Source organism: Psychrobacter proteolyticus (assembly GCF_038155145.1).
In the GTDB taxonomy this organism is placed as follows: domain Bacteria; phylum Pseudomonadota; class Gammaproteobacteria; order Pseudomonadales; family Moraxellaceae; genus Psychrobacter; species Psychrobacter proteolyticus_B.
On record NZ_JBAKAY010000007.1, the window covers coordinates 115,343 to 171,630 of the forward strand.

General features: G+C 43.9%; 44 protein-coding genes and 2 tRNA genes (1 of these 46 cut by a window edge). 19 read left to right on the top strand and 27 right to left on the bottom strand.

From position 1 onward, the window contains the following. The 8 genes from V6252_RS10395 to rsmH form a co-directional block, all read right to left on the bottom strand. Positions 1-152, bottom strand: partial view of a hypothetical protein gene (locus V6252_RS10395; protein ID WP_341610353.1) — the 5' end (the start) only. 160 nt of this gene lie to the left of the window's left edge; the window shows 152 of its 312 coding nt (coding positions 1-152); the start codon lies at positions 150-152; the stop codon falls past the left edge of the window. Between the two features lie 379 nt (positions 153-531). Next, positions 532-1,479: a putative RNA methyltransferase gene (locus V6252_RS10400; RefSeq protein WP_341610404.1), complete on the bottom strand. Its 948-nt coding sequence runs from the start codon at positions 1,477-1,479 to the stop codon at positions 532-534. A gap of 139 nt (positions 1,480-1,618) precedes the next feature. Then, positions 1,619-2,737, bottom strand: a complete 1,119-nt coding sequence (mraY, locus tag V6252_RS10405) for a phospho-N-acetylmuramoyl-pentapeptide-transferase (protein WP_057762045.1) — start codon at positions 2,735-2,737, stop codon at positions 1,619-1,621. A gap of 3 nt (positions 2,738-2,740) precedes the next feature. Next, positions 2,741-4,186 carry a UDP-N-acetylmuramoyl-tripeptide--D-alanyl-D-alanine ligase gene (locus V6252_RS10410; RefSeq protein ID WP_341610354.1) on the bottom strand — a complete coding sequence of 482 codons (1,446 nt, stop codon included), beginning with the start codon at positions 4,184-4,186 and terminating at the stop codon, positions 2,741-2,743. An 82-nt stretch (positions 4,187-4,268) separates the two neighbouring features. Next, positions 4,269-5,981, bottom strand: a complete 1,713-nt coding sequence (locus V6252_RS10415) for a UDP-N-acetylmuramoyl-L-alanyl-D-glutamate--2,6-diaminopimelate ligase (protein ID WP_341610355.1) — start codon at positions 5,979-5,981, stop codon at positions 4,269-4,271. Between the two features lie 66 nt (positions 5,982-6,047). Beyond that, complete coding sequence (locus tag V6252_RS10420) at positions 6,048-8,138, bottom strand: penicillin-binding protein 2 (protein WP_341610357.1); 2,091 nt, start codon at positions 8,136-8,138, stop codon at positions 6,048-6,050. Beyond that, positions 8,135-8,617 carry a cell division protein FtsL gene (gene ftsL / locus V6252_RS10425; RefSeq protein ID WP_201569283.1) on the bottom strand — a complete coding sequence of 161 codons (483 nt, stop codon included), beginning with the start codon at positions 8,615-8,617 and terminating at the stop codon, positions 8,135-8,137. Before ftsL ends, V6252_RS10420 begins: the two co-directional genes overlap by 4 nt. A 427-nt stretch (positions 8,618-9,044) precedes the next feature. Continuing rightward, complete coding sequence (gene rsmH, locus V6252_RS10430) at positions 9,045-10,079, bottom strand: 16S rRNA (cytosine(1402)-N(4))-methyltransferase RsmH (protein ID WP_425355878.1); 1,035 nt, start codon at positions 10,077-10,079, stop codon at positions 9,045-9,047. Positions 10,080-10,446: 367 nt separating this feature from the next. Between rsmH and gltX the strand changes: the two genes are divergently transcribed. The 5 genes from gltX (at position 10,447) to V6252_RS10455 (ending at position 13,845) form a co-directional block, all read left to right on the top strand. Continuing rightward, positions 10,447-11,970 (top strand): glutamate--tRNA ligase, encoded by a 1,524-nt coding sequence (gene gltX / locus V6252_RS10435; RefSeq protein ID WP_341610359.1) that lies wholly within the window; start codon positions 10,447-10,449, stop codon positions 11,968-11,970. 142 nt (positions 11,971-12,112) lie between these two features. Beyond that, on the top strand, positions 12,113-12,478 hold the full coding sequence (locus tag V6252_RS10440; RefSeq protein ID WP_341610360.1) for a hypothetical protein: 366 nt from the start codon (positions 12,113-12,115) through the stop codon (positions 12,476-12,478). 122 nt (positions 12,479-12,600) lie between these two features. Then, positions 12,601-12,676 (top strand) — tRNA-Ala (locus V6252_RS10445). Between the two features lie 148 nt (positions 12,677-12,824). Beyond that, a tRNA-Glu gene (locus V6252_RS10450) sits at positions 12,825-12,900 on the top strand. A gap of 291 nt (positions 12,901-13,191) precedes the next feature. Beyond that, positions 13,192-13,845, top strand: a complete 654-nt coding sequence (locus tag V6252_RS10455) for a LysE family translocator (protein ID WP_341610361.1) — start codon at positions 13,192-13,194, stop codon at positions 13,843-13,845. A 98-nt stretch (positions 13,846-13,943) separates the two neighbouring features. Here V6252_RS10455 and acnA read toward each other — a convergent pair whose 3' ends face one another. Then, positions 13,944-16,781: an aconitate hydratase AcnA gene (gene acnA, locus V6252_RS10460; protein WP_341610362.1), complete on the bottom strand. Its 2,838-nt coding sequence runs from the start codon at positions 16,779-16,781 to the stop codon at positions 13,944-13,946. Between the two features lie 296 nt (positions 16,782-17,077). Then, positions 17,078-18,148 carry a DUF3025 domain-containing protein gene (locus tag V6252_RS10465; RefSeq protein ID WP_341610363.1) on the bottom strand — a complete coding sequence of 357 codons (1,071 nt, stop codon included), beginning with the start codon at positions 18,146-18,148 and terminating at the stop codon, positions 17,078-17,080. A gap of 126 nt (positions 18,149-18,274) precedes the next feature. Between V6252_RS10465 and V6252_RS10470 the strand changes: the two genes are divergently transcribed. Continuing rightward, positions 18,275-18,991, top strand: a complete 717-nt coding sequence (locus V6252_RS10470; RefSeq protein ID WP_101205981.1) for a metal-dependent hydrolase — start codon at positions 18,275-18,277, stop codon at positions 18,989-18,991. A 59-nt stretch (positions 18,992-19,050) separates the two neighbouring features. Continuing rightward, positions 19,051-19,623, top strand: a complete 573-nt coding sequence (locus V6252_RS10475) for a YchJ family protein (protein WP_341610366.1) — start codon at positions 19,051-19,053, stop codon at positions 19,621-19,623. Here the strand turns inward: V6252_RS10475 and V6252_RS10480 are convergent. From V6252_RS10480 to V6252_RS10495, 4 genes are all read right to left on the bottom strand, one after another. Further along, positions 19,595-20,893 carry a PD-(D/E)XK nuclease family protein gene (locus V6252_RS10480; protein WP_341610367.1) on the bottom strand — a complete coding sequence of 433 codons (1,299 nt, stop codon included), beginning with the start codon at positions 20,891-20,893 and terminating at the stop codon, positions 19,595-19,597. The genes V6252_RS10475 and V6252_RS10480 overlap by 29 nt on opposite strands. A gap of 49 nt (positions 20,894-20,942) precedes the next feature. Next, positions 20,943-21,863 carry a class II glutamine amidotransferase gene (locus V6252_RS10485; RefSeq protein ID WP_057762068.1) on the bottom strand — a complete coding sequence of 307 codons (921 nt, stop codon included), beginning with the start codon at positions 21,861-21,863 and terminating at the stop codon, positions 20,943-20,945. Beyond that, positions 21,864-22,226, bottom strand: coding sequence for a hypothetical protein (locus V6252_RS10490; RefSeq protein WP_341610369.1), 363 nt, complete (start codon positions 22,224-22,226; stop codon positions 21,864-21,866). 72 nt (positions 22,227-22,298) lie between these two features. Further along, positions 22,299-23,462, bottom strand: a complete 1,164-nt coding sequence (locus V6252_RS10495; protein WP_341610371.1) for a homoserine kinase — start codon at positions 23,460-23,462, stop codon at positions 22,299-22,301. A gap of 185 nt (positions 23,463-23,647) precedes the next feature. Here V6252_RS10495 and hisF point away from each other — a divergent pair, with 185 nt between their 5' ends. The 7 genes from hisF to glmS all read left to right on the top strand — a co-directional run bounded on the left by hisF (position 23,648) and on the right by glmS (position 31,418). Next, the gene (gene hisF, locus V6252_RS10500; RefSeq protein ID WP_101205985.1) at positions 23,648-24,430 is read left to right on the top strand and encodes an imidazole glycerol phosphate synthase subunit HisF; all 783 of its coding nucleotides are present in this window, start codon (positions 23,648-23,650) and stop codon (positions 24,428-24,430) included. Positions 24,431-24,615: 185 nt separating this feature from the next. After that, positions 24,616-25,137: a 6,7-dimethyl-8-ribityllumazine synthase gene (ribH, locus tag V6252_RS10505; protein WP_075106501.1), complete on the top strand. Its 522-nt coding sequence runs from the start codon at positions 24,616-24,618 to the stop codon at positions 25,135-25,137. 216 nt (positions 25,138-25,353) lie between these two features. Next, positions 25,354-26,196, top strand: a complete 843-nt coding sequence (nusB, locus tag V6252_RS10510) for a transcription antitermination factor NusB (RefSeq protein WP_341610373.1) — start codon at positions 25,354-25,356, stop codon at positions 26,194-26,196. An 8-nt stretch (positions 26,197-26,204) separates the two neighbouring features. Continuing rightward, complete coding sequence (thiL, locus tag V6252_RS10515; protein WP_341610375.1) at positions 26,205-27,236, top strand: thiamine-phosphate kinase; 1,032 nt, start codon at positions 26,205-26,207, stop codon at positions 27,234-27,236. Between the two features lie 3 nt (positions 27,237-27,239). Then, a complete protein-coding gene (locus V6252_RS10520; protein WP_341610376.1) occupies positions 27,240-27,845 on the top strand; it encodes a phosphatidylglycerophosphatase A in 606 nt (201 codons plus the stop codon). Positions 27,846-28,014: 169 nt separating this feature from the next. Further along, the gene (glmU, locus tag V6252_RS10525) at positions 28,015-29,391 is read left to right on the top strand and encodes a bifunctional UDP-N-acetylglucosamine diphosphorylase/glucosamine-1-phosphate N-acetyltransferase GlmU (RefSeq protein WP_341610378.1); all 1,377 of its coding nucleotides are present in this window, start codon (positions 28,015-28,017) and stop codon (positions 29,389-29,391) included. 182 nt (positions 29,392-29,573) lie between these two features. After that, complete coding sequence (gene glmS, locus V6252_RS10530; RefSeq protein ID WP_179799593.1) at positions 29,574-31,418, top strand: glutamine--fructose-6-phosphate transaminase (isomerizing); 1,845 nt, start codon at positions 29,574-29,576, stop codon at positions 31,416-31,418. 291 nt (positions 31,419-31,709) lie between these two features. On the opposite strand, the gene ahr is transcribed toward glmS, so the two are convergent. The 6 genes from ahr to recG all read right to left on the bottom strand — a co-directional run bounded on the left by ahr (position 31,710) and on the right by recG (position 42,101). Continuing rightward, positions 31,710-32,711, bottom strand: a complete 1,002-nt coding sequence (ahr, locus tag V6252_RS10535; protein ID WP_341610380.1) for an NADPH-dependent aldehyde reductase Ahr — start codon at positions 32,709-32,711, stop codon at positions 31,710-31,712. 280 nt (positions 32,712-32,991) lie between these two features. Continuing rightward, positions 32,992-33,927 carry a DMT family transporter gene (locus V6252_RS10540; RefSeq protein WP_341610381.1) on the bottom strand — a complete coding sequence of 312 codons (936 nt, stop codon included), beginning with the start codon at positions 33,925-33,927 and terminating at the stop codon, positions 32,992-32,994. An 89-nt stretch (positions 33,928-34,016) separates the two neighbouring features. Beyond that, a complete protein-coding gene (locus V6252_RS10545) occupies positions 34,017-34,727 on the bottom strand; it encodes an AraC family transcriptional regulator (RefSeq protein WP_341610383.1) in 711 nt (236 codons plus the stop codon). Between the two features lie 84 nt (positions 34,728-34,811). Next, positions 34,812-37,901, bottom strand: coding sequence for an efflux RND transporter permease subunit (locus V6252_RS10550; protein ID WP_341610384.1), 3,090 nt, complete (start codon positions 37,899-37,901; stop codon positions 34,812-34,814). After that, positions 37,898-39,190, bottom strand: coding sequence for an efflux RND transporter periplasmic adaptor subunit (locus V6252_RS10555; RefSeq protein ID WP_341610385.1), 1,293 nt, complete (start codon positions 39,188-39,190; stop codon positions 37,898-37,900). The genes V6252_RS10550 and V6252_RS10555 overlap by 4 nt, the downstream gene beginning before the upstream one ends. Before the next feature lie 559 nt (positions 39,191-39,749). After that, positions 39,750-42,101 carry an ATP-dependent DNA helicase RecG gene (gene recG / locus V6252_RS10560; protein ID WP_341610386.1) on the bottom strand — a complete coding sequence of 784 codons (2,352 nt, stop codon included), beginning with the start codon at positions 42,099-42,101 and terminating at the stop codon, positions 39,750-39,752. Positions 42,102-42,381: 280 nt separating this feature from the next. Between recG and V6252_RS10565 the strand changes: the two genes are divergently transcribed. Next, complete coding sequence (locus V6252_RS10565) at positions 42,382-43,386, top strand: patatin-like phospholipase family protein (protein WP_341610388.1); 1,005 nt, start codon at positions 42,382-42,384, stop codon at positions 43,384-43,386. A 174-nt stretch (positions 43,387-43,560) separates the two neighbouring features. On the opposite strand, the gene V6252_RS10570 is transcribed toward V6252_RS10565, so the two are convergent. Continuing rightward, positions 43,561-44,148, bottom strand: a complete 588-nt coding sequence (locus tag V6252_RS10570) for a hypothetical protein (RefSeq protein WP_114701925.1) — start codon at positions 44,146-44,148, stop codon at positions 43,561-43,563. A gap of 398 nt (positions 44,149-44,546) precedes the next feature. On the opposite strand from V6252_RS10570, the gene argA reads away from it, so the two are divergent. Continuing rightward, entirely contained in the window at positions 44,547-45,869 is a 1,323-nt protein-coding gene (gene argA, locus V6252_RS10575; protein WP_057762129.1) for an amino-acid N-acetyltransferase, read from the top strand. 137 nt (positions 45,870-46,006) lie between these two features. Here argA and V6252_RS10580 read toward each other — a convergent pair whose 3' ends face one another. After that, positions 46,007-46,738 carry an FKBP-type peptidyl-prolyl cis-trans isomerase gene (locus V6252_RS10580; protein WP_057762133.1) on the bottom strand — a complete coding sequence of 244 codons (732 nt, stop codon included), beginning with the start codon at positions 46,736-46,738 and terminating at the stop codon, positions 46,007-46,009. 456 nt (positions 46,739-47,194) lie between these two features. On the opposite strand from V6252_RS10580, the gene V6252_RS10585 reads away from it, so the two are divergent. Next, on the top strand, positions 47,195-48,859 hold the full coding sequence (locus V6252_RS10585; protein WP_341610390.1) for a mechanosensitive ion channel: 1,665 nt from the start codon (positions 47,195-47,197) through the stop codon (positions 48,857-48,859). 128 nt (positions 48,860-48,987) lie between these two features. On the opposite strand, the gene V6252_RS10590 is transcribed toward V6252_RS10585, so the two are convergent. Next, on the bottom strand, positions 48,988-50,439 hold the full coding sequence (locus V6252_RS10590; RefSeq protein WP_341610391.1) for a hypothetical protein: 1,452 nt from the start codon (positions 50,437-50,439) through the stop codon (positions 48,988-48,990). A 298-nt stretch (positions 50,440-50,737) separates the two neighbouring features. Here V6252_RS10590 and V6252_RS10595 point away from each other — a divergent pair, with 298 nt between their 5' ends. Further along, a complete protein-coding gene (locus V6252_RS10595) occupies positions 50,738-51,520 on the top strand; it encodes an SDR family oxidoreductase (protein WP_341610392.1) in 783 nt (260 codons plus the stop codon). 170 nt (positions 51,521-51,690) lie between these two features. On the opposite strand, the gene V6252_RS10600 is transcribed toward V6252_RS10595, so the two are convergent. From V6252_RS10600 to V6252_RS10610, 3 genes are all read right to left on the bottom strand, one after another. After that, positions 51,691-52,386 carry a lysophospholipid acyltransferase family protein gene (locus tag V6252_RS10600; RefSeq protein WP_341610393.1) on the bottom strand — a complete coding sequence of 232 codons (696 nt, stop codon included), beginning with the start codon at positions 52,384-52,386 and terminating at the stop codon, positions 51,691-51,693. Between the two features lie 165 nt (positions 52,387-52,551). Further along, complete coding sequence (gene parE, locus V6252_RS10605; RefSeq protein WP_102092137.1) at positions 52,552-54,438, bottom strand: DNA topoisomerase IV subunit B; 1,887 nt, start codon at positions 54,436-54,438, stop codon at positions 52,552-52,554. A 110-nt stretch (positions 54,439-54,548) separates the two neighbouring features. Further along, positions 54,549-55,217 carry a YqiA/YcfP family alpha/beta fold hydrolase gene (locus V6252_RS10610; RefSeq protein WP_341610395.1) on the bottom strand — a complete coding sequence of 223 codons (669 nt, stop codon included), beginning with the start codon at positions 55,215-55,217 and terminating at the stop codon, positions 54,549-54,551. A 187-nt stretch (positions 55,218-55,404) separates the two neighbouring features. On the opposite strand from V6252_RS10610, the gene V6252_RS10615 reads away from it, so the two are divergent. After that, the gene (locus V6252_RS10615) at positions 55,405-55,665 is read left to right on the top strand and encodes a DUF1289 domain-containing protein (protein WP_341610396.1); all 261 of its coding nucleotides are present in this window, start codon (positions 55,405-55,407) and stop codon (positions 55,663-55,665) included. 37 nt (positions 55,666-55,702) lie between these two features. Here the strand turns inward: V6252_RS10615 and V6252_RS10620 are convergent, their stop codons facing one another. Then, complete coding sequence (locus V6252_RS10620; RefSeq protein ID WP_341610397.1) at positions 55,703-56,011, bottom strand: hypothetical protein; 309 nt, start codon at positions 56,009-56,011, stop codon at positions 55,703-55,705. Positions 56,012-56,288: the final 277 nt, after the last annotated feature.

Here is a 56,288-nt window from a genome sequence, read left to right on the forward strand (position 1 = left end):
TTATAGTTATTACTCGCTTTATTGTTGCTGTGTTTTTGTTGCTGTACTTGAGCTGAATGATTTTTATCAAAATTAGGTGCAGCATTTGCTTGACCTACCATCGACAAACAAGCAGTAGCGGCTAAAATCGAACTAACTAGTATCTTTTTCATCATTTTATTCCTTTGAACTCATATTTAGAGTAGTTATAGATAATTCACTTAGTGTTAAATGAACTATCCTGATAAAGCTTTACTCTATTGACAAAGAGAATGATAAATGATTCTAGTATTAAGTAGATTTATGAAACTTGAAGAAAGGTTGCGATTGTTACGAGGGCATGCGTGATCAAAGGCATGTTAGGTGTTGGCGTAATGTTTGGTTAAATGACAGTGTATTTACGATTCATCGGTAAGCATCGTAGACAGAATATTTATAAAAACGCGAATGACTAGCTGATTGTTGAAGAATGCAAATACGGACACGGTGAAGTTGCTGGCTAATGTTTAACACGAGCATAGCAATACTTCATACTGCTATGCTCTAAATGTGCTAAACAGACGTTTTCTGCAAAATATAAACCACAAACTTTGCCTCTGTGCTAAATGCTGCTGTTTCTACGGTGGCCAGTAGCGCTTGTCTTTTTTCGCTGCGGGCACGATAAGCATAAGGCGTCATCGTCATCAAATCAGCCAAATCCTCTGCGGATAACGTCAGCTCTGTACTGACACGGCAGGTCTCAACCAACGTAAAATATGGTGCCAATTCTTGCAAGAATTTATCAGAATCATGTTCACGCACATCATCAAATAACGCATCACGCATCGTTGCCAAATGCCCGACATCAGGTTTGGCAATAATCAGATAGCCACCACCCATCAATACACTATCGAATGCCTCGGGCAAAATAGGGCTAAAGATACTACTAATACCCGTCATACTGTGCGGGCGTAACGGTAGATGTGCAGCACTGGTTACTAATGGATACACCGCTGTCGTCTTGGCAGTATCTTCTTTACGTGGCTGATACCATAGACGACCTGCTATTTTACTGACTTTGGCTAGCTCAATCACTGCAGGCTTACTGATGTCAGCGGCTATCAACGTGTCTATAACACCCGATCCCATTTGTGTCATTGCCTGCGTGTAGTAGCCTTCTCCGCAGCCAATATCAAGCCAATTGACTGGCTTGCTATCTTGCCTATCTATTAGCTCATCGTTAGACAATAACTCTGTCATTTTTTGACTAATTAAGTTTTGGAGCGGTGCATAGTGACCATGATTCAAAAACCGCTTACGCGCATCGATAGATTCTTGGCTATCCCCAGGTGCTTTAGACTTTTTCTGTTGTACTGGCAGTAAGTTGACATAACCTTGACGCGCCACATCAAAGGGATGTGAAGTTTGCTTAGGGTGCAAACTACCATCACAGCGCCAAGTATCTGCGGCAGGCTGTAGTGGTGACTGACAAAGTGGACAAATAAATAACGACACGGGCATCTCAAAGTGATAGCAATATGCTTCGCATTTTAACAAAATTCATCTGCCTTGAGCGATAAAAAGCCGTCTCAATCGTGATTGAAACGGCTTTTTGGAGTTTTGCAAATTGATATCTATATAGATATTCGGCTGTTATAGCTTAACGTAGTTTTAGCGTCATTAGCCCAAGGATGACAAGGATAATGGCAATAATCCAAAATCTCGCCACCACTTGTGTTTCTTTCCAGCCAATTTCCTCAAAGTGATGATGCAGCGGTGCCATACGGAAGACGCGTTTTTTGCGCAATTTGTACGAGCCAACTTGCAACATCACCGATAGCGCTTCTGCGACAAACAAACCACCCATAATCGCAAAGGCAATCTCTTGACGGGTCATCACGGCAATAGTACCTAGCATCGCGCCCAGTGCTAGCGCGCCAACATCACCCATAAATACTTGTGCTGGATGCGCGTTGAACCATAAGAAACCAAGGCCTGCTCCGACCATTGAGCCACAGACGATGATGACTTCGGAGTTATAAGGAATATAAGGCACATGCAAGTAATCAGCAAAGCGTACATCGCCTGATACATAGGCCATCGCGCCCAAACCTGCAGCGACGAGAACGACTGGCAAAATCGCCAAACCATCCAAACCGTCGGTTAGGTTGACTGCGTTAGAAGCACCATTAATCACAAAATAGGTAAAGATGATAAAGCCAATACCAAATGGCACCGCTGAAAATGGAATCATCCAGTCTTTGAATACTGGCAATAGCAAATCCTGCATCTCGCGCGTGGTATTGATATCGGGTTGTAGCGTGGCGATATAATACAAAGACACACCGACAAACAGTGCGCCCATAGATAACCAAAAATACTTTTTGCGAGCGATTAAGCCTTTTGGATCTTTATACTTAATTTTTAGCCAATCATCAGCCCAACCTACGGCACCGAAGATAACCATAACCACGAGCAAAATCCAAACATAAGGATTGTTTAATCGTGCCCATAGTAGCGTCGATATACCAATCGCACTGAGAATCAATACCCCGCCCATAGTTGGCGTACCCGTCTTGGCTAAATGCGATTGAGGCCCATCATTACGAATGGCCTGACCATATTTGAGCGATCGCAGGTGCCGAATGACACGGCCACCAAACATCATGCTAAACATAAGGGCGGTAACAACGGCAAGCAATGCTCGCAGCGTCAACGAAGAAACCGCAGAAAACGGCGTATAATACTGGCCAAGCCAGCCGAACAACCAAACTAACACCGCCTACTCCTCTACTAGCGCATGAATAAGTGTTTCCATTCCCATGGAACGAGAGCCTTTGAACAACACAGTACAAGGCTTAGCTTGTTGCGCTTGCAAATATGGCTGTAAATACTGTAATAAACTATCTTTGTCGGCAAAGGCATGAGCACTGATATCAGACACTTCTTGCGCACCCGCAACGGTATAAGGGGCATATTCGCCAACACAAAGCAGCACGTTAATACCTGTGGTCGCAATAGTACGGCCCAAGCTTTGATGCTCACTAATGGCCGCTTCTCCTAACTCACCAATATCGCCCAATACCATCACTTGCGTACCTGTTTGCGCGGCCAATACCTTGGCGGCGGCACGTACCGAATGAGGGTTGGCATTATAAGTATCATCAATGAGACGATGCATACCAAGTATCTGGCTATTTAAACGACCTTTAGCAGGACGCGCATTTTCTAGCCCAATGACGATGTCACTCACTTCAATATTTAGCGCATACGCACAGGCAGCAGCAGCCAAGGCATTATTGACATTGTGCTCACCTGCCAATGGCAAGTTGATATCATGGACTTGGTTACCGATATGTAGCTTAAATTCGCTACGCTCAGGCTCTACGTCTAGATGGCTTGCGCTTACGTCCGTATTACCAAAGCCAATCACATGTGAGGTGTGCTTTTCAGCGATACGACGTAGCTGATTGGTAAAATCATCCTTATCAGGAACAATTGCAAACTGTGCGTCCGTCAACGTATGGTAAATCTCTGCCTTGGTTTGGCAAATACCTTCACGGCTACCAAATTCACCCAAATGCGCTGTACCGATGTTTAAGATACAGGCCACATCAGGCTGAACAATCTCAGTCGTATAGGCAATCTCACCGATATGGTTGGCGCCCAACTCTAAGATAGCATAACGATGATGATCCGACAGCTCAAGCAACATCATCGGTACACCCAAGTCATTATTTAGGTTGCCACGGGTAATTAGTGTTGGCGCCAATCTACCAAAGATACTACCAAGCATTTCTTTGCAAGTGGTCTTGCCGCTAGAACCCGTAATAGCAATCACGGTTAAATCTGTATGTTGCTGACGACGATACGCTGCCAATTGACCTAGCGCCAAACGGGTATCGCTGACCACCAATTGCGGAATAGCATTTGGGCCGGACAACGAGATAGAACGCGAGACGATAGCAGCAACAGCGCCTTTTGATATTGCTGTCTCGATATAATCGTGACCATCAAAATTATCGCCGCTTAGCGCCAAAAATATATCGCCTGGCTTTATCGTACGGGTATCGGTGGCTATACGTTTACTGGACAAGGCAGTCTGCTCTGCATGGCCTTGTGGTATTTGCCACTGCCCATCGAGCGACGCGGTCGCTGCGAGCAGATTGTCCATTTGCCAGACATAGAGCCCTTGCGACTGGGCAGTATTATCGGTGTCGGCTGTCATAATGATTACCTTATATGATGACTACTTAATTTTTATATTTAATGATCAATTTTTACTAATACATGTATCGAAAGCCAATCAATTACACGCGGCCAGCTTGATTCAATGCCTGCTGCAAAACAACACTGTCATCGAAATCATAGCGAACGTTATTAATCTCTTGATAGGTTTCGTGACCTTTGCCTGCGATGACCACGATATCATCTACACCTGAGTGACTAACTGCATATTCAACGGCTTTTTGGCGGGCAGGCTCGATATGGGTTCGTTGATATTGCTCAGCTGTCATACCAGCCTGCATATCTTGCAAAATTACATTCGGGTCCTCGGTACGTGGATTATCCGCGGTCAAAATAACTTGATCAGCACCTGCCAGACCTGCTTGCGCCATCAACGGTCGCTTGCCTGCATCGCGATCTCCGCCGCATCCAAATACTGCCCAAAGCTGACCTTTACAGTGAGTTTTTAAACTTGCCAGCACTTGGCTTAGCGCATCTGGAGTATGCGCATAATCAACGATAAAGCAGCCATCATTTGATGATACACGCTGCATACGCCCAACTGCACCTTGCAACTGTGCAACAGCTGGCGCAATACGCTCGATATTCATAGCCAAGTCAGTATCGAGTGCTACGACAGCTGCTATCGCTGCGAGCAAATTGGCAACATTGAAGCGACCTAATAATGGACTGATAATCTCTATGTTGTCAGCTTTGTCATCGCCAAAATTAGTACGCAGATTTATTTTGACGCCTTGCAGACTGGGTGTGATATCAGCGGCAACAAAAGTAGCAGCTTTTGATGAATTCAAACTGTATGTCCATACCGTCAAACCGCTGGCGTTTGCCATATCTAACATAACCTGAGCGTGCTCATCATCGATATTGATAATGGCATGCGTCAAATCAGGAAAATGTGCTTTATCAAATAGCTTAGCTTTTGCCGCTGCATATTCTGCCATATCAGCATGATAGTCTAAATGGTCACGGCTCAGATTGGTATAAATCGCCACAGACACTGGCATACCTTGTAGACGTTGCTGATCCAACCCATGAGAGCTGGCCTCTAATGCCAATATTTCTGCCTGCTCTGTTCCCATTTGATATAAGAACTGCTGGACAGCTAAAGCATCACCCGTGGTATGACTGGCTTGCACCAGCGCACCAAGTCTACCATTACCTGCCGTACCCATCACCGCGCTACTCTGACCCATCATCTGAATAAGCTGTGCTACTAACTGGCTGATGGTTGTTTTACCATTCGTACCAGTCACCGCAACCACGGTCGGTAGAGTCACTGGCTGCTGATATTGCAGGCGCGCTTGAATTAAGCTACCCAAAAAGTCGCGAATGTTAGGGACGTATAAGACAGGACATGGCAATGCTGCTAGTTGCTGCATACTAGCGATACTATCTGTCTTAGGTTCACTACTGGTATTTGAGGGATTTGTTGCTTCGCTAAGCAAAATACTAGGGTCAATCTCTGAGAGAATAAACGCGGCTTGCTCAGCGGCTTGCAGTAAATAGTCGCGACTTTTTTGAGGGTTGGCTGTTTGACTTTTTAAAAGGACAAATACGTCATTCGCATCCAATTGGCGATTGTCCAAGCGAAACTGTTGAAATGGAATATGGACAATAGATTGGGCTTGATCTGATTCTACCTGATTGGATGCTTCCTGAATCGATGTTGCTATCATCGCTGTAAGCTGCTCAGACAGTTTTTGCTGCTGGCTTTTATTGGCATCTATAAGCTGTTGTAAAGTCACAGTAGCGCTATCTAGCGATGATATAGTCATAGATAAATCCTAAACAGTTAAAACGTGTCAGCTCAGTAGAGCTGGACATTTAAAATAATCGAACGCTTACTGCGCTTCCGTTTTTAGTGGCTTATCCAGAGGCACATTATACAATCGCAATGCTTCTTTCATCACATTATGGAAGACAGGTGCGACCGTTAGACCAGCATAAATCTGACCACGTGGGTCTTCGATAAGCATCACGCCTACCAGCTTTGGATTGGATGCAGGTGCCATGCCAGCAAAGACGTTACGATACTGGTCGGTATAATAACCACCATCTGGATTGATACGGCGTGACGTACCTGTCTTACCTGCCACCCGATATCCATCGATGGCAGCAGCTTTCGCCGTACCACCAGGCTCAGTCACGCTCTCAAGCATCTGTACGATAGACATTGCTTGCTCATGCGCCATAATGCGTTTGCTTGGCTGCGACTTGTCATCTTTGATTAAAGTTAATGGATGCATGACCCCACCTGCTGCTAGGGCTGAGTACGCCTGTGCAACCTGTGCCAGTGTCACTTGTAGACCATAACCATAACTGACCGTCGCACGGCGCGAGGTTTCTTTCTCTTTTGGCGTAACGATCAAACCACTACCCTCACCTGGGAACTGCAAAGGTGTCTTTGAGCCAAAGCCAAACTGTCGTTGCATATTACTAATAGCATCGGCTGGCAGTGATAGCGCAATCTTGGTAGAGGCAACATTACTAGATTTCTGTAGTAGCGTTGCCATGTTAATCATGCCCAAGTTGTTATGATCTCGAATGGTATAGCCACGTACGCGAATCGAACCGGGATTGGTATCAATTAAAGTGGTTGGCGTATATTTACCCGAGTCTAGCGCTGCTGCCACGGTAAACGGTTTCATCACCGAACCCGGCTCAAACACATCTAACAGTGCGCGGTTACGCTGGTTTTCACCCGTCATCTCGTTAAGGTTGTTCGAGTTAAACGATGGCCATGTTGATAGTGCCAGCACTTCACCAGTTTGCACATCAACGATCATACCCGTTGACCAACGTGCTTTTTGCAAACGCCCAGCTTTTTCTAGCTCTTTATACAGCAAATACTGTAAGCGCGAATCAATCGTCAAAGCCACATCTTTACCGGGTACTTCTGGCTCGATTTGTTTGATTTCTTTTAGACTGTTTTGTTTGGCGTCTTTTAGAACCAGTACTTTACCGTCATCACCCGCCAGATCTTTTTCATACTGACGTTCAATACCAGCACGGCCTTCGTAACCGCCTTCGGGATCTTTGGCGTTTTGACCCATAAATCCTAGCAACTGTGCATTAGACTGTGGCTGTGGATAATAACGCTGAAAGAAATTCTTTTCGTAGACACCAGGGAAATCAAGTGAGCTGACGCTTTGGGCAATCTCAGGTGTGACCTTATTAAGCAGTGGCAAATAGTGCGATCCTGCGCCAGATGGCAAAGCAGCTTTTACGGCTTTCTCATCGGTCACATCGATACTGTCATCAATAGCAGTGACTTTCTTTAGTTCATCGACCGAGATATTGGCAGCAGCGGCTAGCTTTGTCAGATCCATATTATCTAAACGCTTTTGCATACGCGCCTGTAATTGTGGACTGCTAGGGTTGGTGATGATAATGCGCTTTAGCTCATAGTATTCACGCGAATAATCATGCGGACTAAACGAAACTGTCGCGAGCGGTGCACTGACCGCAAGCGGTAGATTATTACGATCGGTAATCATACCGCGATAAGATTTTTGGGTGCGCTCACTGGTAATGAGCTCATTACCTTTGTCTTGATAAAACTGTGCATTAGCAACCTGAATATAATAGGCGCGGCTAATCAGTAGCGCTAATATAACCAGCGCTAGACCCCAAACCATACGGAAACGGTTTTTGTCTTGTTCGAAACCACCAAGAGCAGAAGCACCTGACGCTTTACTCGAAAAAACCATTTTACTTTTGCGGTTTTTTACACTGGTATAAGCGCCTTGGGTATCGCTTTTTTTGATGCGACCAAACAATTTGGCCTTACGATTGCTTGCAGCTTTATCGGGCTTGCTACTCGTCTGACCAGACTTAGCCGCACTGGCTCGGCGGAGAGGTTTGGTTACCTTGCCGCTGGCTGGTTTCTTGCTAGTGTTTTTTGCGGTGGATTTAGGCTTTTCTTCACTCATTGTCCTGCCTCCGTCGCTGGTTCTTCAGGAGAGATGTCAGTAGAGGCACGTGGCCCAATCACGTCAGTTAAATCTTCATCTGAGTCTTCCGTAACCACTGGCACCAATGCAGTAGCGACACCAGGCTGGATAATCAGCTTATCCTTTAATGTTGGCGAATACATACCCAATTCAGCAACTGCTCGACTGGCAATCTGCGGTGTGGCGCTAAAGGTTTGCTGCTCAATCAATAGACGCTGATGCTCTACTTGCAGCTTACGTTCTTGTTTTTTCATGTCTTGCAAGGTTTTGTAGTCCTGATGATATTGCTGAACTTCTTCGGCAGTTTTGATACCACTCCATACAATCGTGGCTGCCAATAGCAGTAGCACGACCACATAAATGCTCACCACATTAAACCGGCGCACGAACAGCTCGCCGACATCGGTATTATAAGGTGTAGCAGTGCGGCGATTCGCAGGTTTGTCAGATATTGCCATGACGATCTCAAAAAGGTGAACGTAAACGATAGAGTAGATAACGGATTGCGAAAGATGAACGTGTCATTATTCAGTCATACCATCGATAAATATAAAACCAAAGACACTTATAAGTGTAAAAACCAAACCTAAAAAAACGAATATAAAAATCACATCCGATAGCTGATATATTCAGGAGCCACAAGTCATCACAACTCATGGCTATCAATATGTCATACCAAAACCAAACACGTTGAATGGCTGTACTATATAAAACCATTCAACTATTAAGCAGATAAAAACTAACTGCTGAGCCTAACAGACAATATTTACAGATTTTTAACAGTGGCGTAGCCATTAGGACATTTGCGCATCATTTAGACAAACATTAGCAATCTTAGACAACTCACCAATCTTATTCGACTATGACTTGTAGCATCATGTTGTTCTATGATTTTGTTGTCTGCTCATAAGCTGTGTCAGTACGCGTTGCCATACGCAGCCATGCACTACGCGCGCGCGGGTTCTGACTCGTCTCAGCTTTGCTTGGGCCAACACGTTTTGGTTTGCTAAAATAGCGTGGACGATTCGGCGGCATTGGCAGGTTTTCGTCTTCTGGATACTGCCCTTTGCTATGGCGCTGCAAAAACTGCTTGATACGGCGATCTTCTAATGAATGAAAGCTAATGACCGCAAGCTGCCCACCTGATTTTAAAATAGGAATGCTTTGCGCTAAAAAGTCGTCAACATCGCCCAGCTCATTATTAATAAAAATACGCATGGCTTGAAAGCTTTGTGTGGCTGGATGTTTACCGCGTTGCCAGTTGGGATGCGCCACTTTGATCACTTCTGCCAACTCAAGCGTAGACTCGTAGCTTTCCATCTGTTTGATAGCGCGGGCAATACGGCGGCTATGACGCTCTTCGCCAAACTCATAAAGCACATTGGCCAACGTTTCATCATCGACTTTTTCAAGCCATTCCGCAACTGATTGGCCACGACTGGTGTCCATACGCATGTCTACTGCCCCGTCGCGCATAAAGCTAAAGCCGCGACTACCATCATCAATCTGCGGTGATGAAATGCCCAAATCTGCCATTAATCCATCAACTTCATTGATGCCCATAGCAGCCAGACTGTCGGTCAACGTTGCAAAACTATCATGAACCACACGCACACGGCTGTCTTTGCTTGCCAGCTCTTGCGCCACGCTAATGGCTGTCGGATCTTTGTCAAAGACAACCAGTGTTGCGTCATCGGCGAGTTGACTTAATAGCAGTCGGCTATGGCCGCCACGGCCAAAAGTCGCATCAACATAGATACCACTTATATTTAAGCTATGTTGGTCGCCTGCTTTTTGCTTAGGCAAGGATTTTACACCCAGTACTGCTGCGACAGTCTCTTGCAGTAACACCGCATCATGGACAAAACTCAATTCATCAGACGTGATATCGCCCTCATGACGGGCGTGAGTAACATCCAGATCGACATCTTGCGTAGACGCATCCTTTACAGCAGAAGGATTAGACACTGACTCAGAGAGATCAGCGGCGGCAGAAGGACTGGCTTTCGATTTTGGCTTAGACTTTGATAGGGACACAAACAACTCAATAGATGACGACCATACTGGCCAGTAATTAGATGAAAATAAACAAGTTATGACTTGCTTAGCATTATTATCGCAAGGATACACCTGTAGTCAAGCACTAGAAGGGCTTTTCATTAAAAATATCACATGTCTCTGTTATACTAGCGCTATATTTTACGCTATTTCTTAACATCGACTTCATATCTTTCATCGCTATTTATACTGATAGCTTATATCGATAGCAAACTTTGAGACTTTTACCATGCAAACCTCTACTGACAGCACGCGCCCTGTGCGCACGCGTATCGCCCCATCGCCAACTGGCTTCCCACACGTAGGTACTGCCTATATTGCCCTGTTTAACTTGGCTTTTGCCAAAGCTCACGGTGGCGAATTCATCTTACGTATCGAAGACACTGATCAGACTCGCTCGACTGAGCAATCAGAACAAATGATTTTGGATGCCCTACGTTGGGTTGGTCTGGATTGGAGCGAGGGCCCAGATATTGGCGGCCCACACGCCCCTTATCGTCAGAGCGAGCGCAGCGATATCTATAAAAAGCACGCTGAGATACTCATAGAAAAAGACCATGCGTTCCGCTGTTTCTGTACCAGTGAAGAGTTAGATGCCATGCGTGCTGAGCAAATGGCCAATGGCGAGACCCCTCGTTATGATGGTCGCTGTGCCCATCTTGCCCCAGAAAAAACCGAGCAATTGGTAAGCGAGGGCAAACCGCACGTGATTCGTATGCGTGTACCGACCGAAGGCACTTGTCAGGTACAAGACATGCTACGTGGCACCGTTGAGTTCCCTTGGACTCAAGTCGATATGCAAGTACTGCTAAAAACAGACGGCATGCCAACGTATCATTTAGCCAACGTCGTCGATGACCATTTGATGGAAATCACCCATGTCATGCGCGGTGAAGAGTGGCTGAACTCTGCGCCTAAGCATCAACTACTTTATGATTATTTTGGTTGGGAAATGCCAACGCTTTGCCACATGCCGCTACTGCGTAACCCAGATAAGTCAAAGCTGTCTAAGCGTAAAAACCCAACCTCTATCACCTACTATCGTGATGCAGGCGTGCTACCTGAAGCATTGTTAAACTATCTCGGTCGTATGGGCTACTCAATGCCTAATGGTGCTGAGCAGTTTACGCTAGAAGAAATGATTGCCAGCTTTGATATTCAGCGTGTGTCGCTTGGTGGCCCTATCTTCGATATCGAAAAGCTAAACTGGCTCAATGCAGAATGGCTACGTGCGCTTAGCCCTGAAGAGCTAAAGAATAAAATCCTTGAGTGGGCCAGCAACAGTGACAAACTAACCGCTATCGCAGCCGCAATTCAGCCACGTATCGAGCTATTGTCTGATGCGGTTAATTGGGGTGGTTTCTACTTCCAAAACCTACCTGACATCAATGCTGAGAGCTTCACTCATAAATCACTCACGCCTGAGCAAATTATCGAGATGCTGCAATTAGCACTTTGGCAGTTAGAAGTCTTGCCAACGTGGTCAGAAGAAAACATCTATGCCACGCTAAAAGGCCTTGCCGCTCACCTTGATATTAAGATGCGTGACTTTATGGCGCCGTTCTTTATCGCTATCGCTGGTAGCACCTCATCGACACCAGTCATGAACTCTATGGCGATTATCGGCGCTGACATGACATTGACTCGCTTGCGTCATGCAGTTGATGTATTAGGCGGCCTCGGTAAAAAGAAACTGAAAAAACTTGAGAAACAAGCGGCAGAATTGCCAGATTTCTTAGCTGCTGCTGAATAGTTTAGAAGCTGAATAGCCAGTTGGCTAAACTTGTCGAATGTAAAAGGGTCAGGCCAGTTCTGACCCTTTTTCGTTGTTAGTCAGTACAACTACCCTCGTATTATTAGACATCTTTTATTAAATATTTCAATTGGAAATAAACATGGCCGCCAAAACCGTCACGATAGTAAGCAAAGACTATGTCTTTAATACCCTAAAAGAAGCACAGAAATACTATGATGCCATCATAAAGGAGCTTTTTGACGCAACTTTGACCCTGACCAAGGGCCAAGACTTCGAAGATTTAAAATGGATATACAGCACTTACTGTGGTTACACCAAGCATAATCTAGATAAATTGGGCAAATATGACATCATTGGCGTCAAAGGTATCAGAACGATCCGAGAAAAAGGCGGTCAATATATGCCAACTGAATGCTGTGCGATTATTTTTTCTGATGGTAGCGAAGAAGAGTTTTATACCGATAAAGCCATCAAAGAGATCGCGCTGAAGCAAAATCCACGCTAATTTGGGCTTATTGAGCCTTTAAAATAGGCTAAATCGCTTTTTTTTGCATATTTATGCATTATTTTTAAAATAGTTGTTGACAAGACTGCCGCTCTTACATAAAATACGCACACTCTTAGCGAGGGGCTATAGCTCAGTTGGTAGAGCACTTGCATGGCATGCAAGGGGTCAACGGTTCGACTCCGTTTAGCTCCACCATACTTATTTATAGCAACGCTCAGTATTACTGAAACGTAATAATAAATACTCGCTAGTAGGACGATATCAGCACCTAGGCAATGCTTATTTACTAAGCTATCTGATATTGTGAAGTACCGTTGTAACCACTGGTTATAACACTCTATGCGTCCCCATCGTCTAGAGGCCTAGGACACCGCCCTTTCACGGCGGTAACGGGGGTTCGAATCCCCCTGGGGACGCCACTATTCGGCGTCACTTACTAGCACTTTTGCTTAGCATCAGATTAGACTAGTAAGCGAACAATAAAAAAGCCCAGTCATCATACGGTGACTGGGCTTTTTTATGTCTGTCATTTCTCAACATCCTCTATTCTATTGTCGTTAGCTTATTATTAATCGCTGCTAGCTTACTGTTGATAGCACTATTGCCAACCTATCTAATACTCGTTAATATCGACCTGATAAGCATATTTATAAAATACAGCCACATACTATAAATGATGGGCTTAGCGTAATTAGAGGGAAGTGATTGCGATGTTTGGTATCGAGAATTATCTGGGGTTTATCTTGGCGGCTATTTTGTTAAACCTAACGCCAGGTACGGATAGCATGTACATCATCACCCGTAGTGTCTCACAGGGGCAAACAGCAGGGTTTTATTCTGTTCTTGGCATTACTTCGGGTATTTTGCTACATACGTTATTGGCGGCGCTAGGATTGTCCGTATTACTTGCCAACTCCCCTATCGCTTTCATGATTGTTAAATATATTGGGGCCAGCTATTTGTGTTATTTAGGCTTTAAGATGCTGACGAGTAAAAACTCTAACTCGATAGCAAACAATTTATCCAAAGATCAGAACGTGACTAGCCAAAAGGCTGTAGATGGTTGGCAAATATATAAGCAAGGTGTGTTAACCAATACTTTCAACCCAAAAGTCGCTTTATTCTTCTTGGCGTTCTTCCCGCAGTTTATCGATACTAGTTATGCTTATGGCATGCTGTCATTTTTGATATTGGGGCTGACTTTTGCCACCACAGGCTTTATATGGTGCTTGAGTTTGGCGATGTTGGCGTCAAAGTTCAGCAAAAAGTTAAGAGAGAATCCAAAAATTGAATCCATGATGAATAAAATAAGTGGTGTCGTATTTATGGGGCTAGGAATTAAGCTGTTGACTGAAAAAGCTTGAAGAGTAAAGTAACAAGAAAAAAACATCTTCCATAGAAAAGCCCAATCCCCTACTTTGAAGGAAATTGGGCTTTTTATCATACAAAGATTAACTAACTACTAGCCTGCTTCTTTGCTCTCAGCAGCCAATTGACGTAGTACATAGTGCAATACGCCGCCATGACGCACATATTCGCGCTCTTTTGGCGTTTGTAGACCGACATTTACCTCAAAGGTTTCTGCCGTTCCGTCAGCACGTGTAGCCGTAACCGTGGCTGTTTTGCTCTCACCATTGTCCAGACCCGTGATGCTAAGCACTTCTGAACCATCTAGTTTGTAAGTCTCTGCATTTTGACTATCTTTAAACGTCAATGGCAATACACCCATACCGACTAGGTTTGAACGGTGAATACGCTCAAACGAGCTGGTCAACACCGCTTTTACGCCGAGCAAGATAGTACCTTTAGCTGCCCAGTCACGGCTAGAGCCTGAACCATACTCTGCCCCACCAAGTACGACGAGCGGACGCTTATCTTCTTTATACTTCATCGCTGCGTTATAGATAGGCATTTCTTCTCCATCTTGTAGCGTAGCGCTGTCATCTTTGAAGTAGTAGGTATAACCGCCTTCTTTACCGCCCATCATGGTATTTTTGATACGGATGTTGGCAAAGGTACCACGAGTCATGACTGCATCATTACCACGGCGTGAACCATAGCTATTGAAGTCTGCTTCCATCACACCGCGCTCTTGCAAGTACTTACCTGCTGGTGAGTCTGGATCGATATTACCTGCTGGCGAAATATGATCGGTGGTGATGGAATCACCAAACAGACCTAGGATACGCGCGCCTTCGATATCAGGGATACCTTCTGGCTCCATGGTCATACCATCAAAGAACGGTGGGTTTTTAATATAGGTCGACCCTTCATCCCATGGATATAGTTGGCTATCCGCTGAACTAATTGCGTTCCACGCTGCACTACCGTCAAATACTTCGCCGTAGTTTTTGCGGAACATATCAGCATCAATATTGTTGGCAATCAACTCGTTGATCTCTTCCGAGGTTGGCCAGATATCTTTTAGGAATACATCATTGCCATCTTGATCCTGTCCTAGCGGATGGGTCGTTAGATCGATATCGACTGTACCGGCTAGCGCGTAGGCAACGACCAACGGTGGTGATGCCAAGTAACTGGCTTTGACATGCGAGTGAATACGACCTTCAAAGTTACGGTTACCAGACAGTACTGCCGCCGCGACCAAATCATTTTCTTCAATGCCTTTTTCGATCTCTTCTGACAATGGTCCTGAGTTACCGATACAAGTGGTACACCCATACCCTACTAGGTAGAAGCCCGTTTTTTCTAGCTCATCCATCAGATGGGTCTTTTCTAAATAGTCGGTGACCACTTTAGAACCCGGTGCGAGCGATGTCTTAACCCAAGGCTTGGCTTTAAGCCCTTTGGCAGCCGCTTTTTTGGCCACTAGACCTGCACCAATCATTACTGCTGGGTTTGAAGTATTAGTACAAGAAGTAATAGCAGCAATAACTACCGACCCGTCTCGTAGTTTGTGTTGTTTGTCATCGATGCTGACATTTGAGAAGACATTGTTTGCTGGCGCATAACTTGCATTGTCATCACTGGTATCAACTTCGATATTCGGCTCAGCAGCTAAGTGTTCAGCTTGCTCTTGCTCACCGCCTTCTTGATCAAAGCGTACTTTGGCTTCTACTTCTGACTTGCGATCTTTGGTCATTTTCTCTAGCGTTTCACCAAACTTCTCATGCATATCAGACAAATTGATACGCTGCTGTGGCAAGTTCGGACCAGCAAGTGCTGGCTGTACTGACGACAGATCTAGTTCTAACTTGCTTGAATAAGTCGCCGCAGGTGTATCGGCATCGTGCCATAAGCCTTGCGCCTTAGCATATTTTTCAACCAGCTCAATCTGTGCTTCGTCACGACCTGACAGACGCAAGTAATCAATCGCCATTTGGTCAATTGGGAAAATACCACAAGTCGCACCATACTCTGGTGACATATTGGCAATGGTAGCGCGGTCCGCTAGCGGCATACTGTGTAAGCCTTCGCCATAAAACTCGACGAACTTACCTACCACACCATGTGCACGCAGCATTTCAACCACACGTAGTACCAAATCGGTTGCCGTGACGCCTTCAGTTAGCTTGCCTTTTAGCTCAAAACCGACCACTTGTGGAATCAGCATTGATGACGGTTGGCCTAGCATCGCAGCTTCAGCTTCGATACCGCCCACACCCCAACCAAGTACACCGATACCATTAATCATCGTGGTATGGCTATCTGTACCAAATACTGTATCTGGATAAGCTGTCAGCTCACCATCGACGTCTGCCGCCATCACCACACGGGCTAAATATTCAAGGTTAACCTGATGCACGATACCTGTCGCTGGTGGTACCACGACGAAGTTTTCAAAGGCTTGCTTGCCCCAATGCAAAAACTCATAGCGCTCATTGTTACGCTTAAATTCAATTTTTTCATTCAAATCTAGCGCATCTTCGCGGCCATAAGCATCGACCTGTACAGAGTGATCGACGACCAGCTCACTAGGGATAAACGGATTGATCTGCTCAGCCTTTCCACCAAGCTCGACAACTGCATCACGCATCGCCGCCAAATCAACCACCGAAGGCACACCAGTGAAATCCTGCAATACCACACGCGCTGGCATGAAAGCGATTTCTTTTGACGCCTCAGCCCCTGCATCCCAGTTGGCAACCGCTTCGATATGGTTTTTGCCAACCGACTGGCCGCCATCTTCGTTACGCAATAGGTTTTCTAATACCACTTTCATACAAAATGGTAGTGTCTTGATATGCTCGTAAGTTTCGGTCAGCTTTGGCAGGCTGTAGTAGGCATGCTCCTTGCCAGCAACCGAAAGGGTGTCTTTTACATCAAAAATATCACTCATGATAGCTTCCTTATCGTTGTTATAAATCCTGGACATAAATTATTATAAGTTTATGTATGACTGGTGGCTCAATAAATGATTGATCTGTCTTGAATCAATATCGCAGTTTCGCAAAACTGTCTGATATGAGTCAGTGTTAACAAGAGAGATAATCATATCTGTAGTGATTAACAGAAACTCCCTTTTACCATAACAAACATACAAGGCTTTGTTAACGTCTGGACGTTGTCGAATCGTGGCACAATCGTAAACGTAACAACGGTTTAGCGAGCTATCTTTAAGTAACTTCTTTCTATTTAGTTTTTGTCTTTTTTACGTCGTCCACTGCGGAACACGTAGCTGTCTTCATAGAAGTCAGTATTGGCATTTTCTGCCCAAAAATGCGGCACCCCCAAGATAGGTAACGGCGCAAGCTGGCGCGGTTTGACGTCATCATTGGATAATAATGTATCCATGTATTTGGCAACCTTGTCATCCAAATAGCGCATACGTTCAGCTAAGGATAAGGTAAAGAATTCTTGTGCAACGTGAATGACAATGCTGTGAGCGCATAGAGGTTTACGTGGGTGTACCAACTGCTCAAGCAGGGCATGGCCAAAGATATAGACTGCGGCTTGAGCGCTGTTATCAGGCTGAGTTGGGTTGTTCCATTTAGCACGTGGTTTCACCAAACTTGCCTGCCAGTCAAAATCAACTAATGCTTTACCGATACTAGCATCAGAAGTCACTAGCACTGCGCCATTCTCATCAAAGACAGTAATAGTGTCGCGCACACGCCCTCGACGCTCACTGATGCCTTGCTTTTCGATTTCTAGCATATGATAGTAATTGAGCACAGCCTTAGTCTTCGGATAGGTCAGCCAAATGCTGCCATTAAACAAGTCATGCAAATTATCCCGTGTTGGGATATTGCCAGTTGTGCCGATGAAATGCTCATAAGCCTCCCCTTCAGGCAATGCATTTTGAGAGACGAATTGTAGCGTTTGAGATTTGTGGTCATGAGCAGGTTTGGTACACGGTAACGGCTGTTGCAAGTGATTAACCTGCTGCGTCATCGCCGTTTTTAAGACTTTGGCAATCGTGTCAGGCGTATTGGTGCCAGAAGCATTTATATTGTGCTCATATAGACTTTTCACATTATCCAAACCTTCTGAATCATTCAAACCATCCAAGCTATTTCTCTGTGATTTCGAGCGACTAAGCCGCTCAATCGTGTTGCTGATATAACTCAATTGAGTAATATGCGACAACCAAGGCACTTGCCAGTCAATGGTAGCAAAGCTGTTATCAAGCTGACCTTCTACTACAGGTAGCTGCTTAGTATGAGTGTCAGAGTTAAGTGTGGCGGGTAAATCATTGGCAGGCATAGAAGCTCTCTCTTACAGGCTATCTCTATTAGACGTATGGACGGTCTATGGTATCATGGTGCGCTTTTTTACTGCTAGATACGCCGCTCGAAAGGACTTTTTGAGCGCTATGGATGAATGATTTTTATGGCAAATTTTAATACCCACTTAAATGTCGCATTTATGGTCAGCGGCACACTGAGTTTGACGGTTTATAAAGCTGGATTGATTGATGATTCAGGGTTTTTGGTGTGCGTAGCGCTTGGTACTATTGGTGGGTTGCTGCCAGACTTGGATTCTGATAATTCAACACCGATTAAGCTCGGTTTTAATATCACCTCGTTTATATTTGCCTTTGGGCTGGTCATGCATTGGCGTAGTGACTTGAGCTTACTGGCATTAATAGTATTGTGGCTGGCAGGCTACGGTTTTATGCGTTACGTGGTTTTTCATATTTTTACTACTATGACGGTGCATCGCGGCGTCATCCACTCTGTGCCGTATATGGCGATACTGGGATTGGGTCTGACGTGCCTAAGTTATTATGGCTTGCACCTACCGCTGACGACCAGTTGGTTTTATGGGCTGTTTTTATTTGGTGGCGCAATGGTGCACTTATCATTGGATGAACTGTATAGCGTCAATCTGTCCAATATGAAAATGAAACGCTCATCGGGCACAGCAATGAAGTTTTATCAGCCAAAAGATAAATGGTGGTATCTGCTCTTGTATACCATTCTGGCGCTACTGGTGTATGCCGCCCCACCTTTTGAGATGTTTTGGTCACGACTAAGCGATCCTTCTGCATGGGCGCAGCTCAAAGTCGGCATATTGCCAGAATTAATAAAAAGCATGCTGCAATAAAGTTAGCACAAGGTTACTAAGCCTAAACGAATAAGCCCAAACAAAAATTAGAGTAAAACATGCAATCTTACCCAGATACTTGCCCTTGCCAAATCAATCTAACAGCAGAGACGGCAGACGCTCCACTATCCTATCAAGACTGCTGCCAGCCTTATCATGATGCTTTTTATAATGATGAGGTTGGCAAAGCAGATGGTATAAAAGCGGAGACAGCCGAACGGCTTATGCGCACGCGCTATAGTGCCTTTGCATTGGTGAAACCAGAATATATCGTCAAAACCACAGTGCCTGCTCAGCAAGCATTACTTGATGTTGCAGCGATTGAGAGTTGGGCAAAAGAAACCGATTGGGCAGGATTAGAAATCGTAGAGCACACGCCAAAGCTTGGTAAACGTCATGCACAGGTTGAATTTAGGGCTTACTTTAATGCCAAAGATAATGCAGTTGATTTAGCAGAAAAAATACAGGCGCATCATGAGCTGTCCACCTTCGTAAAGGTAAAAGACAAGGCTAATAACGATATACGCTGGTACTTTTTAGATCCGACGGCTGCGATGACTATGACGCAAAAGCAACCGTGTATTTGTGGATCTGGTGAGAAGTTTAAGCGGTGTTGTGGAGAGTATGTGTAGCCGACTGAACATCAATAAGCTCTAAGCTTTTGACACTTTCAATAAAAGACACAATCTCATTGGTGGTTTGTTCAATCCACTGTTCTCTGTCGTCTTTATCAACCAATTTATATAAATTGCTTGGTTTTTTAAAATTTATTGGTGTGTTCGGTAATATATTTACGCCTAAAAACCATTTACTCTCACTCATACGACTATTTGGATATGAGTTACTTATTCCACTCGCTAAATCGATAAGAGAACTTGGATATTGAAGACGCATCTTATTTTGAGAAATAGTCATACCGTAGTAAATGTTTTCATTAATTTGTATAAAGCAATGAATATCATATGCCTTTGTCGTACCAATTTTACATCGTATCCCATATAGCTTCGAAGAATTTCTGGGTTTGTAGTAATGCTTGACCGCTACTCTAAAATCGCATACTTGTAATTTTTTATCACAAAATTCAAAAGTATAGCCTTTTGCTTTTAAAGCCTCTTGCAGGCCTTCCCACACTTTCCTTTGTAAATCAATTTGAAAGTTGACGAACGACTCACTCAGCTCATGTGCCAGCTTAAAATTTTCTTTTTGGTATAACAGTTCAATATGCGCTTGTTTCATTTTTGCCGACCTTGTATCACCTGTTAATTTGCCCACCAGCCTTCTATATTGCAATAATGTTTGCTCAATATGTGGATAGGGTTTTGCCTCAGCAATACAAGCATCTAACCAGTTTACAATATCCTCTTTATAGCTGATTTGCACAAAATCAATATCTTCTAACTTCCCTCTACCATAAGCACTAACTGGATCACCATATTTATTTAAATATAAGATATAGATATTTTCTGATGTATAGCCCATATTTTTACAAGCTTCATAATAACGTTGGAGCTGTTTTTCTTGGTCATAAGCGTGGATTTTGTTTTCAATAACGATGATATTTTCGTGGTTTTTTAAAACGATATCTATGCGACCAGAGTTTGTGATAGCCACTTCAGTCTGACACATATAAGGCTGATTTGGACAAAGTGGCAAACGTTCCCACTTTTGCGTTTCGACCGCTACGTTTAATACTTGGTCGATAAATAGCTTTTGAAAGGCATCCATGCCGTGGCTACCTGTAGGACTTAAAAGCGCCGCTAAAAACTTAGAATGCAGACCCACTTCTTCATCATCTCTTCTTAAGATGGAGAATACATTAAAACCATATTTTGTATTAGATGCGTCTTCTGTCGCTGCCTGCTCGATTTTTTCCAATGCTTGAAAAAGATTGTTGTAGACCATAGTCACTCGTTGTTTTTAATAGGTGCCAATATTAACTGCTACGCTTATCCTAAACACTCGCTCCAACGGCTCGTGCAATCGCAATGCCTTCGTCCACTGTTAAAAACTTGCGCTGACTTGGGCTGTCTTTATAAATGACATCACCATCTTGAAATATTAAGCATTCATTGACGGCGAGCTGCTGCCATTTCTCATTTTCAGTAAGGGGAACAGTTACCAAAATAGTGACTTTATCCGTATCTGTAGTCACATCACCAAAGTTAATCGCCATATCATCATCAGCGAGTTTGGCTTCACCAAATGGCGCTTTACGCGTGAGATAAAACAATAAGCTACCTGCATAAGCCAGTTGCCACCTACCATTGGATATTAAGCAATTAAATAGACCATTGGCCGATAGATAACGACATTGCGTGGTCAAAAAATTAAACAGCGTCTTGTCATCAGGACGCGATTTAAAGCTACTCTTTAGACGATTAACCAAATAACAGAATGCCATTTCAGAGTCAGTTGAACCGACTGGCTGACAGTGTGAGGCATTACCGTTGTCTTGCAAGCGCTGACAGCGTTTGATAAATTCGCTATTCATCTGTCCATTATGAGCAAATACCCACTGCTCGCCCCAGACTTCACGGACGAATGGATGGGTGTTTGCCAAGCAGTTCTGCCCTTGTGTCGCCTTACGAATATGCGCAATAACATTCATGGCTTTGATTGGGTAATTGTTAACCAAATCAGCGACTGGCGACAGATGGCTTGGGCGATTATCATGAAACAGACGCAAGCCCGTTGAGTCATTTGCCGTCTCATCGTTCGTTTTGTCATTATTGCTACATTCGCTGCGCTCAAAAAATGCAATACCAAAGCCATCTTCATGACTGTCCGTCATCCCGCCGCGCTTGCGAAAGCCTGCAAAGCTAAAGCCAATATCCGTTGGGGTATTACAGTTCATTCCTAAGAGTTGACACATTTAATCGTTACCGCCATTGTTATTATTAAGCGAATCATCGTTTATGATCGGTTCATCATTTATTGTCGGGTTGCCTTGGGAAGTGTTACTTTGAGCAGCAGATAGCGCATCAAAGTCAGCATCACTCATCTCATCAAGCAAAGCGGCACCATCAGTTGGGATGGTATCCAAAATGCGCTGAGCTTCTGCCAGATCGGTACTTTCTACCCAGAGAACGATACCAGAGTTCATACCTGGGATAGCGCTTAGCGGCTGCAAGGACACGGTAATGCCGTTATTACGTAGTAGGTTGGCGTGCAGTTCACCTTGCATATTGGTATCGTAGCGCGCCAGTTTGTGCCAGTTATCAACTTGATCGGTCATGGGGTCGCCTCTAAGGTTTCGGTAATAAAATTAGTACTAGCATTGATACTAGAATAAATGAATCAGCAATGCTTAAGACAATTGATCTAGCGTATATTCTTTGATTGCAAACTCACTACTATTTAATGTTTCCTGCGCTTGCTCAGCTTGCGTAATACTGCTAAATACGCCGACTATCTGATTGTTTGGTTTGTTTAATAGTACAAATACGGTATTTTGCGACTTTTCAACATGCGCCCAATGATAAGCGGCCAAACGTTTCATCAAGTCAGGGTTCTTGACCATGATGTTATCACCCGTACGACCTTCGGTACGATTGTAGTGAATCACATTTAGGCGTAATAACCAGAAAATCACTGCTGCTTTTGCCAGCATAACAGGTAGTGCACGCTTTTCATCACTGTTTAGCGGGCGGATCGATTCATAACCTTGTAAGAACGCCGCCATTTTACTGCGATCAAAGTTAACGGATTCGCCTTGTTCTGCAACGCCCCACGTGGTACAAAAATCATTTATGGTAATGGCAATATCCATCACATAGTGCTCGACACTGACTTCAGTAAAGTCCAATAGACCTGTCAGACGCGCTTCGCCTTTTTGTAAGTTCCATAAGGTATTGTCAGCAAACATATCTAAATGACACAGACCTTTTGGCAAAGTTGCCAGTGGTAATTCTGAATAAGAGCGCCAGATATCGCTCATCAGCTTGGCTTCGTCACCTGGCATAAACTGCATTTCACGGTCACGCACCTCTGCCCATGGGTACAAAGGCACGCCGTACTGCTCGCTTGGTTGTAGTGCTTGTAGCGTTTCATGCAGCATTGCTAATGCCGCGCCAATATCATGACACATCGCTTGCGTGGTTTGATCAGGATGTGAGCCTACTAAACATGGCACTAGCGTAATCGCTTTGTCTTCATAGTGGATGACATAACGCTTATCGTCGCCATCCGTTTGCGAACCATTTGATTCAATGACGGCTAATGGTGCAGCGACTGGTAACTTGCCATTCAATTGATTAAGAATAACGGCCATTTTTTCGATATCAGCGGGCGGACGCTCTTCAAACAAAGTGAATACGTAAGAGTATGTGCCATCTACATCGTCAGTCGTTTGAATAAACCAGTTTGAGTTTTTAATACCTTGAGTGATCGGAATCGCGCGGGCAAAAGACACGCCAAAGCTTTGGCAAAAGGCGGCAAACTGATCATCGGTTAACTGGGTATAGACGGACATGACATCTCACTTATAGCAATTGGATAAGAAGTTAAATAGGATAAATTTATGCGGTAATGACAGCAATTGTACCGCGCATGATAAAACTATGGTGAAAAGCGTAATAATCTTGCGAAAACCTGCCTGAAATAGCAGTGATTTTGCTAGACTAGCGCCTATGAATTGATTATAAGGTGAAAGACCCTATGTTAGCAAAGCGTATCATTCCTTGCTTGGACGTTGACAATGGCCGCGTGGTCAAAGGCGTGCAATTTGTCGATATAAAAGACGCAGGCGATCCTGTCGAAGTAGCCAAACGCTACAACGAACAGGGCGCTGATGAGATTACTTTTTTGGATATTACTGCGACCAATGATGAGCGCGATACCACTTATCATACTGTTGAACGCATGGCAGAAACGGTATTCGTTCCGCTGACCGTTGGCGGTGGCGTACGAAAAATCGCTGATATCCGCAATTTGCTCAATGCTGGCGCGGATAAAGTGGCGATTAACTCAGCAGCCGTATTTACGCCGGAGTTCGTTGGTGAAGCCGCACAGAAATTTGGCAACCAGTGTATCGTCGTTGCTATCGATGCCAAACGCGTCGCTGATATCAACGTCGATGGTATTGTCGTGCCACGTTGGGAGATTTTCACTCATGGTGGCCGTAAGCCAACGGGTATCGATGCCGTTGCTTGGGCGAGCAAAATGGCAGAGCTGGGCGCTGGTGAATTACTGGTCACCTCGATGGACGGTGATGGCACCAAAAAAGGCTACGACTTGGCGCTCATGCAGCAAATTACGAGCCGTGTTAATGTACCAGTTATCGCCTCAGGCGGCGTCGGTAACCTGCAACATTTAGCAGAAGGCGTACTAGAAGGCGGCGTAGATGCCGTACTTGCCGCCAGTATTTTTCACTTCGGTGAGTACACGGTATTGGAGGCCAAAGAGTATATGGCAGCGCAAGGAATACAGATGCGTCTTTAGCACGCTCGTAATATGCAAATAAAACCCAAAAAAATGCTATCATAGCGCTAACCATTTATTTTCGTTCAATTAACTAGGGCAACGCCAAAATAATAGGCGACCGAATCGATTGAACGCATCAGACTATTTAGCTATTTATTGACGCCTATATTTCAATTGAACGCTTATTAAGCAAAGGATTTTTTATGTCGAATTTACAACAGCAGCGCAACGACGTGACTCATATCGATGGTAACCTACATCAAAACGCTGATGCTCGCATTGGTATCGTTGTTGGTCGTTTTAACGGTTTCGTCGTTGAGTCATTAGTTGATGGTGCAATCGATGCCCTACTCCGTCATGGTGTATTGGGTAGCAACATTACTGTTATTCGTGTGCCTGGCGCATTTGAGCTACCACTTGTGGCCCAACGTGCTGCTGAATCAGATCGTTTTGATGCGATTGTGGCACTGGGTGCAATCATCCGTGGCAGCACGCCGCATTTTGATATTGTAGCTAGCGAATCTGCCAAAGGTTTGAGCGCTGTGGCAATGGATTATAATATCCCTGTTGCTAACGGTATCATCACTACTGATAGCATCGAGCAAGCCATTGAGCGCTCTGGTACTAAAGCGGGTAACAAAGGCTCTGAAGCTGCGATGGTCGTACTAGAAATGATCGCTGTTTTGTCACAGCTAGATATTGATGACAGCATCGATGAAGCATAAGCTTTAAAGCTCAAATTTATTAGTTTAACTGGTGCTGCTATTTAGTAATAACAGCACCTCATAGCATTAGCCAGCTATCGAAACAATTGGCTACTTTTTGAATTTTCGCCGTATTTCCATACCCTTTAAAGCTTTGAATCAGCATAGCTAAAAAACTACTTTGCTAATTTATATTTTGACTGGGTAACATCTCAAAAATTTAGGTACAGACCCCCTATGACTGACCAACTCAAGCGCGCTATTAGCGCTGCGAAAACCGCACAAACCAATGATGGACAAGCTGAAGCTACCCGTATAGCGAGCAGCAGTGCGGGTGATCAAACATTCGATATGAGTGAGTCTTCTTACAAGACCAGTCACACTGCTATCCGTAAGGCACGTCGCTTTGCGATGCAAGGCCTATACGAATGGCTCGTCACTGATCGCCGCTTTGATGTAGATGGTAAGCTTGGCTGGAAAGCCAATGCTCCGCATGATATTGCTGCTCGCACGCGTGCAACCAATGCCATGCATACCGTCCATATCGGTTATTATCATGAAATGATGCGCGACATTCCAGAGCAGATTGAAGCTCTCGATGCGCTTATCAGTCAGCATCTCGATCGTGAGGTTGATAAGCTAGATACTGTTGAGCACGCTATCTTGTTGATTGGCGCTTATGAGCTACAAAACCGTGTAGAGATTCCTTATAAAGTCGTGCTTGATGAAGCAATGAAGCTAAATAATCATTTTGGGGCGACTGACGCTCACAAATTGATTAATGCAGTACTGGATAAAATGGCCGGTGAGCTGCGCGCTTTAGAGGTACAAGCAGATACCAATGCCAATCTACGTACGTCACAAAAAGCGGCGGCTAAACAGTCTGAAGCAAATCCAGTGGATAGCATCGAAACTGCTGCTGAAACAGAAAGCGCGATCGTCGATGAGCCGACTGCATCAAACAAGCCGCGTATCAGTGCTAACAAAGCCAACGTCAAACGCAGTAGTGCCAGTAAAGCCAGTGCAAATATCAGTGACTTTAAGGCGAGCAAGAAAAACGCTAACGATACCAAAGACTAAGACTAACCATGAACGAGTTTGAGCTGATTGAGCGTATATTCTCACAGATGCAGGCCACGCATGCACCATCCACTGGTATCGAAAAAGGTATCGGTGACGACGCAGCTGTGATGGCATTGCCAGCAGGATCACGCTTGGTTAGCTGTATTGACACACTGGTTCAAGGTCGTCACTTTCATGCTGACTGGCAAAGAGTTGACGAGTTAGCGTTTGCGATTGGCTATAAAGCCGTGGCGGTTAATGTCTCAGACATTGCAGCTATGGGTGCGACGCCGCATAGCATTATGCTAGCGTTGGCACTACCTGAACGTCTAGCAAATCACGAATGGCTCACTGAATTTGCCAAAGGGCTGTTTCATGCGTGCCAGTTGTTTGGTGTGACGCTGATAGGTGGTGATACCACGCGCAGTGAGCGTTTAGTACTTAGCATCAGCGCGCAAGGGTTGCTCGCCGAAGATACACCAGCCATTTATCGCTCAGGCGCGAAAGTTGGTGACAAAGTCTATGTCTCAGGCACACTTGGTGATGCCGCTTTCGCCTTACAGCATCCTGACAGCGCACAAGGCATAGAGTTGGCGCATCGTCTACATATGCCAACGCCGCGTATAGCGCTAGGTGCAGCATTGGCAAAGATGGGGGCAACAGCGATGATAGATATCTCCGACGGCCTTTATCAAGATCTTGGTCATGTCTGTCAGCAAAGCTCTGTAGGCATGCGCATCCATTTAGACAAGCTACCGAGTAGCGAGTCATTATCTACTGTCGATTTGTCTGATCGCTTGTTAGGTCAGCTAGCGGGCGGCGATGATTATGAACTGGCATTTACTTTGCCTGCTCATATCAAACCGCCTATAGGCAACACACCTGTCACTTGTATCGGCGAGGTAATTGCACTATCAGATCCTATAGCGATAGATACCAAGTCTTCTGATAACTCACGTCTTGAACTGTTTTATCAAAATCAGCCAGTGACGCCTACTCAGCCCGCACCGTTTTCAATATGGCCCAACCTTACTGGCTACCAACACTTTACAGGCTAATCCATGACTGATCACGACTTATCTAAGCCTGACATCCATAAAGCAAATGACTGCCCACCATTACCGGTCGGTGCCAGTATGCTTGACCGTGCAGTCTATTGGCTTGGGCTAGGTTTAGGTAGTGGTTTACCACGCCGTGCACCTGGTACTTGGGGTACCGTTGGTGGACTGATTGTGGGCGTGCCCCTCATGAGTCTAGGTTTTATTCCTTTTTTACTGCTGACTATTTTATCTTGTTTGGTTGGTATCTGGATCTGTGGGCGTACTTCTGAGTTAATGCAGGTGCACGATGATCCACATATTGTGTGGGATGAATGGGCAGGCATGTGGATTACCTTATTACCGTTATCTTACATTTTGTCTTATTTATTTCCTAAGCCTGAAAACACATTGTCGTTAATGATGATGCCTATGTTTTGGGGCTGGCTACCGACCGCCTTTATCCTATTTCGCGTATTTGATATCTTAAAGCCGCCACCGATTGGCTGGGCAGACAAAAAAGTTGCTGGCGGTCTTGGGGTCATGTTAGATGATATTATTGCAGGCATCATGGCAGCGGTCATTTGGCTGGTTATTTACATCATTGTGATGACGTTCATGTCTTTTTGATATTAGCGCACAGAAATATTTACTACAGTTTTAGCTATCTTATATATTTGATTTTACTTACTTAAGTTATTGGTACTCAAATTACAAAGCCTGCACATCACAGCGTTTTTATAAATGAGCATTTGCGCTATAATCCAATATTATATTTTGTTACATTTGCGAGCCTATTATGACATCTCCTCTTTCTGTAATTATTCTAGCTGCCGGTAAAGGCACACGTATGCAATCGGCAAAGCCAAAGGTATTGCAGACATTGTCTGGGAAGTCTTTATTAGGTCATGTGCTAGATACTTGTCATCAGCTCACTGTTGATGAAACCATCATTGTTCATGGCTTTGGTGGTGATCAAGTAAAGTCAGAAATTACCAATCAATATACACAAGCATCGATTACTTGGGTTGCTCAAACTGAGCAATTGGGAACTGGCCATGCGGTCAAAGTGACATTATCTGATTTACCTAAGTCAGGACAAAGTCTCATTCTTTACGGTGATGTACCATTGGTCAGCTGTGAGACACTAAAAGCATTAAAAACTGCCAATACTGATGGCATGTCTATGCTGACGCTGACAGTCGATAATCCGTTTGGCTTGGGTCGTATTAAACGCGACCAAGCAGGTAATATTGAAGCCATCGTTGAACAAAAAGATGCTGATGCTGAAGAGCAAAGTATTAAAGAAATTAACAGCGGCATTTACTGTGTCGATAATGCGTTATTGCACAAATACTTGCCTGAGCTTTCTAACGACAATGCACAACAAGAATATTATCTGACGGATATCGTTAAAATGGCAGTCGCCGATGGTATTACTATCGCGGCGATTGAGCCTGAGCATACGTTTGAGATTGAAGGAGTTAATAATCGTCAACAGCTTGCTAGTCTAGAACGCACTTGGCAGCGCAAGCTAGTTGCTGACTTACAAGAAGCTGGCGTACAGTTTGCCGACCCTACTCGTGTCGATATTCGTGGTACGTTAACCGCTGGTCAAGATGTGTTTATTGACGTTAATGTGGTATTTGAAGGTGACTGTACCTTAGGTGACAACGTCTATATCGAAGCGGGCTGTGTTATCAAAAATGCCAAGATTGGGAATGCTTGCTATATCAAACCTTACTGTGTGATCGATCGCGCTGATATCGGTGCTGGTGTTGATATCGGGCCTTTTGCGCACTTGCGTCCTGATACCGTACTATCTGATAACAGCAAAGTTGGTAATTTTGTCGAAATTAAGAAATCTACTATTGGTCAAGGCAGTAAAGTAAATCACTTAAGCTATGTCGGTGATGCAACTGTCGGTACAGGCGTGAATATCGGCGCTGGTGTCATTACTTGTAACTATGACGGTGCCAATAAATCGCAAACCATCATTGAAGACAATGCGTTTATCGGCTCTAATGCTAGCTTAGTCGCGCCAGTGACGATTGGCGATACAGCCACCGTTGCCGCGGGTTCTGTGATTACCAAAGACGTTGATAGTAGTGCCTTAGCGTTTGGTCGTGCGCGTCAAGTACAAAAAAATGATTTCCAACGACCCACTAAAAAATAATTGCTCATTGGTGGTTTAGTCAACCTCAGTCATTTTTGAACCAATTTAAGCAGTACGGCAATCTTTGTGGTACTGCTTCACTATGTTTATCGGTTAATAACTCATCATTAATGACCAACCAAATTATTTGATCTTGCAACATTATATATTGAACTACTAAAATTTGAATCTAAGGAATAGCCATGTGTGGAATTGTAGGCGCCGTTGCTGAGCGAAATATCGCTAATATCTTACTTGAAGGCCTAAAGCGTTTAGAGTATCGCGGCTATGACTCAGCTGGCCTGACGGTTATTCGTGATGGTGAACTACACCGTGAGCGCCAAGTGGGTAAAGTACAGGCACTGGTTAATGCCGTTGCTATCAATCCAGAGTTTTTTGATGGTCATATTGGTATTGCTCATACGCGCTGGGCAACTCACGGTGAGCCAGCACAACGTAATGCGCATCCACACGTGTCAGGCAAAATTGCGGTCGTGCATAACGGTATCGTCGAAAACTACGCTGAACTAAAAGAAGAACTAATAGCCAAAGGCTACGTGTTTACTTCACAGACAGATACTGAAGTTGTGGCGCATCTAATCCATGATATCTACAAAAAGACACCTGACTTGTTAGAAGCGGTCCGCACCATTATCCCGCTACTGCACGGTGCTTTTGCATTGGGTATCGTCCACGTAGACTGCCCTGATGAGCTCATTACTGTACGTCTAGGCTCACCTTTGGTTATTGGTGTCGGTATCGGTGAGAATTTTATCGCATCAGATCAGTTGGCTTTGCTGCCGGTGACCAACCGCTTCATGTATCTAGAAGAAGGTGATATCGCCAAATTAACTCGCAATAGCATTCAGGTTTATGCAGATGGTGTTGAAGTCCAACGTCAGATACATGAGATTGATGCAACCCAGCATAATGCCGATAAAGGCGAGTTCAAACATTATATGCTCAAAGAAATTTACGAGCAGCCAGATGCCGTCGCTCGTACGATAGAGATGGCTTTGGATAATGGTGAAACGACTAAACTACGCGACGATTTTTTACAGCGTCATGAGACACTGTTGTCAGGTATTCGTCATGTACAAGTGATTGCTTGTGGTACCAGTTATCATGCCGGTATGGTCGCAAAATACTGGTTTGAGAGCCTTATTCGCATACCTTGTTCCGTTGAGGTTGCCAGCGAATTCCGCTATCGCAATCCTGTCGTCGTCGATAATACTTTGGTCATCTGTATTTCTCAATCTGGTGAAACGGCCGACACCTTATCAGCGTTACGTGATATCCAGAAGCAAACGCCAGCAGGCTTAGTCAGCTTGGCATTATGTAATGTACCGACGTCATCGCTGGTACGCGAAACAGATATCTTCTTGCCAACGTTGGCAGGGCCTGAGATTGGCGTCGCCTCTACCAAAGCATTTACCACTCAGCTTGTGGCTTTGATATTGTTGATATTGAAAGTTGGCGTTACGCAGAAGCGTATGACTGACGAACACTTAAATACGTTATTAAGTGAGTTACATCAATTACCAGGACAACTCTACGCCAGCTTAAACCTTGATGCTCCTATCAAGACCATGAGTGAAAGCTTTGAAGATAAGAAAAGCTGTCTATTCTTAGGTCGCGGGCTACAGTTCCCGATTGCGCTAGAAGGTGCACTAAAGCTGAAAGAAATTTCTTACATTCATGCAGAAGGTTATGCGGCAGGTGAACTCAAACACGGTCCATTGGCATTGGTCGATAAAGACATGCCCATCGTCGTATTGGCACCTAAAGATAGTATGTTTGATAAATTAAAAGCCAATATGCAAGAAGTGCATGCGCGTCATGGCGAGCTATTTGTCTTCGCTAGCGAAGCCAGTCAGATGGTCGCTGAAGATAGACTGCACTTAGTATATGTGCCCGATGTTTGCGAGACGCTTGCCCCTATCGTCTACAGCGTGCCTGTGCAGCTGTTGTCATACCATGTAGCAGTAATGCGTGGTACAGACGTCGACCAGCCACGCAATTTGGCAAAATCAGTCACGGTAGAATAAGAAGAATTACTCTACGAGAGCTCTGAAAAAGATAAGTATTTACCCCTGCTATTGTGAACTCAGTAGCAGGGTTTTTTTATAATTTTAAAACGACTTACTAGCAGTTTAGAAAAAAGTAGTAAGAACTACATCAGTAAAGAATCAAATAAAGATACTTAGGCCCAGCTCAAATAATCCGCATATTTTAAAAACTGGTGAAAAGCAGAATTACGATACAAAAAAATAGTGACACTCTATCTATTAATTAGACTATCACTATTATTGTGCTTATTTAGTCGCCTGTAACTACGTTTAGTCTCTTTCTAGGACCACTCTATAGCGAGCATTACCACTCTCTAGTCGCTCAAACGCTTCATTAATCTCAGACATTTTATAAGTTTCAGTGACTGGCTGAATATTATGGCGAGCAGCAAAATCTAGCATTTTACGTAGCGTCGCTGGTGAGCCAACTGGTGAGCCTGATAGACTGTTCTGAGCCATAATCATTGGTGCAGCCGATATCTCTAATGGCGCTTCTAATAGTCCAACAAAATGCAGCTTACCTTTTGGTCTTAGCGTCTTAATCACGACATCCCAGTTCATATCAACGTTCACTGTTGAGATGATTAAATCAAAAGAACCTGCGGCTTTTTCAATTTCGCTATCATCTCTTGAGTTTAGTGAATGGTGAGCGCCCATCTCTTTTGCTTCTTCCATTTTTGATTCACTGGTAAATGCTGTCACTTCACAGCCCCACGCATTGGCAAACTGCAATGCCAAATGACCCAAACCACCAATACCAATTACAGCCACTCTAGAAGTTGGTTTGATGTCGTACTGCATAAGTGGGTTAAACACTGTGACACCACCACATAACAGTGGTCCTACCGCGTTAAAATCAAGCCCTTCAGGTATCTTGATGACGCTAGTATCTTTTGCGCGTACTTTATCTGCAAAGCCGCCATGATTACCAATGATCGTACCTTCTTGCTCAGGGCATAGGTTGTGGTCTCCATCAATGCATAGATCGCAGACGTTACAGTATCCTTTATGCCAACCAAGTCCGACTTTATCGCCCAATTCTAGATGCTTGACGTGCTTGCCCTTATTAAGAACTTTACCTGCAACCTCATGTCCACCGACAAACGGATATTGAGTCATACCCCATTCGTTTTGCCACATCGATAAATCACTATGGCAGATACCGCAGCTATGTACTTCGATTTCTACTTCGTGATCGCCTAGAGTACCTGGGTCATATTCATAAGGCTTGAATTTTCCACCTTTCTCTTTTGCTGCATATGCGTTAATCATAGTTATTCCTTATTTTCTAGTTTTTTTAGAGATTAGTTTATAGCGATTGGTTTATAGCTCTAGCAGCTACTTATCTATTAGTAAAATTAAAATAGTGCTATAAGATATAAACAATTTCTTCAATTAATTTGGTTGGACAGACTATAGCAAAGACTGACCCAAATAATCCATTCAACTTACCAGTTTTAGACTAACGTCATACAAAGAGTCATACTTAGTAGGCAGTCACTTATCAAAAACACTGCTTGTTATCAGCAACATTGTTTTGCTAATTGTTTGATTACTTATATAGTGCACGCCTTCCTCGATAACCTGTCAGTTTTGGCGTCTTCATTACCTGCAATAAAAGACAGATTATCATGAGTGACATTCCTAGCCAGCCGATAGGAGAGAATGTTTCACTGATTATAATGATAGCCAATATAGTAGCCACGATAGGTTCTAGTAACGTGATAAGCGTCGCTTTGCTCGCCTCAATTACTCTCAACGCTTGACCAAAAAGTAAATAACCAAAGAACATCGGCGCAATTGCCAGATATAGGGCAACGCTTATATGTTTTGCATCTAAAAACAGGTTTTCCCCTGTTAATAATAATGATGGCAACAATAAGATTGCCGACAGACCAAACATACTGGCCATCGCTGATTTTGAGTTTACCCCGTTCTCTATCATTTGACGTGCTGACCATGAATATGTGGCATAGGTCAGTCCTGCAACTAATCCTAACAACACGCCTAGTATTCGATTATTTGCTTGTGTGTTTATATCTAAATATTGGGTTTTCCCTAAAGTCAGCAAAATAACGCCAACCACACCAAATATAAAACTTACCACCCATCGACTAGTGACTATTTTATTGCTAATCAGACGCTCCATGATAACAGTGAAAAATGGTGCACTGGCAATTGAGATCACTGTACCAATAGCGACACCAGCCAATCTCATAGAAGAATAAAAAGCCAAAGGATAGATAGCAACGCATAGGCTACCAATGAATAAGAGACTGGGTTTAGAAAGTAGTTTCTGTCTATCGCTTAATAAATTATTCTTAGCATTCAATACTAGCAATACACCGCCTATCCCCATCGAAAACGCACCAACGGCTAATGGACTAACGTCAGGTATAGAAGCAGACGCTGTACCTGTCGTTCCCCAAAGGACACTGGCAGCTATCACACATAAAATAGCACTTAGACTAGATTTATTCTGCAGCATAGTAGCTACCTCTAACGTTATAATAAATAATATTATTATAGAGAGTTATAGACTACTATTTGTGCAGATTAGACGGTTTGCATGTCTGGTTAGACGTGTTTTAATTTGGAAGGGGCAATACCAAAATATTTAGAAAATCGGCGGCTAAAAGCACTAACATCCGTATAACCAACCAGTTCGGCTATGATAGCGATAGGTGAATCAGTATGTAGTAACAAAGCTTGCGCCTTTTGCATTCTGATCTTTGTGATGTATTCAGTGACGGTTTGGTTTGTTTGCGATTTGAAGTTCTTTTTGAACTGTGTAGCACTGAGACAAGAGATATTCGCCAACACTTCGACAGAAAGGTTCTTAGCAAAATTGTGGTGAATATATGCTACGGCTTCTCTAATTCGAGCGTCATATTGGACAAATAGATTTTGTTGTTCTAGGAGCTTATAAAAGGTATCAAACATCAGTCTCTCAACTTCAGTATTGATTTGATACCTTAACTGACTCTCTGAAAACTCCAAAAATGCCAACAATGGCGAACTGATAGGAAAAACAATTTGTGATGAATGAAGCACATTTTCTGGCAATAAATCTGTATCCACAACGATAAACTTTGCATTCTCTTCAGCGCTAAAGTAGTGTTTTTCATTTGCCTTGACGACAACACATTCGCTTGGGATAACTTTTCCAGTATAGCTCCCAACTTCAATATTTATTGCCCCTCGCAAAGGCAAAACAATCTGATGAAAGTCATGAGAATGCCCTCTAGTCTGACGAGTGTATGACCTAATCGAGAGCGTATTAATCATTCAGAATTTTCCACATTGCTACTATTACGTCGTGTCTTGGCTAACTATTTGGTTAGCTATTTGGCTCTCTATGAGAAGTGACTATTAGAAGTCACTAGGTTTGCCATGTGGAGCCAGCCATTTAGCAAACCATCCCGATAGATCATCCATCAAGGTATAGACGACAGGAATAACAACCAAGCTCAATAGCGTAGAGGTTACCAGACCACCCAGTACCGCTGCTGCCATCGGTCGCCTAAAAGTAGGATCTGCATCGCCCCAACCAAATACTAGGGGCAACATACCTGCACCCATCGCAATGGTCGTCATGATAATAGGCCGTGCACGCTTGCGACATGCATCTACGATAGCCTCAAAACGCGCGAGCCCTCGGCGCTGGGCAATCAACGCGTAATCGACCAATAGAATAGAGTTTTTGGTCGCAATACCCATGAGCATAATAAAGCCAATCATCGAAGGCATCGATAAGCTGCTATTAGTAATAACTAAGCCAACAAACGCCCCACCGATCGACAGAGGTAAGGCCATTAGAATGGTAAAAGGCTGCAACAAACGACCAAATAGTAGAATCAGCACACCTAAAATACAAACGACACCGACAGACATCGCAATGATAAAGCCACTAAAGAGGTCTGCCATATTTTCAGCTTGACCCTGATCGATGATGGTAATCAAAGGCGGCAATTGTTGCATGGTCGGCACTGCTTTGACCGCTTGTACCAAATCGCCAAGTTCACCACTCGCAGGTTGTACCGTAATACTAATAGCACGCTCTCGATCCAGTCTACTAATCTGCGCAGGTCCAGTGCCAAAGTCTAGCGTAGCAACCTCACCGACGCGCACGCCTTGACCTGCAGGCATAGTGCTCGGCACGTACAAACCTTCTAGCTGGCTAACATTTTGCTTAGCCACATCAGGTAGACGTACGACGATTGGTACTTGGCGCGTATCAAGATTAAGCTTAGACAATTGCTGCTCGTAGTCGCCTACAGTCGCCACACGTAGAGTCGTAGCGATATCTTGCGTGGTCACCCCTTTGTCAGCCATTGCCAACCTATCTGGCGTTACTGTTAGCTCTTGACGAGGCAAACTGCGATCACTGGTCACAGCGCCTGCACTTGGCAGCCCTCGAATCTCAGACATGATTTTTTGTGCAGTTTGTTCAAGCAGTTGCGGGTTGGTACTGGTTAATGAAAAGTTATAGCCACTTTCACCACCACTCGATAGCCCGACAGTAAACCGTGCTCCTGGCACTTCTGTCATCAGCTTACTAATTTTGCGCTCTATCTCTTGCTTGGTGCCTCGTTCTGCACGCGGGGCAAGTACGATATCCAAGCCTGCGATGTTTTCAGCCTTACCGCCGCCACCATCCGACGCACCCATTGATGCCTGCGCCTCTCCCACTGAGGTAAAGATATTGGTCACCTCAGGCATGGCCAAAATGCGAGCACTCGCTAGCGCTGCCACGCGCTCAGTATCTGCCAACGACACGTCAGGTGTCAGCTCAATAGCCACTCGAGTTTGATCGATATCGTTGTCAGGGATAAATGACGTCGGTAGCAGCTTAACTAGAGCTAGCGATGCTACAAATAAAACAAGTGTTGCACCCATGGTTATCCAACGATGATGTAGGGTCCAAGACACAATCTTAAGATAGTACTTCATCATCGCGCTTTGTTTTTCGACGTGCTTTTTCTCAGGTCGTAAGATATAAGCTGCCATCATCGGTGTAATCAGGCGAGCTACCATCAGCGAGGCAAAAATTGATAAGGCAGCCGTCCAACCAAACTGACGGAAAAACTGTCCAACGATACCGCCCATAAAGGCCGTTGGTAAAAACACCGCAATCAAAGTAAAAGTAGTCGCGACAACGGCCAGACCGATTTCATCAGCGGCTTCCATCGCCGCTTCATAAGGCGTCTTACCCATGCGTAGATGACGTATGATGTTTTCTACTTCAACGATTGCATCATCGACCAGCACCCCAATGACCAATGATAATGCCAGTAGTGAGATGATATTAAGACTAAAGCCAAACAGATACATACCCAAAAAGGTTGGAATGACTGATAGCGGTAAAGCGACTGCAGCGACGATAGTCGCTCGAATATTGCGCAAAAATAGGAAGACTACCACTACAGCCAACAGCCCACCTTCGATGAGCATTCTTAACGAAGCTTCATAATCTTCTGCAATGGGTGTGGCTCGGTCATAGACTTTCTCAATACTGATATTGCCGACATCAGCAGTCAGCTTGGCAAGCTCCTCATCGACCAGCTCCATCACGTCGACTTCACTGGCACCGCGCGAGCGAGTGATGTTAAATGCCACCACGGTTTTACCGTCTAGCTTGGCAATCGAGCTTGGATCTGCTGCGCCGTCAGTGATTTCTGCCATACGACCTAAAGCTTGTGTTCCCCCCGTAGGGACAGCCACTTGCAAATCGTTTAGCTCATTTGCTCGCTCAACAGCACCGAGAACACGGATGGTCTGAGTCGTATTGCCAACTTCCGCCTCCCCGCCAGAGCTGTCTTGCTGGATACCAGCGATTTGCTGCGATAATTGCGAAATAGAAAACTTTAGACCACTTAACGCAATCGGGTCGGCAGCAACCGTGATTTCACGCTGCAACCCACCAACGCGGCTCACGGTACTTACGCCTGGTATGTCAGATAGCCGTTTAGTAACGGTATCATCGACAAACCAAGATAGATCCTCCACACTCATATTTTCAGCGGCGACAGAGTACGTAACCACTGGAAACCCAGCGGTAGATACTTTGGTAATAATAGGATCATTAGCGGCAGCTGGTAGATCACCACGTACTTCGCCGACTGCTGACCGCACATCGTCTACCGCTTCTTGAATGTCTTTTTCTAAAGTAAATTCAGTGGCAATGGTCGCCGCACCCGTTTGTAGCGTGGTGCGAATATGACTCACGCCTTCGATACTGGTCAGTTTGTTTTCAATCTTTTTGGCGATATCGTTTTCAAGCTGTGAAGGCGCAGCACCCGGTAGCGTGACCGTGACTACCACCGCTGGCAAATCTATGTCCGGAAACTGCTGGACTTTCATTTTCATGAAACCGTAAATGCCGCCCAACGTCAGCAGTACAAACAGCAAGATAGCAACGAGCGGGTTCTTTATCGAATAAGCGGAGACGTTTAAGCTCATGGTTGTGCCTGCACTGGCTTACTGGTTTGAGTTACACCATTAACAACACGCACTAGGTCACCGTCATTTAAGAAGCTACCGCCCTGTTTTACGATACGACTGTCACTTGGCAAGGGCTCTAACACTGCTACGCTCTCACCCAATCGCTCACCCAATGTCACTCGCTGCTGCTTGATACGTCCCATCGACCGATCATCTCGAGTAGTCGATTCGGTAACGAGCATCACATAATCATAACCATCATTACTGACTACTGCGCTATTAGGAATCGTTTGCGTACTGGTACTTCCTAATAGGAATTCGCCTGTTTGATACATGCCTGCACGTATCTTTGAGTTGGCAGCTAGGCTAGCATAAATCGTAATTTGACGGTTGTTGTCTGCGGTTGGTGCGATGCGGTTTACTTGCCCCATCACTGTATCACCACCCGGCAGACTGACTTGTACAGGCGTACCGACATTTATATCACCGACAAGCTTAGGATCTATATCTGCTCGCCATTCCAAAACCCCGCCTTTGATAATCGTAAATAGTGGATCCCCGCCTGCCACTTGACCGACTTCTACCAATTTTTCACTGATAATGCCGCTGACAGGAGCGACGACTTTTGCGTTCTCTAACGTTAAAAGCTGATTGCTCAAACGGGCTTTGGATGCTTGTAAAGAAGCTCTGGCACGGACTTCCGAGGTACGGTAGCGATCGGCTTCTTGTTTGCTGATGGCATCGATATCGATCAATGGCAGCACACGTGCAGCATCAGCGCTGGCATTGGCAAGGGTGGCTTCCGCTTCTGCGACATCTGCTTGCGCCTGTAGCACTTGCTGCTCCATGGCATCAGTATCGAACACCGCTAAAACTTGACCCACTCTGACGCGGTCGCCTTCTTCGACCAAGATACGCTCAATAGCCACACCATTGACTTTTGCACTGACGTTCGCAGTGTCTTTAGCATTGATGGTTCCATCGGCACTGAGCGTGCTACCGATATCATCTTGGCTTGGACTGACTGTTTCTACTGAGAGTACTGATTGCTCAATACTGGCATCGCTACCAGTTGCCTGATCGTTTGCGACAGAATTAGAAGTTGCTGACTCATCTGTAGCTGCATTACTATCATTGCCCCAATACTTGCCAAGCAGCACCCCTATCACTAGCACGGCTGCCAACACGGGCCACAACCATATTGGTGGTTTTGCAGATGGCCTTTTAGATACAGTGTCAGTTTGACGATACGGCGGCAACTCAGATTCAGCTGACGGCTTAGAATGGGTTTCTTCAAAATCGCTCATGATAACTCTCTGTAGGTACAGTCAATATTGAAATACTCGATGTAGAATGACTAAAAATATCAATCAGTCACAGCAATAATAAAAAGTGGCACACAATCGAAGCAATGTTTGGACAGCCTGATATATGGCTATGAGCGTTACTTACAGAGAGTATTACGATGTTCTCTAAAGCACTGTTTATTATTATAATAGTCCATCAAATTATCGAGAATAGCATATATTTGGTCATCATCTTATTTTTATATATAGTGTCTAGCGTTCATAAATTTAATTGAAACTTAGACCGAATATATATGCAGTATTAAAGGCATATTGACCAATTTAAAGAAATAAGAGCGCGTGCAGCCAGCTGTTGAATATCTGATGTATTCAACGACTGACTATGGATTGAGTATCGTCTATAAATAACTTTAACCTTGCGGCCATGCTGTTTGATTATATCCAGAGCTAGGTTCAATGACATACTGAACCTACTTGCCGATACCGATACTAAGCACTAAGCACTAAGCACTAAGCATTGATTACTAGACACTGGGTACTAAACACTGTTTACTAGGCACTAAGCATTGGTATAACGACTTGCCTCAGGCATCCAGCGATGAATCAATTGGCTGACATCTGCTTTTCGCGCAGGGTCTGCTATCAAATGCTTCGCTAACCGCTGAGCAATGGCAAATAATTGCTCATCACGGATCAAATCAGCCAAATAGTAGCCAACGTTACCCGTTTGACGTTTGCCTAACAGCTCTCCTGGCCCACGTAGCTCTAAGTCTTTTTGAGCAATAACAAAACCATCGGTACTATCACGTAGGACATTTAGTCGCTCAGTACCTGTCTCCGATAGCGGCTTTTGATATAACAGTACACAGAAGCTTTTGGTCGAGCCACGTCCGACTCGCCCGCGCAGCTGATGCAATTGCGATAGCCCCAAACGCTCTGCATTTTCGATAACCATGAGTGATGCATTGGGCACATCAACCCCTACCTCGATGACAGTTGTCGCAATCAACAAGTCTAAATTACCTGCTTTGAACTCCTGCATAATGGCTTGCTTATCAGCAGACTTCATTTTGCCATGCACCAGTCCAATACGAATATCTAGACGTTCATTTAAGTCTTCATAAGTAGCTTCGGCTGCCTGCGCATCCAATACGCTAGACGCTTCTACCAGTGAGCATACCCAGTACGCTTGCCTGCCCGCTTCGCAATTGATCGCGATACGTTCTATTACTTCATCGCGTCGATTGCGATCGATGGTTACTGTCGTAATTGGGGTACGCCCCGGTGGCAATTCATCAATGATTGAGGTATCCATATCGCCATAGACACTCATCGCTAAGGTTCTTGGAATCGGTGTTGCGGTCATGATTAGCTGGTGCGGGGTGCTATTAGCCACGCCTTTATTGGTCAATGCCATACGCTGCTCAACACCGAATCGATGCTGCTCATCAATAATAACTAAACCTAATTTAGCGAACTGAACTTGCTCCTGAAACAATGCATGAGTACCGACCACCACTTGTACGGTATTTTCTGCGACTGCATCCAATGCTTCGCGGCGCTGCTTGGCCGTTTGCTTACCGGCGAGCCAACCGACACCAATGCCCAATGGCTCAAACCATTGCTTAAAATTCAGTAGATGCTGCTCTGCTAGAATCTCAGTCGGTGCCATTACCGCGACCTGCCAGCCACTATCGAGCGCATAACCCGCTGCTCCTGCTGCAACCAATGTCTTGCCAGCACCCACATCTCCCTGTACCAGTCGTAGCATCGGAATTGAGGTCGCCATATCCGCAATGATGTCTTGCATCACTCTTTTTTGCGCACCCGTTAAATCAAAAGGCAATGCAGAAAACAGCTTGTCAGCAAGAGGACTATTGATAGTGCATTTGGGCGCTTTATGCTGATGTAGCTGCTGGCGACGATATAGCAAACTGAGCTGATGCGCAGTCAACTCTTCAATAATCAAGCGCTGGCAAGCAGCATGCGTACGGGCACTGAGTTGGGTGAATAGTTTGTATTGCTGAGACGCGCTGGTATAAGTAGGCGGCGTATGCAACAGTACCAATGCTTCAAATATCGTTAAATTATAGACATTATGCTGAGCAATACTGGCAGCGACGTTATGTATGTCATTATCTGCCTGATAGGTAGAAGGATTGGGTTTATATACGCTATTGCCAATCGCATTATCAGGCACGCTGCGTGCTAACGTTGAGAAAATATCTTCGGTATATTCGGCCTCTGATACTGTTGATTTAGATGGCTCAAAAGGCACTAATGGCAAATCGGATACAACTGAAAAATCTACAGCCGTAAACAATGTCATCGGCAGACCTTGGCTCCGAACCGTTTGCAATGCCAGTTTAATTAAAGTGCGCAGCTTGTTTTGATGTAAGCCTTTGACAGTAGGATAAATAGGCTGCAATCCCGTATCGGTCATGACTGTATTATCAGTGATAATTTGATATTCAGGATGATGTATCTGCTTACCGTAGCGGCTGACTTTGACCTCACCAAATAGCTGTAAGCGTGTTCCCAAATTCATGGTCTGTACCAGACCACGATAGACCTTAAAAAACCGCAACGATATCGTACCCGTATCATCGTCCACAGTCACAGTCATCCCACTGCGCTTGGTATCGACATGGACGATGTGACCTGTAATTAGCGCTGATTGTCCATGCTCTACATCGGCGATTGATACCAGTCGACTACGATCCTCATAATCACGAGGCAAATGTAATAGCAAATCGAATATCCGCTTGATATTTAACTGCGCCAACTGCTCTGCCACTTTTACCCCCACACCTGCTAGCGCAGACACTGGCATATCTAGTGCTGACAGCGGCATGTCAGATCTAAAGTGATCTAATGAGTTGGCTGAGGCATGACTCTCCGATATTGGCATTAAAGATCCTAACAATATTATTTTTAATTTTCGTATGCTAAATCGAGCATTTTTAGTAGGCTGCATATAATGGCTTATGCCATAAAATAGCGATAACAATAGTATGCATAAAGACGTCGACTCATTTCATTATAGCTGACAATACAATTGCTTATGCTAGGCTATTTAGTAAAATAGCATCTATACAGTCCATCTACTATAGATAAACCGCTTCTTCTCATCATACCAATAACTGATGTCTTATTTTTTGAATTCTGGCAATTTCATAAGGTGTTTTTCTATGCTTGTTTCTATTTTGCCTCGTCAGTTTCGTCACAATCTGATTCGTCATAATTTAAAACTACTGAGGTTGAGCTTAATACCCATTCTCGGTTTTTACATTAATGCCTGTAGCATCTTGCCATCGACTACTCCCGCCACACCAGAGCCTGTTATTAAAGCCCCTACTGTCGCACTGGTGTTGGGTGGTGGCGGTGCAAAAGGGTTTGCCCATGTAGGCGTCATCAAGGCGCTAGAAGAAAACGGTATCAAACCAACATTGGTAGTCGGGACGAGTGTGGGTAGCTTGATTGGTAGCTTATATGCCAGTGGTTACACGCCGGCACAGCTTGAGCAATTGGCACTGACCACTACTGATAGCCAGCTCACAGACTTTACCTTGTCCAATCAAGGTTTCATCGAAGGTATTAAGTTAAAAAACTTTATCAATAGCAAAGTGAATGCGCGAGCCATAGAGGATTTCCCCATTGCTTTTGCGGCAATCGCAGCAGAAAAACACACTCTGAAGAAAACAGTCTTTACCACTGGCGATGCTGGGCTTGCCGTGCAAGCGTCCTGTAGCGTGCCTAGTATTTTTATTGCCCCGCGCATTCCTGAAAAGGTCGGTAAAAAATATATCGATGGTGGTGTGGTCAGTTTAGTACCCGTAGATAGCGCCTATGACTTGGGTGCGGATATTGTCATTGCTGTAGATGTGACGGGATCTCAAGGCAGTGATAGTACTAATAATCAAATACCGACTATGAACTCATTGAGTGACTTTTGGGGCTTTCTCGAAACCAATATTCTAGCTACCAACCTGACTGCTAAGCGCTCCTTATCAAGTCAGAGTGAGCGGGATCGAGCGGATATTGTTATTACTCCTAATATCGGTCATAACAGTTCGATAGATACTAGGCAGCGACGCAGTCTAATACAAACAGGTGCTCAAGCTACAACGCCACAAATCAATGCCATTAAACAACTTATCCAAGAGAAATCTAGTAGCAAATATGCCACGCTGTAATTGAGTATTATTAATTACTTATCAGTAAAATTATCAAACGTCCTGACACACCATAAAAAAGCACCGCAGCTATAAACTGTGGTGCTTTTTTATTGATAGCTTTCAGTACTAAATGGATAGTTTTAAGTGCTAACTACATCAATGCTAGCTAAATTCTAATCCAAAAATTCAGGACTATTTAACGCGCGCGCGATATTTTACAGCGACCGTATCATTCAGACCTACGCCTTCTAGGTCCCAACGTACCGCTTTATAATATTTAAGCGCGACGTCTTGTAGCTGATTATCTACTTTGGTACGTAATGGCATACGAGCAAAATTATTGCCATCTACACTGCCATATGGGAATTCAGGAGCAACAGTCTTTAGCAGTTCTACCTGCTCTGGGATACTCATCGTAACGGTCATTTTACGTACGCGATCTGCATTGGTATTGGTAAAGTATCCTTGATACTCCAATACATTGCCTGACTGCAAACGAGTATTGGTATCCACAGGGACGAGTACTTCTTGACCATTAGCATCAACGCTGACCAACGACGCCGTAATTCTGCTGTTGACCGCTTGAGCACTTGAATTGCTGCTCTTGTTAGCATTTGTCTGAATAGCCATTGAGCTATCAACCGCTTGCTCTGGTGTTGGCAGCATCGCTGAGGCTTGTGTAACTACCATTGCACCAATAAGCGTACCGGCAACAACGTGAAATAAGCGGTGGCCGCTCCAAGCACTGAACGGGCTAGCAAACTGGTTACTTTTTTTCATGATTTTCATTATCCCTGGTTGATATATCGGTAAAACACAGATGGTGCAACTTAAATTATTTTTATAATTTGTTCAACAGATAAAACGCATTACGATGTACATAAGATATCGCTGTGAAATAGTTCATGCAATCTATGAAATGCATGAGCTCACTTATCTAACCTGATTATCTTCGCTCAGCATCTGTAAAGCAATAGCGCTTAGCATAACAAAAAGCATTTGTACGTACATTAACCCAGTGTTGAGGTTGTGTATATCAGCGATTGGCAATAAGAATGCTTGAATACAGCTGAAATAAAAGATAGCTCATAACCGCGTTTTTTGCTATGGTAAATCTTTAGCGTTAGGCATTTTTTTGCTGCGCCCCTTTTCTTATTCTAACGACTACTGCTCCCATTATGACTACTAGCTCCATGCCCCAGATTAACCCTGAATACGTCCATTGGTTCCGTAACTCTGCACCCTACATTAATACCCATCGCGGCAAAACTTTCGTGATCATGTTTGGTGGTGAAGCGGTCAATCATGCGAACTTCAGCACACTTATTCATGATTTTGCCTTGTTGCATAGCTTGGGTATCAAGCTGGTACTGGTACACGGGGCACGACCGCAAATTGAAAAGAACTTAAAAGACGCTAACATTGAATCGCCGCTACATCAAGACATCCGTATTACGCCACGTGCAGCGATGCCATCTATCTTACAAGCCGTTGGTGCTATTCGTTTACAGATTGAAGCTCAGCTATCAATGGGGTTGGCCAACTCTCCGATGTATGGTTCACGTATCGATGCGATATCGGGTAACTTCGTGACAGCGCGCCCATACGGTATCCGTGAAGGTATTGATTACCAAATGACGGGTGAAGTGCGTTCTATCGATGTAGAAGCCATCAAAAATAACCTACTTCACGACCATATCGTTGTACTAGGCTCGATGGGCTACTCTGCGACTGGAGAAGTATTCAACTTATTGGCGGAAGATGTTGCCCTAAGCGCTGCCGTAGCACTTGGCGCTGATAAGCTTATCTTCTTAGGTGAAGAAGCAGGTATTAACGACGACGATCGTTTATTACGTGAAATGATTCCTAATGAAGTAGATCGCTTCTTACGAGACCGTGATTTAAATTGCGAAATCAATTATTTCTTGAATTGTGCAAGTTTGGCCTGTCGTCAAGGTGTGCATCGCACGCATATTATCTCGTACGCTAAAAACGGCGCATTACTAGAAGAACTATTCACACGTGATGGTTCTGGCACGCTGATTAGCCACGACCCTTATGAAGAAATTCGCCGTGCCAATATCGATGATGTGGTCGGACTTATTGAGCTACTGTCACCTCTAGAAGAACAAGGTATCTTGGTCAGTCGTTCGCGCGAGCGCTTGGAGCAAGAGATTGATAATTATAGTGTGATTGAGCGCGATGGTATGATTTTAGGCTGTGCAGCATTGCATACGCTAGACTCAGAGTCAGCGGAAGTTGCCTGTGTTGCCGTACGTCCTGAGTATCGTAGTGGTAGCCGCGGTGCAGATTTACTAGCGTTTCTAGAGCAGCAAGCGCGCAGTCATGGTTTGTATAAGCTGTTTGTTTTGACCACTCGTACCGCGCATTGGTTCGTTGAGCAAGGCTTCGCTGAAGTTGAAGCCAGCGCTTTGCCTGAAGCACGTTTAGAAAAATACCATAACGGCCGTAACTCTAAAGTCTTTCAAAAGAATCTATAATTTATCACCAATTTGATATCGGCTTTATAAGCTCGGTATTAATCTGAGGTAAAATATTAGTCGTAAAAAAGCCTTCATAACTATATGAAGGCTTTTTTAGGTTAAGTATTTAAATCAAACAATTCTGCTTTAGATACTTATTTTACTTTTAATAGCTCAACAGTAAAGATAAGGGTGCTGTTAGGCTCGATACCAGCGTTACCCGCTTCGCCATAAGCGATATCTGATGGGATATAGAACTCGTATTTTCCGCCTTCTTTCATCAACTGTAGACCTTCAGTCCAACCAGCGATTACTTGGTTTAATGGGAACTCGATTGGCTCACCGCGCTCATAAGAGCTGTCAAATACCGTGCCATCAAGCAATTTACCTTCGTAGTTTACTTCGACCACATCAGTTGCTTTTGGTGATTTACCAGTACCTGCTTTGATAACTTTATACTGTAAACCAGACTCTGTTTGCTTCACGCCTTCTTTTTTAGCGTTTTCTGCTAAGAATGCAGTACCAGCGGCTTTATTTTCTGTCGCTTTGGTTTCCATATCTTTAACGAATTGCTCTTCTTGCTCTTTTTGATAGTCCATCAATACTTGTTGCATTTGCTCTTGGGTCAATGCTGATTCATTGCCTTCGTAGCCATCACGGAAGCCTTTTTCAAAAGTATTTAGGTCTAGATCTTTGACAGCGTCTTTGTTGCCTTCTGCCATCATGAAACCTAAGCTATAACCTACTTTTTCACTAGCTGAGCTTTGTTCAGTAATGGAAACGCTTTGAGCGGCTGTTTCTTGATTGCCATTGTTGGTGCTACAGCCTGTTACTAACAACATAGCGCTAGCAAGTGCACTAACGCCTAAAGTAGTGATTTTTTTCATAAAGTACTCTCTAATTGTAAGAATAGTGGCGAGATGTCACATTCCTCTATAATAACAAATCTTAGTTTTAGGAACCACGCTTTGCACGAAATTATCGGGCCAATGTATAGTCTATGTTAATATCTTCTATCATAATAACAAGTTATCACACAAATATAGTAACAGGTAAAGCTTTCTGTCTTTAAATCCATCAATACATCAGCTAAGCTGAATTAGTTAAGGAGATAAGTAACCGAGCGTTAATTTTTATCAAAAATAAGCAGATATCGATAGCGAAGTCACTGTAATATAAATAAGAGATACTGCTGATAATAGTTTATGCTCAAAAACGATAATATCTCTATATAACTGATTCTAAAAATACTATTTATGACAACCATCTGTATGTCTTGCTCACTAATCGCTGTATGAACATTGTTTTTGGCGAGTTATATAAGATGCTTCAAGGAGGATAAGATGAACCCAATGTACACATCTTTTAACGGCTATCTTGGTGGACCTATCGGTTCCATCATTGGTGCTATTCTGATATTCGTTATTGGTTGGCTAGTAGCCCTTGGTATCGCAGCACTGGTACGCGGCGTACTCTCTAAAGTTAATCTCAATCAACGTATGAACTCTTCAACTGGTAAGACCTACGACCTTGAAGGTATCATCTCCAAAATTGTTTTCTGGTTTATTTTCATCATTGCTATCTCAGGCGCACTTAGCCAATTAAACTTAAACTCTATCTCAGCACCATTCGCAAATATGGTTAATCAAGTATTGGCATTTATCCCTAATCTTATCGGCGCTATCGCACTTGGTGTGATTGGTTGGGTCGTGGCTACTGTTGCACGCACAGCGATCAACGCAGCTCTTGCAAAAACCTCTATGGATGAGCGTTTAAGTGCACAAGCTGGTGTAAAACCAATGAGCAGCACGATTGCTGATATGGTTTACTGGTTCATCTTATTGGTTGTGTTGACCATGGTACTTGGTCAATTAGAACTTGATGGTTTGTTTGCACCATTAACTAATATGGTCGACAAAATCTTTAGCTTCATCCCTAATATCTTGATTGCTGGTGTGGTTTTCGTCGTTGGTTATATCATTGCCAAAGTCGTACGCGGTATTGTGACCAACCTTGTTTCTACTTTTAATGTACAAGAATTGGCGTCAAAAGCAGGTTTAAGTGAGCAAAATAGCTTACCTAATATTGCAGGTTCATTAGCATTTCTTGTAGTTATTATTCCAACCATTATTGCTGCTTTAAACGCATTGAAAATCGAAGTAATTGCTCGCCCTGCGACCAATATGCTTAACAAAATCATGGAAGCCTTGCCAAATATCTTTATGGCAGTCGCTATCCTAGTAGTAACTTTCTATGTTGTACGCATGGTTGCCAACATCATCAAAGGTCTGATTGAGAACACTCAAATCAATCAATTACCTGCGAAAGTTGGTCTACAAGAAACCATGGGTGATAAGAAAATTTCTGACCTAGTTGGTTATGCGATTATCTTCTTCGCTATGCTATTTGCCGCTATTGCAGCTGCTGACTTGTTAGGTTTCGAGCCTATCTCAGCTATTATTACGATGTTTATCGCATTCGGTGCAAACATCATCCTAGGCGCAATTATCCTATTCATCGGATTCTGGCTTGCCAATATCATTGCAGGTGTGGTTGAACGTTCTGAGCAAGGTTCACAATTCCTAGCAAACATCGTACGTGTATTAATCATGGGCCTAGTATTAGCAATGGGTCTAAAAGCGATGGGTATTGCCGATTCAATCGTTAACCTAGCATTTGGTCTAACACTAGGTGCGGTAGCCGTTGCCTTTGCCCTATCATTCGGTCTTGGTGGTCAAGAAGCTGCAGCTCGCTTCTTACGTAAAATGCAGGACAAGATGGATCATGAACGTACTGAAGCGAAAGCAAAATCTGCGCTACAGCCAAGTTCATCAACTCAAGAAAAGGTTGCTGATTCAGTTCGTGAAAACACGCCATCTGCTGCTAGTACACCTACCACTGATTTACGTACTGATGTAGTTGATACACCACGTGTTAATACTAATGACATCTACAACAGTGATGACGTACTTCCTGGTAGCGGTCTCAATGACGATATCAATAAATAAGTATTTTTGATTGTTTAGTTTAGATACGAAAAAGACAGCCTAGGCTGTCTTTTTTTATGTCATTAATTATATTAATAAATCTGTGCTTATTCTTATTAATAAACGGGTAGAAAGCTAACTACGTCTATCTACTGCTTATCTTTACGCGCTGGAATCGTTAAACTCATCTGTACTTGAGGTAGCTTCTCTTTTTGCGCCTTTGCAGACTTACCATCCTCCACGTTACTAGCAGGTAGCGTATTTTGTTTATCTAATTCTTGTTGTTTTAGTTTCTGCATTTGCTTAGTAAGTTGGCGCTCCCTTTGAGTCATCGCATCAACTGGCTGAATCCACAAATCAATATCGAAAAAATTCTCATTATTCTCAGTGATAAAGTCGATACCAAGCACGACTACATGATGTAGCTCAATAATTGGCAAACGTGTGGCAACGTCTTGTGCGATCTTCGCTAGCTTTGGTTGGACAGCGGCTTTGCTATTAGGCCCTTTAGACTCGTGACCATAAAACACCAGTACATAATGTCGTCCCAAACTTTCATAAGAATGTTGATGTACCACATAGCCATCTTTTTGCAGCGCTGCGCTTTGTTTAGGGTGTCTATATAGCGTACGGATAAGCTCATGACGTGAAAACAAAGACTCATCTAGCAGTTGCTGTTGCCAGTGAGCGAGCGGTATTGCTGTTTGGTCGTCATTATTAGCTGCGTGCTTTTTACCATACGTATCTATCATCTGCATACTTAGCTGAGACCATATCGTAGCTGCTTGTATCATATGCTTATGGTACATCTGAGCAGTTGAACTTTGGTTCTTGTAGGCAAGCGTAATGGCGACCAGTGCTGAGTTAGGTTCGTCTTGTACTTCATTTTTGATGAGCGCATTGTCGACTACAATAGCAGGAGCAAACAGGTCTGGGCTTCGTAAGAAGCGCTCAACCAAAGCATCTTCCGATTCAAAACTTGGAATATGATTTACAGCCGACTGCTGTAGCTGCTCCAGATGATAAGCTAAGAAACGCCATAACTCACATGGGGTTCGTACTGCTGCTGCTATCGAGTACCAGTCATCCCAGCTAAAGACTTGCAGCTGCTGCATGCTTTCGCTCATGTCGACAACTAAGTCTTCTAAAAAGTAACGAACCCCAAAATTGTGTTTAAGCCGTTGTAGAGCACTGTTTGAATTGTTTGCACTGTCACCGTTATCATCTTGATTGAGACTGCTACTTCCTCCGACAAGCTGAATGTCAAAAATCATAGCTTCATAACCAACTGAAGTATTGTCTCCATCTTGAGATGATAATGACCTGTACCACGTAAGTGCTGACTTGACCGCAGTCATACGTACAGCCTCAATATCAGCTGATTCTGTATCATAGGGTAGATACAGTGTCAGCTCCAACAGCTGTAGCTTGCCAAGTGGCAACTGATATTGATAGTGACGAGCGATATACTGAGCATTGTATTCATGCTCAATCGTATGCATGCCTGCTAAAGTCACTGCCATGGCATCTGCTTGTAAATAACTGACTAGCTCAGTCGTCAGATAGCCCCAGTCGGGCATGGTAGTAATCGAATGGGACACAAGTTCCAACCTTCTATTATCGTATGATGAATATCGCACATGCCAGCTCGTGATAAGAACAACATGATTGTCACGTATTACAAATATCTGAATGATGCAAAATTATGCTACATAAGCACTATCAGAGACAGTCGCTTTCAAAGCGATCACTTGTTATGATGATATCAAAGCAGTATTGCTTGCGTGCAAGTTTATGGATGACAAACTGTACTTAGTTGTATTTATCGAAACCGTAGTCATTGAAATTTTAATCATCGAATTTTTAATGACTATTATATAATAATAAGGATTAAAAATTATGAAGCGTTTTAAAGAAAAGACCGTCGTTGTAACGGGTGCAGGTTCTGGTATTGGCCGTGCAACCGCCATTCGCTTTGCCGAAGAAGGCGCTAGTGTGGTTTTAGTAGGACGTACGGCAGCAACACTAGAAGAAACTGCCAAAGAATTACCGCAAGATCGTACTTGGATTCATACCGACAATTATCTCATTATTACATGCGATATCAGTGTCCAAAGCCAAGTACAAGAGATGGTTGAACGCGCTATCGACAAATTTGGCAAGATTGATATCTTGGTAAACAACGCTGGTAAGGCAACCCAAGGTAAAATTACAGAACTATCTGCTGATGATTGGCGCTCTGCTATCGATGTAAATCTAAATGGGACTTTTTATGTCTCTCAAGCGGCTATGCCTCATTTGATTGCATCAAAGGGTAATATCGTCAATATTTCATCGCTCTCAGGTATGGGTGGAGACTGGAATATGGCTGCTTACAATGCCGCTAAAGCGGGGGTAACCAATTTGACCCGTACATTAGCATTGGATCATGGTTCAGATGGTGTTCGCGTCAATGCGGTTAATCCAAGCGTCACCAAAACCGATATGACTACGGCTATCCAAGATAATGAGTCTAAGACGGATAAGTTCTTAGCTCGCTGCCCGCTTGGACGTTTGGCAACCCCAGAAGATATCGCCGCTGCCATTACCTTCTTAGCAAGTGATGATGCCTCTATGATAACTGGTGTCAATCTACCTGTCGACGGTGGTGTTAGTGCTTCTAACGGCCAACCACAGTTTTAGACTTTTGCACTGATAAACATTCGAATATTATTCAAAAAAAGCCCCTGATACCATCATATCAGGGGCTTTTTCAAAATTAATCATTAGAACTTAGTTGTAGACAGCTTTGAGTTTTCATACCTGCCATACAACCAGTGATTTTAACTTAACTAATGGAACTAATATTTAGCTTATTCAGCTGCATTATTGATATCTTGTAGTGGCTGTGACAAACGCTCAAGGTGTCTTGGCAACACCCCTTTATACTGAGAATATATTTTTGGCAAATCTGCTTCGATATCACCTGTAGGATAAACCAGCGACATAAACCGTATTTCTTTAGTATTGTAGTCCATCGCTACTGGCAAAATCGGTACACCAGCACCCACCGCTAAATAATAAAACCCTGTCTTCCACGACTCAGTATATTGCCGTGTACCTTCTGGTGATAATCCTAAAAATAATGGTTCACCAGTTTTGAACTTATCAATACTGGCTTGCAGCACAGAGCCTTTATTACCACGATCGATAGGAATGACCCCTATCCAATTCAATAGCTGTGCAAACACAGGTACTTTAAATAGCGTGTGCTTGCCCATAATGCTGATTTTGATATCTAATGCAAACAGACTTGGAATCGCATAAATACCATCCACATTAGAAGTATGGGGCAGAGCAAGCACTACAGCTTGTGAGATATTTGGAATCTCGCCTACCGTACGCCAACCTGCTGCCTTTAACAGCGCGGATGCAATAACAGGCGCAAACTTGTTGCCACGCTTTGGAACCTTGTCTCCCAAATGCTTCTTGCTAAGTTTTGGGAGTACTTTGGAGCGCGCAGGTTTAGAAGTAACAGACTTAGAACGGTTAAAAATCTTCGGTATCATGACAGCACAATATAATGAAAGGTACTGACATAATACCATTAAGCCTTTGTGGCTAGGCTAAATTTTGCGTGCTTTTATTATGTGATAGATCGTTTAGCCATAAATATAAGTAATGACCTATTCCGATATTTTGCACACATACTTCTTTAAACTTATTGCTAAGTATTAAGAAATATCGGCCAAATCACCTTTACTCTCAAGCCACGACTTACGATCAGAGGCACGTTTCTTAGCCAGTAGCATATCCATCACACTATTGGTCAGTACCATGTCATCCATATCTAACTGTACTAAGCGGCGTGTATCACGGCTCATCGTCGTCTCACGTAGTTGCTCAGCACTCATTTCACCAAGTCCTTTAAAGCGTGTAATCTGAGCTTTTTTATTGCCCGGTACATTTGCTAGGATATGTGCAAGCTCTGGCTCATCCAGTGCATAGTGAACTTCTTTACCCACATCTACTCGGTACAATGGCGGCATGGCCACAAATAAATGACCTGCATCCACTAGTGCAGGGAAATGCTTTACGAACAGCGCGCAGATCAATGTCGCGATATGGAGTCCATCAGAGTCAGCATCCGCTAAGATACATATCTTGTCGTAACGCAGCTCGGACAAATCATCAGAGGCAGGATCAACACCGATAGCTATGGCAATATCATGAATCTCTTGGCTTGATAGCACTGTATCTGATGATACTTCCCATGTATTTAGGATTTTGCCGCGCAGAGGTAATATCGCCTGATAATGACGATCTCTTGCTTGCTTAGCACTACCACCTGCAGAATCACCCTCTACTAAGAATAGCTCAGCGCCATCACGCAAGTCACCACGGCAGTCTGCCAATTTACCCGGCAATGCGGGTCCCTGAGTAATCTTCTTACGAGCGACTTTTTTGGCAGATTTCAGACGACGTCCAGCTTTATTAATCGCCAATTCAGCGATTTGCGTGCCCATTTCCGCATGCTGGTTTAACCATAGGCTAAAGGCATCTTTTGCCAATGTCTGTACAGCACCCGCCGCTTCACGACTAGATAAACGTTCTTTGGTTTGACCAGAGAACTGCGGCTCAGAAAACTTAAGAGACAGGATATAGTTCACGCCATCCCACACATCTTCTGCGGTCAACTTCACACTGCGCGGCAGCAAATTATGAATGTCACAAAACTCGCGCAATGCCTCTAAGATACCCGTGCGTAGTCCGTTGACGTGCGTACCGCCCTGAGCTGTCGGAATCAGGTTTACATAGCTTTCTTGAATCGGCGTGCCACCATCAGGCAACCAAGACAAGGCAAAGGTAATAGCCGCTCGTTCACCTGCTTTCGCATCATAATTATAATAAAACGGTGCTTCAGGTAATGTTTCCAAACCATCTAATTGTTCGCTTAGATACTCGACTACCCCATCCGTAAACTGCCAAACGACCTTTTCATCATTGATATCGTCAGTGAATTCAATCGTCAGTCCAGCGGCCAAAACAGCCTTTGCTTTTAGATTGTGCTTGAGCTGTTTTACATTAAATTTGGGCGTATCGAAGAAACTACCATCCGCCCAAAAGTGTACTCTAGTGCCACGTTTACGCTTATTTGAGCTGACTGCTTCCGTTAATGGCGTAACTGGTGCACCATTTTCAAATGCCATATCAAACTGTGTGCTATCACGCCATACCGTAACCTCAACGCGAGTTGATAGCGCATTGACAACAGAGATACCTACACCATGCAGACCACCTGACACTTCATAATTAGAAGTCGAAAACTTTCCACCTGCATGCAAGCGGGTCAAAATCAGCTCAATACCAGATTGACCAAACTCAGGGTGAATATCAGTTGGCATACCGCGCCCGTCATCTTCGACAGACAACGATCCATCACTATGCAATTGCACCTTGATGGTTTTAGCATAACCAGCCAACGCTTCATCAACTGAGTTATCAATGACCTCTTGCGCCAAATGGTTCGGGCGCGTGGTGTCGGTATACATACCTGGACGACGACGGACTGGCTCAAGACCTTCTAAAACTTCTAACGATTGCGCATTATATTGACTCACAAATGCATCCTTAACTGTTCGCGTGCGTTTAATTCTATTAAACCATTATAACGAAAAATAGCGACGTTAACGTCAATACTCCATCGCTTACGTCATATAATGTCGTCTATTTAAGGTTGTACTAAACTCTGTAAGATATTCATCACCATCGGCAACTGCTCATCAAAGTCACTGAAGCGATGATCACCACCTACTTGCACCGTTACCGATGCGCCGTGACCTTGATAAAAATTTTTAGACAATTCAGAATTTAACAGCTCGTCGCCTTCTTTTAGTAGTACAGCAACTTTATTAGGATAATTTACTGATAAAAGCTGATGATCTGCAAACCACTGTAAATCTGCAGGCGTAATACTCCAACCACCCGCTGTCGTATGCAGGACTTTGCTAGTAGATGACTCATCTAAATTATCTTGACTTGACACTGATTGATTAGAGAAACGCTGTAAGGTGATATGGGGCTGAGTACTAGGATTGAGCAGTAAAACTGGGCAACCTATCTGATTGCTTATCAAAGTAGAAAAATACCCACCTAGCGAGCTACCGATTAATACCGTATTTGATAACTCAGTCTGCTTATCTGCTGATTTTCTATCTGCACTATTATTTAGTGATTTGATTAAAGACAGTAATTGCTCACACACTTGAGCAGGGGTTTTATTTAAATCAGGACGCAGCACATTAATATCAGGATGATGAAGCTGGCAATATTTTTCTAACAACACCCCTTTAGTCGAGTTGGCATCACTGTCCAATCCATGGATATAAATCAAGTTCACGTATCATCTCACTTATTAATTTTGTTATGATTATCTTATAAAGGCTATCAAAGCTAAGCATATCACCCGCTAGACGAAAATAATAACAATAAAATGGCACGCTATTAGTCAGTATTTGCGACATAATAATGTTGTACAGTGAGTTTATGCGGGTCAAAGGAATGACGGTAGTCATTATGGAGGAGTCATGAATCAACAGTTTGAGCTGTTCGAGATTGCCAATCCATGTATTGGTCTTTGTCAAAGCAATAAGAAGGGTTATTGCTTTGGTTGCCTGCGTAGTCGCACTGAGCGCCAGCTATGGCACGATATGACGACAGAGCAGCAACGCGAGGTGCTACGGCTTATCGCAGGACGTAAGCTACGTATAGAACAAATGAAACAGCGTAAAGATGAACAGTTCGGATTTGATTTTGAAGAGATACCTGAGATAGGTGAGTTATTTTAAGAAGTAATTAATCAGGCCAGACAGGCTAATAGTATTCTTAGAATGCATTAAATTTCGCCAAAATATATACCCAATAACCTAATAATAGAATCAGTAGTACCCACGGTATGGCGAAACACCAATAATATAAATCGCTAGTAGTAAATACGTAAAAATAAACAGCCATTCCAACACTAATTACAAGTGTAGCTGAATATCCAATCAGCAAGGTAAAGAGAACATTATTCTCAATTTTGGTTAAGCTTGGGCTTCCCTCTGCACATATATAGAAAAGAAACCCGAAGGCAAAAGCCCCGCCAATAGTAATATGCAAAAATGATATTAAAACTAGCAACCAAATTGACACGTATACTTCCTTATTAGTCTAATGACGGCTTTGTCTTTAATATAGTGCTTTCTACAAGTTATAAGCGCTTTTAATAGAAAATAGCATACCTTCAAGTTTTTCTATAATCAATACTGCAATACGCTTGCTAGAGTAAATTAGGTAAAGCATCCAGCACCTAGATCCGTCACCAAACCGCGCGCAAAGAAAATCCCCCGACAAGCTAATGTCGGGGGATATTTCAGAATAGAGAGCTGACGATGACCTACTCTCACATGGGCGAACCACACTACCATTG

Excerpts from the sequence above, each read along its gene's own strand:
- V6252_RS10480 (WP_341610367.1), bottom strand. The coding sequence starts at position 20,893 with ATGGTCTACAACAATCTTTTTCAAGCATTGGAAAAAATCGAGCAGGCA.
- thiL (WP_341610375.1), top strand. The coding sequence starts at position 26,205 with ATGAACGAGTTTGAGCTGATTGAGCGTATATTCTCACAGATGCAGGCC.
- V6252_RS10570 (WP_114701925.1), bottom strand. The coding sequence starts at position 44,148 with ATGAAAAAAAGTAACCAGTTTGCTAGCCCGTTCAGTGCTTGGAGCGGC.
- V6252_RS10490 (WP_341610369.1), bottom strand. The coding sequence starts at position 22,226 with ATGACCGATCAAGTTGATAACTGGCACAAACTGGCGCGCTACGATACC.
- V6252_RS10600 (WP_341610393.1), bottom strand. The coding sequence starts at position 52,386 with ATGATACCGAAGATTTTTAACCGTTCTAAGTCTGTTACTTCTAAACCT.
- V6252_RS10545 (WP_341610383.1), bottom strand. The coding sequence starts at position 34,727 with ATGATTAATACGCTCTCGATTAGGTCATACACTCGTCAGACTAGAGGG.
- argA (WP_057762129.1), top strand. The coding sequence starts at position 44,547 with ATGACTACTAGCTCCATGCCCCAGATTAACCCTGAATACGTCCATTGG.
- V6252_RS10580 (WP_057762133.1), bottom strand. The coding sequence starts at position 46,738 with ATGAAAAAAATCACTACTTTAGGCGTTAGTGCACTTGCTAGCGCTATG.
- V6252_RS10555 (WP_341610385.1), bottom strand. The coding sequence starts at position 39,190 with ATGAGCGATTTTGAAGAAACCCATTCTAAGCCGTCAGCTGAATCTGAG.
- gltX (WP_341610359.1), top strand. The coding sequence starts at position 10,447 with ATGCAAACCTCTACTGACAGCACGCGCCCTGTGCGCACGCGTATCGCC.
- V6252_RS10485 (WP_057762068.1), bottom strand. The coding sequence starts at position 21,863 with ATGTGTCAACTCTTAGGAATGAACTGTAATACCCCAACGGATATTGGC.
- V6252_RS10585 (WP_341610390.1), top strand. The coding sequence starts at position 47,195 with ATGAACCCAATGTACACATCTTTTAACGGCTATCTTGGTGGACCTATC.
- V6252_RS10400 (WP_341610404.1), bottom strand. The coding sequence starts at position 1,479 with ATGCCCGTGTCGTTATTTATTTGTCCACTTTGTCAGTCACCACTACAG.
- hisF (WP_101205985.1), top strand. The coding sequence starts at position 23,648 with ATGTTAGCAAAGCGTATCATTCCTTGCTTGGACGTTGACAATGGCCGC.
- V6252_RS10415 (WP_341610355.1), bottom strand. The coding sequence starts at position 5,981 with ATGACTATATCATCGCTAGATAGCGCTACTGTGACTTTACAACAGCTT.
- V6252_RS10550 (WP_341610384.1), bottom strand. The coding sequence starts at position 37,901 with ATGAGCTTAAACGTCTCCGCTTATTCGATAAAGAACCCGCTCGTTGCT.
- V6252_RS10465 (WP_341610363.1), bottom strand. The coding sequence starts at position 18,148 with ATGCCTGCCAATGATTTACCCGCCACACTTAACTCTGACACTCATACT.
- V6252_RS10475 (WP_341610366.1), top strand. The coding sequence starts at position 19,051 with ATGCAATCTTACCCAGATACTTGCCCTTGCCAAATCAATCTAACAGCA.
- glmS (WP_179799593.1), top strand. The coding sequence starts at position 29,574 with ATGTGTGGAATTGTAGGCGCCGTTGCTGAGCGAAATATCGCTAATATC.
- V6252_RS10615 (WP_341610396.1), top strand. The coding sequence starts at position 55,405 with ATGAATCAACAGTTTGAGCTGTTCGAGATTGCCAATCCATGTATTGGT.
- V6252_RS10565 (WP_341610388.1), top strand. The coding sequence starts at position 42,382 with ATGCTTGTTTCTATTTTGCCTCGTCAGTTTCGTCACAATCTGATTCGT.
- recG (WP_341610386.1), bottom strand. The coding sequence starts at position 42,101 with ATGCCAATATCGGAGAGTCATGCCTCAGCCAACTCATTAGATCACTTT.
- V6252_RS10410 (WP_341610354.1), bottom strand. The coding sequence starts at position 4,186 with ATGACAGCCGACACCGATAATACTGCCCAGTCGCAAGGGCTCTATGTC.
- V6252_RS10455 (WP_341610361.1), top strand. The coding sequence starts at position 13,192 with ATGTTTGGTATCGAGAATTATCTGGGGTTTATCTTGGCGGCTATTTTG.
- V6252_RS10540 (WP_341610381.1), bottom strand. The coding sequence starts at position 33,927 with ATGCTGCAGAATAAATCTAGTCTAAGTGCTATTTTATGTGTGATAGCT.
- V6252_RS10440 (WP_341610360.1), top strand. The coding sequence starts at position 12,113 with ATGGCCGCCAAAACCGTCACGATAGTAAGCAAAGACTATGTCTTTAAT.
- nusB (WP_341610373.1), top strand. The coding sequence starts at position 25,354 with ATGACTGACCAACTCAAGCGCGCTATTAGCGCTGCGAAAACCGCACAA.
- V6252_RS10520 (WP_341610376.1), top strand. The coding sequence starts at position 27,240 with ATGACTGATCACGACTTATCTAAGCCTGACATCCATAAAGCAAATGAC.
- ahr (WP_341610380.1), bottom strand. The coding sequence starts at position 32,711 with ATGATTAACGCATATGCAGCAAAAGAGAAAGGTGGAAAATTCAAGCCT.
- V6252_RS10495 (WP_341610371.1), bottom strand. The coding sequence starts at position 23,462 with ATGTCCGTCTATACCCAGTTAACCGATGATCAGTTTGCCGCCTTTTGC.
- ribH (WP_075106501.1), top strand. The coding sequence starts at position 24,616 with ATGTCGAATTTACAACAGCAGCGCAACGACGTGACTCATATCGATGGT.
- ftsL (WP_201569283.1), bottom strand. The coding sequence starts at position 8,617 with ATGGCAATATCTGACAAACCTGCGAATCGCCGCACTGCTACACCTTAT.
- acnA (WP_341610362.1), bottom strand. The coding sequence starts at position 16,781 with ATGAGTGATATTTTTGATGTAAAAGACACCCTTTCGGTTGCTGGCAAG.
- glmU (WP_341610378.1), top strand. The coding sequence starts at position 28,015 with ATGACATCTCCTCTTTCTGTAATTATTCTAGCTGCCGGTAAAGGCACA.
- V6252_RS10420 (WP_341610357.1), bottom strand. The coding sequence starts at position 8,138 with ATGAGTGAAGAAAAGCCTAAATCCACCGCAAAAAACACTAGCAAGAAA.
- V6252_RS10470 (WP_101205981.1), top strand. The coding sequence starts at position 18,275 with ATGGCAAATTTTAATACCCACTTAAATGTCGCATTTATGGTCAGCGGC.
- V6252_RS10595 (WP_341610392.1), top strand. The coding sequence starts at position 50,738 with ATGAAGCGTTTTAAAGAAAAGACCGTCGTTGTAACGGGTGCAGGTTCT.